A 53,751-nucleotide genomic window follows, 5' to 3' on the forward strand; every position below is an offset into this window, starting at 1 on the left:
AACTGTTCGTCTGTCGGGAAGTTCAAATAACGGCCCTTTAACAAACAACAGCCAAACCATTCATGCACTCTGAAACTTAAATACAGGCACCTTGGCAAATACCCACCAAACCGTTCGTCTGTCAGGAAACTCAAATAAAGGCCCTTTAACAAACACCAACCAAACCATTCATGTGACCTGAAACTTAAATACTGGCACCTTGGCAAACACCAGCCAAACCGTTCGTCTGTCGGAAAACTCAAATAAAGGCCCTTTAACAAACACCCACCAAACCATTCATGTGCCCGAAGTTCAGATACAGGCGCCTATTTCGCACAAAAAACCCGGGCAAAGAATTACCCGGGTATTCGTAACTGTATATCGTCGTATTTGAATAATGCTTTTTACATCTCTTCTATCACATAAGCACTCGTCACATTGTCAGTTTAAGCAGTTACCGGTGTCTGGTTCCTGATCACTACAACCCCATCAAACACATCCACCAATACCGGCCTGCTCTTGTCTATATCCCCTGCCAGTATCTTCTTACTCAGCAGGTTGATAATCTCTTTCTGGATCAGGCGTTTCAACGGCCTTGCACCAAATGTCGGATCATAACCCTGCACGGCCAGATACTCAAGTGCATAGTCAGAGAATTCCAATATCATGCCATTCTGTGCTACCATGTCCTTCAACTGCTGCAACTGAATGTTAATTATTCCTTTAATTTCACTGCGCAATAAAGGCTGGAACATAATCACTTCATCCACACGGTTTAAGAACTCCGGCCGGATGGTCTGCTTCAGCAAATTCATCACCTCTGCCTTTGTACTTTCTACCACATCTTCCCTGTTCCGCTCATCTATCTTCTCAAAGTTCTCCTGGATAATATTACTACCCATATTGCTCGTCATGATGATAATGGTGTTCTTAAAGTTCACCACACGGCCCTTGTTATCTGTCAGGCGGCCATCATCCAGCACCTGCAACAGGATATTAAATACATCCGGATGCGCTTTTTCTATTTCATCTAACAATACTACGGAATATGGCTTACGTCTCACCGCTTCGGTCAACTGACCACCTTCATCATATCCCACATATCCCGGAGGCGCTCCTACCAGTCTGCTTACCGCATGTTTCTCCTGGTATTCACTCATATCTATCCGCGTCATCATAGTATCATCGTCAAACAGGTACTCTGCCAGTGCCTTCGCCAGCTCAGTCTTACCCACACCGGTTGTACCCAGGAAAATAAAGGAACCAATCGGCTTCTTAGGATCCTGTAAACCTGCACGGCTCCTGCGGATCGCATCAGATACCGCGATAATCGCTTCTTCCTGTCCTACCACCCGCTTGTGCAATTCATCTTCCAGTTTCAGTAATTTATCCCTTTCACTCTGCATCATCCTGTGCACCGGAATACCTGTCGCTTTTGCCACGTTTTCCGCGATGTCTTCTGCATCTACTTCTTCCTTCAGCAGGCGCTTATGGTCTGTAGACATTTCGTTTAATTCAGCTGTATATTTTGCAATCAGCTCTTCCTGCTCTTTCACCTTGCCATAGCGAATTTCTGCCACACGTCCATATTCCCCGTTTCTTTCCGCCTGCTCCGCTTCCTGCTTCAGGTTTTCTATCGCACCTTTCGCATTCTGCAGTTTGTCTACAATCTCTTTCTCTTCCTGCCATTTCGCCTTGAAAGTACTTCTTTGTTCTCCCAGTCTGGCGATCTCTCCATTCAGTTCACGCAACTTGTCCTCGTCATTCTCTCTTTTAATTGCTTCTCTTTCAATTTCCAGCTGACGGATCCTTCTCTCCAGTTCGTCCAGCTCTTCCGGCATAGAGTTCATTTCCAGCCTTAATTTTGCCGCACTTTCATCGATCAGGTCAATTGCCTTATCAGGCAGGAAACGGTCCGTAATGTACCTGTGAGACAATTCTACGGCTGCAATGATCGCCTCATCCTTGATTAATACATGGTGATGGCTTTCGTAACGCTCTTTCAAACCACGGAGGATGGAAATTGCATCTTCCACACCCGGCTCATCGACCATTACCTTCTGGAAACGGCGTTCCAGGGCTTTATCTTTCTCAAAATACTTCTGATATTCATTCAGTGTGGTTGCTCCTATTGCACGCAGTTCACCGCGGGCCAGTGCCGGCTTCAGGATGTTTGCCGCGTCCATGGCACCCTCCATCGCTCCGGCACCTACCAGGGTATGGATTTCATCGATAAACAGGATCAGCTGTCCATCACTTTCTGTCACTTCCTTGATCACCGCTTTCAGCCTTTCTTCAAACTCACCCCGGTATTTGGCACCTGCCATCAGGCTACCCATATCCAGCGCATAGATGATCTTGGATTTCAGGTTGTCAGGCACGTCGCCATTTATAATACGGTGTGCCAGCCCTTCTACGATAGCGGTTTTACCTACGCCCGGTTCTCCCACCAGGATGGGGTTGTTCTTAGAGCGGCGGCTCAGGATATGAAGGGTACGCCTGATCTCCTCATCACGGCCGATCACAGGGTCCAGTTTGCCGGCCTGCGCCAGTTCATTCAGGTTCTTGGCATATTTCTGCAAAGAATTGAACTGGTTACCACCAGTCTGGGAGTTCACGGTACTACCTTTTCTCAGTTCTACAATGGCAGCTTTCAATCCCTTTTCTGTCAAACCTGCATCTTTCAGCAGTTTGGCAGTATCATCACTACCACCCAGCAGTCCGAGCAACAGGTGCTCCACGCTCACAAACTCGTCTTTAAATTCTTTGATGCTCGAGCCAGCTCTCAGCATGGCATTGTTTGCATCCCGGCTCAGCACCTGTCCGGCTTCGCCGCTTGCTTTCGCATATTTATTGATCTGGTCGTCCAGTTTAGCCTCCAGGAAATTTGTATTGACGTCGTTCTTCTTCAACAGGTACTCAATCGCACTATCCTCATCATTAAGCAATGCCTTCAGCAAGTGCCCTGTTTCGATGGCCTGCTGCTGGTTATTGAAGGCCAGCTGTTGGGCCTTTTGCAGTATTTCCTGCGATTTAATGGTGAAGTTGTTCAAATTCATATAGTTATAGTTTCTCCTTTTGTTAGTATTTCATGCGCTTCGCATGTACGGAATATGTATCAAACTCTGCTCCAAGTATTATAATGCGATATTATGGCATAAAAAAATGCCCGGAACTGCTTTTTTAACAGCTTCCCGGGCATTTAACTGCAATTATTTCAGGTTCTGGCGTTATTACTGCTTCACCAACACAATCCTCGATCTATCCGCCTTATACACCGCATTATTAAACGCCGCAAAATTCACCCACTCTTTTGCCGGATACATTCCCGCCTTTTGACTATAACTTCTTATATAAACAATCTGATTGTCTTTCACCTTTATAATCGACGTATAATCGCCAAAGTTACTCCTGAGCGTAACAGGTTGTGGTACCGACTCAGAAACATAACCGGCGGGAATCGTGATAATTACTGAATCCACCTCTTTATAAGGGAAATCGATATTTACCGGCGACATACGTGGTGTGACCGTCTCCAGTTTAGCCGTCGCCTTACTTAGCAGGTTCGGTTCCAGGAACATACGCTTCCCACTTACCGTCGCATAACTATGTGCATTGATCTCCATCTCTTCATCTACCGCTGGTATTGCCCCCGTAATCTCCCTGGTCTCGTATTTATTGACGTCATAACTTGGCATCAGGTGATCCTCCCGCAGTTTCTCCATGATCTTATCGTGAGACAATGAATGGATCATATCCTGTACATCATCCTGCATCAACGCAGTAGAATGTGTATTGATATTCACCAGCATATCGCCCGTCTCTGCAACCGTCGCTGTAATACGACATAACTTTACATTCTGATCCAGACCATAGGTGGGTGTACGTACCAGTTTACTGCCCTTGTCTGCTACAACCAATACCGGTCTGCCAGCCGTGAAGCTGCTCAGGTAGCCCGTTGGCAAGGTCTGACTGGTACATTCCAGCCATGTAGTATCATTTTTATCAGGTACACAGGCAATCATGTGGTTAAACTGTGTACTGGGAAAATCCTCGACCAGCTGCGTATCTGCCTCGCCTGCCTGCACCAGCACATGGTTTGCCGTTACGCCCGCCTCCTTCAGCAGCGCCACCATGTAATTCGACAGGGCTTTACAATCGCCATACCCCCTGGTCGCCACGTAATTGGCGTCGTATGTCTGCAAACCGCCAATACCCAGTGTGATCAGGATATAACGGGTATGCTGCTGTAAATAACGGTAAAGAATATCTATCTTCTCTTTATCAGATTTACCATCTGTCAGTTCATGCACCACTTTCTTTATGTGATCAGGCAACGCGTCCCGACCCTGGTTAAGGACATACACAAAATGCCCCATCTCTTCCCAGGTATTCATATTGCCCTTATAATCCTGCATTTCAAAGTAAGAAGGCGCCAGCATGACGGTGGTCGTCCGCTCATAATCTTCCGGAACAAATTCTTCTTCCGGCATAGGCTTCATACCCTTTACTTCCCAGGAATAGCTACGGCTGTCCTTTTCATTTATCACTACAGGCTCACCGTTATAAAGAAATGTTTTATAACGAAGTGTATAATCGTTAGGGACAATTACCGTCAGCTTTGATCGTTCCACTGAATAATTTTCGTCCTCCTGCGGTGTCCATCCGGGTAGGTAAAAAGCGTGATTGAGCCTTACTTCAGTTTCTATCTCTACCGTATACGGATATATCTTACAGTTGAACCGGTATAGCTTATACCGGGTATCAGACATCAGGGCCTCGTCGCCCACTCCACTTACATCCGATACATCACTTTGCTTTAACCTGGCCTCTTCCATACCAAGCGCGTTTATCAAACGTGCCTTGATGGACCGCACGTCTCTCAGCTTATTATAATATTCGCGAATAACGGCGTATTTATCTCCTTTTGCATCCAGCACAGTGATGACATAGTGATGGTTAATGCGTACTTCCCCCGGATTCACCAGCTTCACAGTCAGTTCTTCCATGCGCTTTACAGCATGTGCGTCCCCTTTCAGGCTATCCGGTATAGTAACAGCAGGATAATCCAGGTCTTTCACAGGTGTACCCCTCATGGCAGGTAATGGTAACAAACCACCTGGTGTGAGCCGGTTTCGCGCTTCCCCACAGGCTCCTGCAGGTATCTTTGCTTCCGTGCCTGACCCGCAACCGTGATTTTTTGCAAGGGCAATTTCCTTCAGATTTCCAGGTATAGCGCCAGCCATATACTCCACCCCGGTTGCCTGCGACGGCAACAGGTATCCCTGGAGTATCAATGCCAGTCCAATCTTTTTATAGAACATGGGTTATGCTTTCTTTTTCAGTACAATTTGTTCAGATTGTTTTTTTACAATCATATCAAAAAAATCACGCAGGGTAGTATAATCGTCTGCAGGAAATACCGCCCGGTTCAGCTTAATCCGGGAACGGAACTGAACAGTGTTCTCAGTTTGCTGAATCAGGTACTGGAACAATCCTTCCTCTTCGTTCAGTTTTACCATTGTAGATTTAGGCAGTTCTTCCACTACATATCCTTCCGGTATGGTCAGGTTCAGCGTGTACATTTCGTCTAACAGGTAGGGCATTTCCACCGGATAATGACGCTCCAGCGATTTAAATGGATTAGTCTTATACGCTTCTGACAGCATGGGGTTGATATACAACATCCCTTCATCATCGGGGCTCATTTCGAGATCATACTTCACCTGTAATGGGACCTCGTAATCATCGACATCCGTCATTTCACCATTGGATATCGTTGTCTCCATAGCGAAGGCATTCGGCAATGATTTGAAATAAGCAGCCCTGCCATTCTTCACTATATCTGAACGCATCTTGCAGGATTCGTAATAAGTTGGCTTCTGTGAAAACGAGCCTTTGATCTTACCGCTATCACCGGTTAGCACGACAAAGGTACTCTTGGCTTCCAGCAAACCGTCTGCATCCAGGGAGATGGGAACCACCTCGGGGGAAAGTATCCTTGCATGTCCGTTGTAACAGGTATAATCCAGGCGGCCAAAGCCCAGGTAAGGCTCTGATGCATCCAGGAAGTACCAGGATGAATCTGTATTTAACGCTGCAATTGTGTAATTGAATCTATTCACCAGCGGATACATCTCATAGGTTACGCCGTTATCACGGGTACTCAGGATCACCGGGTGAGCATTCAGTCCCGCTTTACGCAGCATTGCCACCAGCAGCAGGTTGATGTCCGCATCGTTCCCGTTGTGAGAAGTGAAGGTAGTTTTCAATGACTTGGATAAGTACAGGTCATCGTGGCTGTTACAGGTAAAATTGCTTCTTACATAATTGTAAATGCGCCTTGCCTTTGCCGTGTCATCCTTCAATCCTTTTGTCAGCTCATCGACCTTATCACCCAGGAACGGATTGTTCTTGCCCAGCCCTTCACCGAAAGACTCAGATTTGTTCATCTCCTCATACAGTTTCTCCCAGGTACCTAATACCGGCTTTACCGGCTGATCAGGATACCGGTAGGCCGAGAGCTGGAACTGGATCATAGATACGTGGTTCCATATGCTGGTCGTGAATTCTTCCTCCCGGAGCGCAGGCACATTTTCTGCTTCCCACTTATAGATATTGGTACCCGAATTGATGTTGAAAAAAGAGGTGTGACCGGTTTTTCCACCATACGAATTTTCGTCATCCTGGGCGATCGTAAAGGATTGATGCCCCACACTCTTATTCTCCTTAATGGGCACATAACCGGAACGCAGGAAGATATACTCGTAAAATTCCGGTACCGTCACTTCATACCTGCTGTACAAAGTGGGATACTCTGTACTCTGGAAAGCCCATGTGTGCAGGTGCATTTTATAAGGAGAAACGATGGTATAAGTGTATTCGATGATACTTCCTTCCTTCACGGCAGGCAGGGTGAACTTCTGCACCACTTCCCCTTTTTTGTCGATCTTATCCGTGAAAATACTCTTACTGTCCATCTTCGTTTCTACCACCTGAGTCCCTTCCAGGTTATAAGTAGTCGCCTTGATGTCTTTCAGCTTAATTTCGTCTGTCTCCCCCTTGTAATAATGAATTTTTATGGTAGCAGCATCATAGCCGTTCTTGTCAACGATCTTGATACGGGTATGCCGTTTAAACTGCAATACCAGGCCATTTGTCCTGTCTGATTCAAACGATGCTTCGCCCACATCAGAGAGAATCACCGCATGGGCCCCTGTATCCTTCTCAAAACCAGTTTTGCTGAAATCTTTCGGATCAACTTTACCAAATTTAATTCTGTCCTGGGAAAACGTGCTCAATGAAAATAGACAACCCAGGATGAGGGCGATGGGGAACGCTCCGACTTGTTGTGGTCGCATACATTAGGTAACTAAGGTAATAGGTTATAATTTACATAAATGAAGATATGTAAACTTAGCTTTTCCATAAAAAAAATCATTTTTCTTTAACTTGCGGTTAACATGCAATCAGTCGAAACATATACAGCTTTCATAAAGGCGCAGGCAGCGGATCTGGGGTTTGACCATTGCGGCATTGCACGCGCTGTACAGCTGGATGATGACGCCAGGAGACTGGAAACGTGGCTGAATAAGGGTATGCATGGGAACATGAAGTACATGGAGAATCATTTTGACAAGCGCATTGACCCCCGTAAACTGGTAGACAATGCACAGTCAGTGATCACGCTGTTATTGAATTATTACCCCTCAGAACAACAGGTAGCGGATGCACCCCGGATCTCAAAATATGCATATGGCAAGGACTACCATGAGGTGATCAAAGCAAAACTCAATACCCTGCTGGCCCGTATGCAGGAAACCATCGGCGCGGTAAGTGGACGCGGCTTTGTAGACTCGGCACCGGTGCTGGAAAGAGCCTGGGCACAGAAGAGTGGCCTGGGATGGCTGGGGAAAAACGGGAACCTGATTCACAGGCAGGCGGGTTCTTTTTTCTTTATCGCGACCCTCATTACTGATATAGCACTGGTGTACGATAATCCTGTAGGGGATTATTGCGGTTCCTGTACCCGGTGCCTCGATGCCTGCCCCACAGGAGCACTGGTAGCCCCAGGTGTGGTAGACGGCAGCCGCTGCATTTCTTACTACACAATAGAACTGAAAGAGTTACTGATTCCGGAGAAAATGCAGGGACAGTTTGACAACTGGATGTTTGGGTGTGATACCTGCCAGGATGTGTGCCCCTGGAACCGCTTTTCAAAACCGAACAAAACGGTAGAGTTTACACCGATACCCGAAATATTGAACTTTACGACGAAAGACTGGGAAGAACTGACCGAAGAAGAATTCAAACGAATTTTTAAACATTCGCCCATGAAACGATCGAAATACACCGGAATCAGAAGAAATTTACACTTTTTGGAGGGCTAAACCCGCATTTTTAACGTTTAATATTCCCTCCTTTTCCGTACATTGTATGACTTGCCAACAAACTACTCTATCGGGGGTTACTAAAAAGAGTCTTATTGCATTATGGAAGAAGTACAGGTTTTAACTGCTCCGGGATTGAACGGATCAGGCCCGCAGCACTGGCAGACAATATGGGAGAACCTGCCAGGTTTTAAGAGAATAGAACAGAACAATTGGGATGAACCCGAACTAAAAGACTGGATCAATAATATCGAGGATGCCGTGGCAAAAGCCGGTCCCGATGTAGTGATCGCAGCACACTCCCTGGGATGTCTTGCCCTGGCTCACTGGGCACAACACACGAAACTAAAGATCAGGGGAGCACTGCTGGTAGCCCCTCCGGATGCCGACCGAACGGACTTTCCTTCAGCAGCCAGGAGCTTTGCGCCGGCGCCTTTACAGCCTTTACCTTTTAAAAGCATTGTAGTGTCGAGTACAAATGATCAGTATGCGAGCCTGCAAAGGCAGAAGAAGTATGCTGAATCGTGGGGAAGCCGTTTTGTGAACCTGGGAGAAGCAGGCCATATTAATGCAGAGAGTAACCTGGGGGAATGGACGAGTGGGCAAACGCTGGTAGAGGAGCTGGTGCGGAATTGGGAGACACTCTAAGGACGCTGTCAGCTGCAGCTAAATCAACAAAAGATACTATTTAATAAAAATTGAAAGGCTGGAAGATTCCAGCCTTTGGTATTCCACGTCATCTATGGCGTTATGCCAATTTTTATAGTCTATAAACTTGTAATTTTATCGCTAATAAGCCGTCATCAGCAAAAAAGGACTTCTGCTGTTACCTGCTAACAGCAACAACTGATTTCACCTTTCCACTGTTAACAACCCGAATTGACTTTACTTCTGTCCCTTCAGCAAATAAATCGCATCATTCCATCTCAGCTCATTTCTGAACTGATACAGATCAGTATTCTTTCCAATCTTCACATACTCAATACCCGCCATGTCCGCAAAGTCCTGCATATGTGCACTACCCAGGTTCTGGCTGTACACTGTATGGTGCGCACCGCCTGCCTGGATCCATGCCGCACAGCCCGTACGCATATCCGGCAAAGGTTTCCACAGCACTCTTGCCACCGGCAGTTTAGGCAGATCAGCCACCGGCTTCACTGCTTCCACTTCATTTACAAGCAAACGGAAACGGTTACCCAGGTCAATCAATGATGCATTGATAGCCGGACCCGCATCTACATTGAATACCAGTCTTACAGGATCAGCCTTACCACCAATACCCAACGGGTGAATTTCAGCACTAGGCTTGCCATCAGCGATAGAAGAACAGATCTCCAGCATGTGTGCACCCAGCACCAGCCTGTTAGACGGATCGAAATGGTAAGTATAGTCTTCCATGAAGGAGTTACCACCCGGCAGTCCGGCACCCATTACTTTCGCCGCTCTTACCAGGGCTGCTGTTTTCCAGTCACCTTCACCGCCAAAGCCGTAACCATCTGCCATCAGGCGTTGTACAGCGATACCCGGCAGTTGTACCAGGCCATGCAGGTCCTGGAAAGTGTCGGTGAAACCTTTGAAATTACCATCTTCCAGGAACGCGCGCAGACCCAGTTCGATCTTTGCAGCATCCCGCAGGGAAGCATGTTGTGCAGCACCTTTCACCAGTGTGGCACCCAGTTTATATACTTCCGCATATTCCGCTACCAGTTTGTCTACCGCAGCATCAGAGATCTGGTTCACGAATGCGACCAGGTCGCCGACTCCGTATCCGTTTACGGAATAACCGAACTGTAATTCAGCCTCTACTTTGTCCCCTTCCGTTACAGCCACTTCGCGCATGTTATCGCCGATACGGGCAAATTTAGCACCCTGCCAGTCGAACCAACCTGCAGCCGCTCTCAGCCAGGTGTTCAGTTCTCCGATCACCTCAGGATCCTGCCAGTGACCACATACCACTTTGCGCTCGATGCGCATGCGGGACATCATGAAACCGAACTCCCTGTCACCATGAGCTGACTGGTTCAGGTTCATAAAGTCCATATCGATTTCTCCCCAGGGAATGTCTCTGTTGAATTGGGTATGGAGGTGTAATAAAGGGCGCTGTAATATCTTCAGGCCCCTGATCCACATTTTAGCAGGAGAGAACGTATGCATCCAGGCGATTACACCGATACAGTTTTTAGCGGCGTTGGCTTCCTGGCAGATGGCATATATCTCATCCGGCGTTTTTACAGTTGGCTTGAATACGATCTTAACAGGGATACTGGGATCAGCATCCAGGGCGGCAGCAATGGCTTGTGAATGGGCCGCTACCTGCTGCAGGGTCTCTTCTCCGTAAAGGTGCTGGCTACCGGTCACGAACCAGGCTTCAAGTTGCTTCAGCTGTATCATATACTATTGAATTTTTTGTGATTAGTTTTTTTCAGGTCGTTCGTTTTATTGACGACGACATTTGTTGTGAACATGGGTCACGGAACGTCTCAGACAATTCATTTTGGAACGGGATGTACGTTATCTGCTGAACAGTCAGAGATGGACAACTTAACTACCGGCAGTCGTAGCTGTCAACTGCCTGCTGATTGCTTATGTTCCTCACCCACCTTAGCGTACTTCTCTCCAGTTCATTTACTGCTGCCCGTAATAAGAATCCGGACCATGTTTACGTTCAAAATGCTTTTTGATCAGCGAATCCTTCAATCGCGGACAGGAAGGACGGATGGTTTCTGTGAGGTACGCCATTCTCGCGACCTCTTCCAGCACCGCAGCGTTATAAACCGCTTTGTCCGCTGTTTTGCCCCAGGTAAATGGCGCGTGGTTGCCCACCAGGATCATTTCAATCTCCTCGTAAGACATTTTCCGCTCATTCAGGCAATTCATGATCTGGAAGCCGGTCTCATGCTCATAATTCCCTTTGATCATATCATCGTGCATCGGCGGCGCGCAAGGCACATCGGTGGTCAGATGATCTGCATGTGTCGTTCCATAAATTGGAATATCCCGCTGTGCCTGTGCCCATGCAGTGGCATAGGTAGAGTGTGTATGCACGATACCGCCTACATGTGCCCAGTGTTTGTAAAGAACTGCATGGGTTTTGGTGTCGGACGATGGTCTTCCGTTGTTCGTCACATTGTTTGCATCGAAGTCGACAATCACCATTTTCTCCGGAGAGAGCAGGTTATAAGGCACACCGCTCGGTTTGATGGCAAACACCCCGGCTGCGTGGTCAGCTACACTGACATTGCCAAAGGTGAAGAGCACCAGCCCCAAAGCCGGGAGCTGCATGTTTGCAAGGTAGGCCTGCTCCTGGAGGTCCTTGTATGGATGGCTCATTTGTATTGTTTTTCTGTGAACGCGCCTGTTTCTATGAATTTATTTCCTGTACAAGTTTGCCGGATTCCCGAAGGGTAACCGCACTTCCTGTAAAAGTTACTCCTGTACTGCACTTCGGTAACTGAACGGTTTCATTTACCTGCACTTCCCGAACAAAAGTGTCTCCTTTACAGCCTGACTGCTTTTTACCCTCATTAACTGGTGCGACAGCCTACTTGTACAATTGCTCTGTAAACGTTCCTATCTCTTTGAACCGCTCATAACGACTGGCATAGTAGCCTACGTTCTCCTCTCTTGGGAACCAGGTTGTCTCAAATCCTGAAGTCATCGCCGCCTGCGCCGCATCAATTGTTGGATGCACACCTGCTACCACCGCGGCAAACATAGCCGCACCCAATGCACACGCATTCTCACTGTTCACGATACGGATCGGCCTGTTCATCACATCCGCCAGTACCTGCATAGCATAGCCTGACTTCTTTGCCACACCACCCAGCGCAATTACTTCCTGAATCGGAATTCCTTCATTTACAAAACGCTCAGCAATCGCTTTTGCACCGAAGGCAGCCGCCTCTACCAAAGTTTTGAACAGCTGGGCAGCATCTGTTCCCAGGTGGAGACCGGTAATAGTGCTCTTGACTGTATGATTTGCATCAGGTGTACGACGACCATTGAACCAGTCCATGGCAATAGGGTCGTTATCACGTAATGGCAATTGTTCTGCCTGTTTGGAAAGATACCCGAGGAGTTTTCCTTCCACTTCTGCCAGTTTCTCTTTGTCTTCCGGCAACAGGTCATATAACGGCCCCATGATCAGTTTACGTAACCAGGCAAAAATGTCACCGTAAGCAGATTGACCTGCTTCCAGACCAAGCATGTTAGGTACCACAGAACCATCTACCTGTCCGCAGATACCCTTTACCAGTTTATCATTTGTTTCTTCCAGCGGTGCAATCAGGATATCGCAGGTACTGGTACCAATCACCTTACAGAGCGAGTAAGGACGGATACCGCCGCCAACTGCTCCCATATGGGCATCGAAGGCACCGGTGCCGATCACCACATCAGCAGGCAGTCCTAATTTGGCAGCCCATTCTGCACTGATAGTACCTGCGGGAACAGTGGCATCCACTGTGTCCGTGTACATCTGGTCGTATTTATCAAGAACAGGGTTCAGTTTATTGAGGAATTCCTTTGGAGGCAACCCTTTCCAGGTAGCATTCCACATGGCTTTATGGCCGGCAGCACAACGGCTGCGCAGCAAAGTATCCACGCTGTTATTGCCGGTAAGTACGGCAGGGATCCAGTCGCAATGCTCCACCCATGCAGCAGCAGCTGTTTTGACAGCCGGGTCTTCCTGTACCACATGAAGGATCTTGGCCCAGAACCATTCGCTGCTATAAATACCACCACTGTAGGCAGTATAATCCTGGCCATTGCTATGGGCGATGTCGTTAATCAGGGCCGCTTCCGAGTTGGCAGTATGGTCCTTCCACAGCACGAACATGGCGTTGGGATTTTCTTCAAAACCCGGCAGCAATGCGAGCGGAGTACCTTGTTCGTTAACAGGACCGGGCGTGGAACCCGTAGTATCTACGGCAATACCCTTTACCCTGGCGGCAGTGCCGGCAGGACATTGCTGCAGGGCATCCCTGATACTGTTTTCCAGCCCTTCCAGATAATCTTTAGGGTGCTGACGGTATTGCTGGATGCTGGGATCGCAATAAAGCCCTTTTTTCCAGCGGGGGTAAAAGTACACAGCGCTGCCGGCTTCCTGGCCGGTCTGCGTATCTACAACAAGGGAGCGGACTGAGTCGGTGCCGAAGTCAACACCTATGACATATGAATGTTCCATAACGATCTGCCCTTTCCAACAGCCGGGGGCAGCGGAAAGTTGTTTTTAATTGAAAAATAAACAAATACTTTATTGTCAGTTTGACATTTATAAGACGTGGTAAAAAAAGACGATATGAGTGGGGCTCATATCTGTCATTTTCTGTGATTTTTACTGAGTAAACTTTCCGGATCCCTGAAGGTGTTGTTAAACCACCTACTTAAGATTACCCGGATCGGAAACGAAGTTGAGGAAGGCGTGGAATTTGGCGCTGTACTTTCTTTTATCCAGCTTGTAATAGAATGCTCCCCTTTTGGAAGTAGCCCTCTCTTTTTCTTTTTGTTTGATCAGTAAGCCTGTAGACAATACTTTACGGCTGAAGTTCCTTTTGTCAAAGCCGGCATCATAGACCGCTTCAAAAAGAATCTGCAACTGCGGGATTGTAAACTTAGCCGGCAACAGTTCAAATAGCAGCGGATGGATAGCTGCCTTGTAACGTAAACGTGCCAGTGCCTCGGATACCATCTGAGCATGGTCAAAAATCAGCTTTGGAGCCTCCTTCAGCGGGAACCATTCCGCCTTGTACTCATCGCTCAGCTGTTGTTTGTACTGATTGATGTCGATCAGGGCATAATAAGCTACAGACAAGGTTCGCTCCATAGGATCGCGGTTAGGGCCGCCATAGGCATTTAATTGCTCCATATAGACGCCGTCCAGTCCTGTCAGTTTGGTCAGTGTACGGGTCGCCGCCTCTTCAAGGCCCTCATCTGCCTGTACAAAGCCACCCATGAGGCTCCACTTTCCTTTTTCCGGTTCAAATCCACGCTTGATAAGCAAGAGCTTAAGATCCTGTCCGTCAAAACCGAAAATTATACAGTCTACTGCTATCAGCATCCGGGTTTGCCGGGAATAACGTGTCATACTTTCCTGGTGTTTAATTCTGCTAATATAAAACTCCCCGTCGATATTCCCAGCATTTAGTGATATTGATAGCGCTAATATGAATGCAATATAGAAAATTAAATGTCAATTTTACAATTATTTTTATCAACTTTTTTTATTCCTGCAACATTAAGTACTGTAGCGGTTTTAAGGCAGAATTCTCCGGAAGTTGTGCTAAATGTAAGACGCTTTTGCCGTAGGGCAAAAGCGTTTTGACGGTGACTTGAGTATTTTTTGAAGCCAGGGATCACCCTTTTACAGGCCAGACGGATCAAGTTCCGTGTAGTCGCTGATGAACCGGATGATGTTACTGTAGGCGGAAAACTCCTCCTTCGTGTGCATAGTGGTGATCACAATCGCCTTCATACCTGCATGCTGCGCGGCTTCTACCCCCTTGGGTGCATCTTCAAATACAATACAGTCCTCCGGTTGTACGCCCATTCTTTCAGCAGCCTTCAGGAAAGTTTCCGGATGCGGCTTACTATCTGTAACATCATCGGCGGTGATGATTGTCCTGAAGTAAGACCTGATGTGTAAATTATCAAGGGTGAAGTCTACGTTGAAGGGTATAGCCGCCGTTCCTATGCCCATAGGAATACCCAGGTCCCGGGATTGATCCAGGAAATGCTGTAATCCGGGGATCAGGCTGAGGTGAGGGAGGTAGGCTTCCTGGTAACGACGCTCCTTTTCCAGTGCCAGCTGGTCCATTTGTTCGTCAGTAAATTTTTCTTTGCCGAAGATACGGATCAGAACCTCCTGGTTTTTGCCGTACATCTCCCGTTTTACAGCCTCACGCGACAGGTTGGCGCCAAGGTCGTCATTGAGGATGTTAAACCAGCCATGTACATGATATTCCATATCATCTATCATTGTGCCGTTCATGTCGAAAATAAATGCCCGTTTCATATGCGTTCTTTGGATAAAAGACGAAGGTAGAAAATAAAAACAGGGATTTTCTCATTCCCCCTATCCTACCACCACCTCGGATCTCCTGCCGTAGATCTGCCCGCAAATCCATTGTCCTTTATCGTAAAGTTCCCATTTGCCGGATCCTTCCACAAATCGCCTGCCGTACCACTATACACCGTCAACCCTGCTATTGCATTACCAGCCACCACATAATCCGAAGTATTATAACTGCTGCTCACACTGATCAGCGTTGCCGCATTTGCCCGGATTCCCCTGACTGTTGTATTCCCGCTATTACTCCTGCCCACCCCGATTATACAACTCTTCAGACTGATACCGGCCGTGATATTGTTCGTAGCTGACTGACTATAATCCACCAGGTAGGCCGATCCTCCACCCTGCGGTGCCTCATTGATGGTGCAATTGCTCAATACCACCGAATTGGAATTCTGCTTACTCGTCACCACCTTCTCCAGCTTGTACAACGTACTATTCTGAATTGTAATATCCTGCACCGCACATGCCACATTGTCTACATTCACCACCCCGTAATTCGAAATACTGTCCACCACACAGTTATTCAACATAAAACTACGTACCTGTGTACCGCCTGCTGCCGCTGTCTGCAACCTGACCACTCCCCTGAATATCTCCACATGGCAGTCTTCAAACAGGATCTTCCCGATCGTCGCCACATTGCTGGCATTGATCACATACCTCGCAGCATAATCATTACTTCTTAACGTCAGTCCCCTGAATACGACCGAATCGATCACACTCCCCGCCGTCACATTGAAATTATTCGTAAAATAGATCAAAGGCAACCGCGTATTAAAACTGTTCTCACTCACGAAAGATACGGCCTTACCAATCTCTGTTGCCAGGTCGATATTATACCTCTCGCCCCGCTTCAGGATAATGATACTCCCCGCCCCTACCTTAGATAAGGTATCCTGCAATATGGAAGGTACACCTGTTATCCCTGTCAGGTCTATCACATGCGGACCGGTAGCTACAGCTGCCCTGGTCGTAAAGGTCAGGATTCCCTTACTCACCTGGTCTTTGAAGATCTCTACCGTATACGTCGTGAACGGTTGTAATGAGTCTACCTGTAGCTTCCCACCCATGCTCTGTTCAGCGGATAAACTCACGGTACGTGTAACGCTTTCACTTGTGAAGACCAGTTTTGTAAGACCTTCTGTCCCTTTCCACAACAGGATCACTGATTTATCGATCAGGTTACTATCCGCTATCGGCAGCAACAACTGCTCCCCGGTAATCGTAAAGCCTTTACTATACACCCAATTGGAAGAACTGGCCGTATCCCTCCCATCCGTCCTGACACGGGCATAATACTTTTTGCGTACGGCCAGGTATCTCTCTGAGATACGAATCCCCGTGGTATCTGTTGTAAATGTATATGCTGTGGTGGCAAAGGTGGAATCCTGTGAAACGGCTACCGTATATGTTGCCGCCGCTCCAGTCGTAAATAATGCCGCCTTCCAGGTCAATGTAGCCAGTGTATCTGCTGTACTCACCACGATATCGCCCGATGGCATAAACTGCCGGCTCAGGCGAAGTGCCTCCTCCTTTTTATTACAGGCCAACAGGCCGGTGAGCAGAAAAAATATTACATAACGCATAAGAATCATTTTAGTAGCCCTCATTTTGTACCAGTTTGTAATTCGCATTCAGGGCATCTAATGGAATAGGAAGCAACTCTTTTTTATTCGCCTCAAAGTAAATGGCGTACCCCTTTCTGGCACCGGTAAGGTTATCCTCCGTCCAGGCAGTTCGCCAGTTCTTTACGCTATAGCCGGCGGGTGCAGCAGAAGCACCTAAACCCGGCTGAAACATGACCTGTGATACAGGCCCCCCGTACAGGTCCAGTGTCTGGGTCTCATCCACAGAATTTGTAATACTATAAGGCGCCGCCTTCGCATACAGGTACAATGGCACATTGGCATACCTGCCTTCTCCATTTACAAACTGTCTCAGCTTATTCCTCGTCTCCGTAATCTTTGTCGCCAGCAGGTTCCACCGGATCAGGTCATATTTTCTGATCCCTTCTCCGCCGAATTCCAGCAGGCGTTCATGTACCAGTGCCTCAAAAAATCCCTGTTTATCCTGCGGTATAGCCGGCAGGCGGTCCAGGTGGCCTGCATAGGCCCGTTTTTGCACCTGCAACAGTGCGTCCTGCGCCCTGGCAGAGGGAGCTTCATTCAGTTCATTGTCCGCCTCCGCATACATGAGCAGGATATCAGCAAAACGCAGGATCGGCCAGTTGATCGCCAGATTCTGCGATGTACCGGTAATGCTTGTCCATGAACGACGGTACTTACCATCCGTCAGTGCACTCGCTGTCGCCGCTATCTTCTGACTGTTCGCATCTATTTCAAACAGGTTGATCGTTACATCCCGGCGGCAATCACCAATAGAGTCAAATTCGTAAAAATAAACCGGCAATGCATTGATACCACCTCCACCTCCACCGAAGCGGGAGGAAGTATGATGCTTCAACCCATTGTAATACCCCAGCTTACTATCTGTACTGGCATTGCCACCATAGGCCCCGATCTCAAAGATCAGTTCATGCGCATTGTCTGTGCGTGTGCCTGTATGCAGGGATTTGAAAATATTCTCGTACACCGGGTTCAGGCTATGCTGCTCCGGATGCGCCATGATATCTGCACATTCGTCATAAGCGATCTGGTAGAATTTCTTATAGTCCTCCCTTCTCGCCATTACATGTGGCGTAGTACGCAGGGAATAGCCGCCCACTGCCAGTGCGATCCTTGCCCTGAGTCCTTTTACAGCGCCTTTGGTCAGTCTTAAATTCTGATCGGGCGATTCCGTTCTCCAGGGTACTAACTCTTCCGCTACAGCCAGGTCGTCCAGCAACTGCCGGTAGATCGTATCCTTGTCTGTCCGTGCCTGGTACATATCTGTCAGATCAGCGGCAGGTACCAGTTGTGCAGGCAGATCTCCCCAGTTACGCAATGCCTCGAAGTAGAACTGCGCGCGCAATGTCAGGGCCTCCCCATACATTTTTCTCATCTGGGCCTGCTCCGTAGCAGTACCACTGGTATACAGCCTGGATAGCGGGATATATCTGATACAGATGTTTGCCCGCTCTATTCCTTTAAACAACTGGTTGAAAGGGTTGGGCAAGTCACTGTTCCCGGCACTGGCACCATAGGTGCTGATGCCTCGCCTGTCGTCAGGACTGTAATCACCAGAGGTTTTGAAATCATCGGCAGACTGCGGGAACAAACAGGATAGACGGTTACCATATCCATTATCCCCGATCAACATGGCATAAATACCAATGACAGCGGAATTTGTGTTTGACACACTGTTAAACACCGCTTCCTGCGATATGGTAGACGGGTTCTCGACCGTCAGGAATTTTTTGCAGGCGCTGAACACTGTTGCAAAAAAGAATAGTATGATAATTGAACGTATGTATGGGTACATCATGAAAGAGATTAATCCATTAAAAAGAAACGTTGACACCACCCAGTATGAAACGGCTTCTCGGGTAGGCGGCATAATCCACACCCGGTGTGAGGGGGTTAGAACGGCGGGTATTCGCCTCTGGGTCATAGCCGGAATACTTTGTAAATGTGTGCAGGTTGTTGACCGTGGCAAAGACCCTGAAACGGGAGAAGACGTGTGTTTTCTTCAGCCAGGAGGCAGGCAGGGAATACCCGATAGTCACATTACTGATCCTGATAAAGGAGCCATCCTCAATCGCATAGGAATGCAGGAAGTAATTACCTGCCGGCGCAGACCAGTACTTTGTATCCCTGTTCAGGGTTTTCAGGGCATCGGGATCGGTCACCAATGCACCATTGCCGTCATACCATTTCCAGGCATCTTTCATTTCTTTCAGCAGGTTATTATCCTTGTATTGATAGGTGGTGGTAAACTCGATCTTATTCGCATTGTACACTTTGTTGCCATAAGAGAAATTCACGAAGACACTCACATCAAATCCCCTGTAGGTGAACTGTTGGTTAAGACCACCAAAGAAACTGGGTTGAGCATTCCCCAATACCTGCCGGTCGTTCAGTCCCACATTCATCGTATTATCTTTAGAAAGCTTTTTCAGCTTCAGGTCTCCAGGTTGCGCCTCGCGGCTTCCCAATGCAACGGCGCTGGTATTCGGCACATCTGATTTCAGGGTATAGCGTTGGGCAGTGGCATCGTAATTGAAATCATCTACCTGGTAATAACCATCTGTCACATAGCCGTAGAACTGTCCCACCGGCTTGCCTACTTCTACCAGGAAGTCGTTCAGACTATTCACCCATCCGGATTGTGCATAATAAGATTTCAGGGGTGCCCCTGCAGGATCTGTACCCAGGCTCACAATCTTATTCCTGTTTGCCGCAATGTTGAAAGACACATTGTAACTCATTTTCTTCCGGTTGATCACAACAGCTGCTATCTGCAATTCCACCCCCTTATTCTGGGTTTTCCCTACGTTCTGGATCTGGGCATTATACCCGGTGGTGGGTGGTATCTGTACGCCGAGTAACAAGCCCCTGGTATTGTTATGGTAATAATCGAAGGAGGCACTGATCCTGCTATCGAGTATGGCGATGTCCAGACCAAGGTTGCGGGATACGGTCGTTTCCCATTTCAGTTTCGGGTTGGCGAGTGATAAAGGTGCTGTTCCGGGAGTAACCGATTCATCAAATGCATACGAGCTGGTACTGGTACCATACATGGTTTTAAACAGGTCTTCGGAGATGCGGTTGTTGCCTGCGGTACCCAGGGTACCACGTAATTTCAGGTCGGACAACCAGCGAACATTCCGCATAAAATTCTCCTGCGACACGCGCCATGCCAGGGCCACTGATGGGAATGCCGCAAATCCGTTCTCATAATTGAACCGGGAAGATCCATCGTAGCGCAGGGTCATTGTGGCCAGGTACCTGTTGTTATATCCATAGTTGGCCCTGCCAAAGAAAGAGATCAGCCGGTTTTGCGTCAGGGCGGTAGCAGGTGGATCCTGTATCTGCCCGGTAGGTGGTGTCGCCTTTTGAATACCGGCAAAAGCCTGGTCAGGCGTCAGGTCGACAGGTATCCATTTTACGGTAGTGCTCAGGGTATTCCCTTTCAGCATGTAGATTTCCTGTCCTGCCAGCAGGTCTACCTGGTGTAGGTTTTTAAAGGTCCTGCTATAGGTGAGTGTATTAGCATTCGTGAAAGTGGTTGTTTCACCGGTAGCAATGGTTACAACGGGCATATCGGCATTGGAACGTGCTATGGAAGTAACATATCCATTGTAGGTGTTGGTGCGCGTACCCGTACTGGTAAAGCCGACCACACTGCGGAAAGTGAGTCCGTCCAGGATAGTAAAATTCAGATATCCGTTCAGGTTAGCATCGTTGCGGTAATCGTATTTCAGTTCATTGTGCGCGAGCAGTACGGGGTTAGTAAGGTTAGTGAGGTTGGCATATTCCGGATCGAATACGTCTACCACATCTTCGTCACCGGGGGCAATGAAAGGTTTATAGCGTACGGCATTGCGAAGGCGGTTGGTGCCCTGAGAGCCGGTGGCACTGGTGCCTACCCCATCGACCCGCTGACGGCTGTAGCGGGTAGTGATCCCCAGTTTCAGTCTTTTGCCGGCAGTATGATCAAATCGGAAGGCGGCCATGGTACGGCGATAACCGGATTCCAGCATAATGCCATCTTCTGAAGTATTGTTCAGCGTAAGGTTGAAGGAGGTCGTTTTGTTTCCACCTGTTACCGCAACAGAATGGGTATTGTTGATCGCGTCGCGGCCGAACACTTCCTGTTGCCAGTCGGTAGCAGGCACCTGTTTGTACAGTTCCAGGTCATCCCATCTGCCATATTTGTCCCTGAAGGCTTTCCGGGTATCATCGTCGGTCTGGTAGTTGTAGAGTTTGTACTGGTACTTTACATAGTCATAAGGAGAAAGCACCGGCAACTGATTGACGATGCTGCGAACGCCCATATAGCCATCGTAGCTCACACGGGTGGGCATATCCTTTCCGCCTTTAGTCGTGATGATCACCACACCATTTGCGCCGCGGGCGCCGTAAATGGCAGTAGATGCGGCATCTTTGAGCACATCGATACTTTGTATTTCCTGTGGGGAGAGTAAGGACAATGCATTTTCCACCTGGATCCCATCCACAATGTAGAGTGGTGAATTGTCCTGTGTGATTGAGCCACCGCCCCGTACGCGAATCAGGATATCTGCGCCTGGTCTGCCTTCAGTGGTGGTCACCTGCACACCGGCCAGCCGCCCGGCGAGTGCTTCCGCCACGGTATTGGCAGGCACATCTTTCAATTCTTTCTGGGCATTGATGCTGGAAGCGGAACCGGTAAAGTTGCCTTTAGATACCGTACCATACCCCACTACCACAACTTCGTTCATGTTGGCGTTCGAGAGTTGTAACTGAGCTTTCACGGCCGTTGCCGGCGAAGCGTTCACTGTAAGTGCCTGGTACCCTACATAGGTAAACACCAGGGAGACCGTTTGTCCATCAGGAACTTTGAGATGAAATTGTCCGTCGGCATCAGTCTGGGTACCCGTACTGGTATTCTTAATACGGACGGTTACCCCCGGCAGTTTATCGCCTGATTCTTTGCTGGTAACTGTTCCGGAGATCTGATTCGACTGGGCAAACACCTCCATACACCCGAGGAGGATGGTCATGAAGAATAATAATCCTTTCATAAGTGGAATTCAATGTTTAGTATCTGTTATCTATTTCATAGACGTGTGCTTGTGGTTGATAGAACGATCGGAGAATATCGGGTAACTGCTACAAAAATGTCCCACCTTGTTGTTCATGCTCCTTCAACAATTTTAACGGCTAATTTTCTAATGAACAACTAATTGCACGTGTTTATTTACGCAATCGTTCCCGGAGAAAGTAAGGAACGGCATGAAATGGCGCCCTTATAACCGCTTTACTTCAACTATATATCAGCGATGTTACCAACCTTACATTAACAGTGCACCATAAGTACACCAGAAGTGCACCTGTATATCCAATCGATATTGAGGTGCACTTCTGGTGATCAGTTAGTGATGTATTAGTACTCAAATGGTAACGAAGCTGACAGGATATTGTTCCATGGTTGGTGGCTATTCGGTATATTGAATCAAATTGTTTGTTATGGCATTGGTAAAAGACAACCTGTTATTTCAATTCGTACGGGGCACCATCGGTGATCAGATCACTATCTATGAAAGGAACGGCCAGATCATAATGGCGAAGAAACGAGAAAAATCAGGAAAGAAACCCACACCAGGGCAGCGGGCTGCCCGGGAAAAGCTGGAAGTAGCAGCAGGATATGCAAGGGCTGTACTACGCGATGCGGAGCTGAAGGATTATTATAAGAGCAAGGCAGGACCGGGACAGAGTGCTTACAATATGGCGATTAAGGATGCATATACCTCACCTGAAGTACAGGATGTGCAGGTAAAAAATCTTACTATCATCGTGAACGCAAAGAATGAATTCCGGTTAGCAGAAGTGGCAGTACAGGTATTGAACCGGGCTGGGAAAATACTGGAGAAGGGGAACGCTACACGAGACAGGAACTTCGTGGATTGGTATTATACAGCAGAGAGTTTGCCTGCTGGTGGAAAAGTGAAAATTATTGCGACCGATCTGCCGGGAAATAACACGATAAAAGAATTGAAACTCGGATAAATAGCTACGCTGGCAAAAGAATGACTCCTTATACCCGGTAGTCCGGATAAGCACACTGCCGGGCAACTCATTGTTATCTGTAACTAATGGACTATCTGTACAAACATAAAAAAAAGGTCGAATGAATTCGACCTTCGATATCATAGTTCACGTTATTGAATAGCTGTAATCTGCAAAAATTACTGAGAGTTCATACAGCTTGTAGAGACTAAATAAAAACTTACCAGAAGCGGATGTACAACGCACTCAGGATGAGCAGGGTCAATACAATCAACACAATTGTAGACGGTGCTAACCTGAACATAGCTTTATCCAGCTGGAAGGCTTTCGGATTGATCTTTGGCCCCAACAGGCTGAGGATCACCATCACCAGCAGCGTAAAGAAGAATGCCCAACCCATACAGATCTGGAATGGAATTTCATATACGCCATTGTTGTTCAGGAACGCGGTATATAACCATGTTTCATGACCAAACCATTGCGCTGCATAGTTATTGAACACAACAGACAGGAGAAAACCGGTCACGATACCTGCTACTGCCGCCGCACCAGTCGTACGCTTCCAGAACATACCCAGCAGGAACATTGCAAATACACCTGGACTGATAAAGCCGGTATATTTCTGGATGAAGGTAAAACCACCTGCCCCACCGATACCTAACAGGTCATTCCATGTAAAGGCAATTGCCACCAGCATAGCCACCACGATTGTAACGCGGCCGGTCCATACCAGCTTTTTCTCGTCGGCTTCTTTATTGATATATTTCTTGTAAATATCCAGTGTGAAAATAGTTGAAATACTGTTCGCCTTACCCGCCAGAGACGCCACGATCGCCGCTGTCAATGCCGCGAGAGACAAGCCTTTCAAACCATTTGGCAGGAAGGTCAGTACCGCAGAATAAGCATTGTCTGCATTGAAATGCCCACCTGGCGCCATTTCGCCCTGCAGCCCGCCATTCTTATATAATACGTAGGCAGCAATACCGGGTAGCATCACGATCACAGGCATCATCAGTTTCATAAGGCCGGCGAACAGGATACCATTGCGGGCTGTCTTCAGATCCGCCCCCAGTGCTCTTTGCGTAATATATTGATTACAGCCCCAGTAGTTCAGGTTGATGATCCACTGACCTGCAAAGTAAATCGTGATACCCGGCAATAAAAGATAACGGTTAATATAATCCTGGGAGGCGCCGGGACCAGGTTTCTTGAGGATCATCTCAAAGTGATCCGGCGAATCTTTCATGAGTGCATTGAAACCAGCCAGGGCATCCCTGCCCAGACCGAAGTGTTCACTTACCATAGTGAGTGCCAGCCAGGTGGTAGCCAGCCCACCGATGATGAGCACTATTACCTGGATCACATCTGTGTAACCAATTACCTTCATACCTCCCAGTGTAATAACCAAGGCAAATACTGCCAGCGCTACCATAATAATGTGGAAATGCTCAGCCCCTACCAGGTTATTGATGGCCAGTGCTCCCAGGAAAAGAATGGATGTCAGGTTGACAAACACATACAGGAACAACCAGAATACCGCCATGATCAGTGCCACCGTTTCATTATAACGGGTTTTAAGGAACTGGGGCATGGTGTAGATCTTGTTTTTCAGGTACACAGGAATAAACCAGACCGCTACAATAATAAGCGCTACGGCCGCAATCCATTCATAAGCCGATACAGCGATGCCGACAGAGAAGCCGTTGCCGCTCATACCAATGAACTGTTCTGCAGAAATGTTGGAAGCAATGAGGGATGCGCCTATGGCCCACCACGTGAGAGATCCTTCTGCCAGGAAGAAATCTTTGGTACTCATAGTGGCCTTCTTTTTCCGGAGGTAAATCCAGTATCCATAAGAAGCGACTACCAGAAAGTAGACTACAAAAATGATGTAGTCAATATTGGCTAGTTTGTTCATAATATGTGGAATGTTACGGTATATAGTTTCACAACGGGTGCACTTTCATGAAGAGCAAGATAGTAATAATTGTCAATTTTACATTTAAAAATAGAAATATTTTTTCTTTGGTACGATTTTATCCCCCGGATGATCTGATTTTGTCCCTGCTGTTTTTTTTATAAATTACAGCCATATGCGCCAATTATTAAAGAATTATAGCAGCATCCTGCTTTTGCTGGGAGGGATCATAGCCGGTAGTATCCTTGGCCTTACCCTGGGTAAACAGGTCCTGATCCTGAAGCCCGTCGGGGATATTTTTTTGAACCTGATCTTTATTGCGGTGGTGCCGCTGGTATTTTTTGCCATTAGTGCGGCGATTGCGAATATTGATGCGGGGCAACAGCTCGGCAAGATCATGTCTGCCATGTCGCTGGTATTTCTCGTTACGATATTGATCGCTGCGTTCTTTACGATAGTGGTTATCTGGCTATTCCCGCTGGAGGCCGTTGTATCTGTACCCGGGTCTTTGCCGGAGATGAAGGATGCGGGTAACTGGGGGGATCAGATTGTACGGTTGCTTACTACGGAAGAGTTCTTTTCTCTTCTGTCCAGGAAGAACATGTTGCCATTGCTCATATTTGCAGCTTTAACAGGTTTTGCGGCGCTGAAAGCGGGCGACGCAGGAATACCGTTCAGGAAATTCCTGGTGTCCGCAAATGCGGTGATGAAGAGCTTTCTGGACATAATTATGATAATGGCACCACTGGGTCTCGGGGTATATTTTGCCTGCCAGGTGGCTGAGCTGGGTCCGCAGCTGTTTAAAACGTATGCAAGTTCCATGAAGATCTATTACGGGTTCGGGATTATTTACTTCGTTGCGGGCTTTACCTTTTATGCTTTCCTGGCCGGCGGCTGGAAGGGTATCCTTTTATACTGGCGGTATAATATTGTGCCTTCTCTGACGGCGTTGGGGTCCTGTAGCAGTATTGCTACCATCCCGGCTAACCTGGAAGCGGGTAAGAAAATGAGGATACCGGAGAGCATTAACAATGTCGTGGTGCCGTTAGGGGCCACTTTGCATAAAGACGGGTCCAGTATTTCATCGATTGTAAAAATCGGGGTGGTGTTTGCGCTGTATGGAAGGGATTTTTCAGGGGTAGACACCATATTGCTGGCGCTGGGAATTACAGTGATTGTAAGTATTGTGGAAGGAGGCGTCCCCAATGGAGGGTACATCGGGGAGCTCCTTGTAATGTCTGTTTATGGATTTCCGGTGGCGGCTTTGCCAGCGGTCATGATCGTCGGTACTTTAGTAGACCCGCTGGCCACAGTGCTGAATGCGACGGGTGATACCGTGGCTGCGATGATGGTGACCAGGGTGTTGAAAGGCAAAAACTGGATCAGGGATCAAGAGGAGCAGCAAACGATGCCCGGTTGATCAGCCTATACAACAGCAGGGAGTTCAATCAGGAAGCAGGACGCGTCGCGAACAATACCCGGTTGATCAGCCTATACGCCAACGAGGAATTGGATCACGGATCCAGCGGATCATTAGGATCTTCCTGCCACGCTTTTTCATCTGGCAGAAACCTGTTGGTCGTTTCGTCTACCCTTTCCATGCTTTTATACGGTACATAGCCGATTTCCTTCACGAAACGTGGCCCCATCCGTTCAATCATCATTGATTGCATCGGGTCGGTAATGATCAGGCCCGGTTTCGCGGCCGGCATGTTAAATAAATACATCAGCCTTTCCGTATTCCTGATATTAGTTGTTGTATGCCTCGCATGTGGTTCTATGATGATTGCGCTATCCGGAATACCTAACTTCGTTACCAGGTACTTTTTCATTTCTACAGCTTCACTGAAAGGTGTTTTGTACGGGTGTACGTGCCCGCCGGAAACGACGATGTAGGGGGCCAGCTTATTATTATAAGCAGCTACCGCCAGTTTACAACGATATACACCGACTGAATCAATGCTCTGTCCTTTCTTGCCAGGACCTGCGCCGGGTACCAGTATCACACTGTATTTATAAGCATTCCAGTAAATTAAACGGGAGCTTTTGAATGCTGCGGCATTACTCCCGGCATACAGTGGCTCGTAGCGGGTTGCTTCATCTCTGCCGTTTACTTCAAGTGCTGTGAGGGCACCCTGCAATGACTGGCGATAGAAGGCCCCACCCATTTTACGCAATAAACCTGCTTTCACTTTGGGCAGATCGGATGGCTGTAAGGACGCGCTATCTATCGCTGCATAACGGGGCTGCTGTCCCTGTAAATACACCTCGTAAATGTGATTCATGCCCGTCACTATATCTAACCATACTTTACGGATATACGCGGTATCATTCTCCTCGTCATATACCGGGTAACGGTTCACCACTTTCAGGCTTTTTACCATTTCGGTCATATCACTATTGGTGTTCACCAGGTTTACAAGCTGGTCTCCCACCCTCCTGATCTCATCAGGCGTCCATTCCAGCGCTTCGCCCAGGCAGGCTGCACTGGTACAATTATTAACCGCCGTCTGCAGACGGGTCTCTCTCTCTGCGGCAATGCCATTTAACACAGCATCTTTCTGTACTACATCATGTGATGCGCCCTTTCTTTCCAGCATGTAGAGAAAGTAAAAAGACTTCCTGATCTGTACCTGTTGTGTAGCAGTAAATGCCAGTCCTGCCGGTGCAGTGGTCTTTGGCCGGGAGACCGGCTTGTGATAGCGTTTGCTCTTGTGTTGCGCGAAGGTCATTGTGGTGGCCAGCAACCCCGCGACGAGGCCAGTGGCTAAGATCTTTCTGTTTAATTTCATTTTATTTCCTTTCCATTTTTCCAAATTGCGCTGATACTGCGGGTGGCCTTGATATCCGCTGCCGGATTGCCATCGAGCACCATAAAATCTGCTTTATTTCCTGGTATCAGTTTTCCTGCCTGATGTGCACCTTCTAAGAGCTGCGCTCCGTTGGCGGTGGCACAGGTAATTACTTTCAAAGGAGACAACCCCGCTTCTGCCATCAGCTGTAACTCCAGGTGCTCAGAGAACCCCTGTGCTCTTGTGGGTTGTGCGCCCGAGTCGGTTCCCATACAAACAGGGATACCCGCGCTATCTAATTTACGTAGATTGGTGCACGCAATGTTGAATGCTTTGATCTTTTTCTCTCTTTCTTTATCGTTTTTCTGCGGCATCTTTTTCAGGTCATCGTATACACCTGGTTCCAGCGATTGAATAAAGAAGGGATCGTTGATCCAGTCCGGCGGCGTTATGCTGTATGCGAAGTTATACCTGTCTAAGGAGAGTGTAGGAATGTAATAAGTTCCTTTTTCTTTCATCAGTTGTATGAATGCATCGTCTACGACCTGGTCCCGGATACTGTGGGCAAGCAGATCGATGCCGGTAGCGACGAGGTCACGGGCATCTTCTAAATAATACACGTGTGCCGCTACTTTGATATGGTGTGCGTGTGCGGTTTCAATAATGGCTTTGTAGATGTCCGGGGTAACTTTGGGATTGCCATCGACCCAGATCTTGACGAAATCAGGATGTAACGCTGCCAGTTGTTCCATAGCCGCTGTTGCCGCTTCTGGTGTAAGTGGCCGTTGGATATATTTTCCAAATGCACCGGGAGGCACGCCACCGTTAGCCCCAAACCCGTATCCGGCGGTATAAATGGTTGCACCGGGAACAGTGCCTTTCTGTGAAGAGTCGCGCAAAGGCCAGATCAATGGCTGGTCTGTACCCATGCTCAGGACAGCACCTATGCCGTAGTGAAGATATTGTTCCAGCTGCCGTTTCACATTTTCCTCTTAATAATTATTGGCACTGGCTGTATTTCCTTTTATAAGTCCCAGGTGTCCATGCGCATTGATCAGCAGCGGCATGACCGTTTTACCGTTCATGTTAATACGTCTGGCGTTTTTAGGCAGGTACCGGGTATCTGGAAAGGACACGACTTTATCTGCCTGGATCACCATATTTACATGCTGGCGCACGGGTGCGCCGCTGCCGTCTATGAGTGTGACATCTTTCAGTACCGTCAGGGGTGCCTGCTGTGCAAAAAGTAAGCAGCTTTGACATATTGCCCCGATGGTCAACAACAGATAATTCTTCATTCAGTATGGTTTGCAGTATTGCAAACTACGAACTATCAGTTAAAAATGGCGATCGCTTCGGGCTTAATTTGATAAAAGGCATGTGCAAGGTCTGCCAGCAGGTCTTCCGGTTCTTCAAGCCCAACGCTCAAACGGATGAGGCTATCCGCTACACCTGCGGCTCTTCTCTTTTCGTCCGGGATGGATTTATGGGTCATAGCCGCCGGATGACACAGCAAACTCTTAACACCACCGAGGCTTTCAGCCAGTCTGAAATACTTCGTACCGGTTACAAATTGCCGGGCGGCGGCCTCAGTATCTGTTTTCAGGGTAAACGAAACGATGCCGCCAAAACCTTTGGCCTGTTTTCTGGCAATCTCGTGGTGAGGATGTGATGAAAGGCCTGGATAAAATACTTTGCCGACCTGAGGATGCTGCTCCAGGAACAACGCAATCTCTTTTGCATTGGCACAATGCTGCCGCACGCGGAGGTGAACGGTTTCGATACCCCGAATCAGCAGGAAGCTGTCAAATGGAGACAGGATGGCGCCACAGGCATTCTGATAGAACCTGATCTCCGCACCGAGGGCAGCTTCTCTGGTGATGACAAGACCGGCAATCAGGTCACTGTGACCACCCAGATATTTGGTGGCACTGTGGATCACAATATCAGCACCGAGGGCCAATGGCTGTTGTAATACGGGTGTAGCAAAGGTATTGTCAACCGCAAAGAGGACTTTGTGAGCCCGGGCAATTTTCGCGATTGCCCCGATATCTGAAATTTTTAACGTCGGATTGGTGGGTGTTTCCAGCCAGATCAGCTTTGTGGCAGGCGTGAGGGCATCCAGTATGTTTTGCACATCGCTGGTATCTACGTAGGTAACTTTAATACCGAACTTGCTGTACACTTTGTCGAAGAGTCGGAAAGCGCCCCCATAAATATCATCTACAGCAATGATTTCGTCTCCCGAACGAAGGAGTTTCAGTACCGCATCGATGGCCGCGAGGCCACTACTGAACGCGATACCTGTGCTGCCGCCTTCAAGGCCAGCTACTATCTTCTCCAACGTTTCGCGGGTAGGGTTGTTCGTGCGGGCATAATCGTAGCCTTTGTTTACGCCGGGTGCTTCCTGTACAAATGTAGAGGTCTGGTAGATAGGTACTGCGATCGCACCGGTTAATGGATCTACCGGAATGGAATGAAGGAGGTTAGTGATGTTACTCATCGGTTTGCTTTTTAGTTGATGAAGAAATTGATTAAACAGGGTTCTTGTGGGAGCTTATCAGAAAGGAGCGGGCATAAAAAAAACTCACCTGGATAGTCAGGTGAGTTTGGAAGTATATTGAGTAATATCGATCAAATCTACCGACTTATCTTTCCCGGATATACTCCGGGATGGATGTAGCACCTTTCTTGTCTGGTGGAACAAGGTGGTTGCTAAGGCTTCGCAGGGCCATTTCCCTCTGCCTTTCTTGATAAGGTATCTTAAAGAACTGTTGCAAAGATACAGTGGTTTAATCTGGAATTCCAAATAATTCCAGAAAAATCTTCTTCAATTATTTCCAATCAAGGGGAAAATTGCGGGGAATGGGCCTGCCGGTGGAAGAGGATGTAGATTTTACACAAGTGGACAAGACCGTGAGCCTGGCCGCACGGGAGGCATAAAAAGTAACAAAAACGCGCAACGACGTGCCAGATAAGGCTGCTGGAATAGATGGAAAAGCCCTCCCAAAAACATCAGGCAAAAGAAAAAATACCGTTTTATTTGGTTTACTAAACACCGTTCAGTAAGTTTGCATCGTAAAGAAATTAATTATGGGGATTTCTGACAGGAAAGAACGGGAAAAGCAGGAAATGCGGAAGCTGATCATCGGTGCCGCCATGGATATGTTCATCAAAGATGGATATGAGAAAACGTCGATCCGGAATATTGCGGAAAAAATAGAATATTCCCCTGCCACTATTTACCTGTATTACAAGGACAAAGACGAATTGTTTTATGAAATACAGGGTGAAGCCTTTGACCAGATACATGCCTATTTCCAGGCAATGGTCGTTTCAAATGATCCCGTGGAAAGACTACGGGAGCTGTTGCGGGCATATATCGAGTATGGCATCGCCAACCCGGACCTGTATGACCTGATGTTTATACTGCGTTCTCCCATGAAGGCGGTTCAGGAAGAAGATTCATGGGACAATTGTCATGTTGCATTCCAGTTCCTGCTCGATACAGTCGATGCTGCCAAAGACCAGCTCCGTTTCTCAAATCCTGTACAGGCAGGGATGATTCTCTGGGGCCTGGGGCATGGCATTATTGCGTTGACGATACGCGACAGGATGAAAGTGACGCGTATGACTGAAGAGGACCAGGCAGTCCTTATCCAGTCTGCCTTACAGGAGTTCATGCAGATCATTCTAAAATAATTTGTCTGTGTCAATCTTATAATTGACACAGGCATACAATCCGCTCTTTTACACTGACACTCAACGTGTCTTTTTTTATACCTTTTCACTAAACAGTGTTCATTATGTCAACACACATTAAAAAAAGACTTTTGTTCATTCTAGCTATACTGGGTGCTTCATTCCGCCTTTCTGCCCAGGATACGCTGCTTGAGCACTACATTCAGGAAGCGTTTTCACGCAACCAGGGCCTGCAGCAGCGCAACTTCCAACTGGATAAGTCGCTGTACGCGCTGCAGGAAGCCAAATCACTTTTTTACCCGAGTGTAAGCCTGATTGGCGATTACACAAGGGCAGACGGTGGCCGTACTATCGACATCCCGATCGGGGATTTGCTGAATAATGTGTATTCGAGTCTGAACCAGCTGACCGGGACGAACAACTTTCCCCAGCTGAAGAATCAGTCTGTGCTCCTGAATCCAGACAACTTCTACGACGCCAGACTTCATACTACGCTTCCACTCATCAACACGGAAATATGGTATGCAAATAAGATCCGCAGGGAAAATATCTCGCTGCAACAGGCTGCTGTAAATGTGTACAAACGTAAACTTGTAAAAGATCTGAAGACTGCTTACTACCAGTATTATCAGAGTTGCCGCGCCGTAGAAATCTACAATGCCGCTATGTTGCTGGTGGATGAAAATATCAGGGTAAACAGGAGTTTCATTGCTAACGGGGTGACGAATACGACGGCCCTGACCCGCTCCCAGGCAGAACAGCAGAAGATCATTACCAACATTACCAGCGCAGAAAACCAGCGCACTTTAGCGAAAGCATATTTCAATTTCCTTCTTAACAAACCACTGAATGATACCGTCTTGCTGGATAGTAACGCCTTTGTAGCCGCTGCCCTCCTACCCATAGCAGATACCGGTACCATTGCAAAGAGAGAGGAACTGACACAACTGGAACAGCAAAGGAAAATCGCTACACTGCAGTATAAGCAATCCAATGCTTACCTGGTGCCGAAGCTCAGCACATTCCTGGATCTGGGATCACAGGGTTTTAACTGGGCCATCGACAATAAGAGTCGTTATTACCTGTGGGGAGTACACCTGCAATGGGACATCTTTACAGCCGGTCAGCAAAAGCATAAAGCACAGCAGGCTGCGATGGAAATAAAAACAGCGGATGCTGCCTATGCTGAAACTTATAGTGCCTTACAGTTTGCACTGACTACTGCTTATAATAACTATCATACTTCGGTAGCCAATTACCAGAATGCACAAACCCAATTAGGGCTTGCTGAAAAATATTACCGTGATCAGTTCAAGGTTTATAAGGCAGGCCAGCTTCTTTACCTGGAATTGCTGGATGCACAGAATCAATTGACAAATGCACGCTTGCAGGTGGCTGTGGCCTTCGCGGGTGTACAAACTTCTATGGCCGACATTGAATTACAGGCTGCTGCTTACCGGCTACAATAGGAGTTACGCTTTTGCAGATGCGGACACTGCAAGGATTGATACTTAAGTCCAGGTATTCGCTTACCGGTTGCAATAGCTGGTTACGCCTCCGTAGATGTTGACACTGCCGGGGCAGATATTCAATCACAGGTATTCGCTTACCGCTTACAATGGGGAGTTACGCCTCCGTAGATGTTGACACTGCCGCGGCAGACTTTCAATCACAGGCATTCGCCTATTGGTTGCAATAGCTGGTTACTCCTCCGTAGATGTTGAAACTGCCGGGGCAGATATTCAATCACAGGTATTCGCTTACCGCTTACAATGGGGAGTTACGCCTCCGTAGATGTTGACACTGCCGCGGCAAACATTCAATCACAAGCATTCGCTTACGAGTTACAATAACAATATTAAACGTCGAAATATGAAAACTATTCACGCCATCTTACTACTGCCCGTTCTCGCTGTCTTCGTCGCCTCTTGTGGCGACAACAAAGCGGCTGAAAACAAAACCGCTACTGAAGTTATTCCGGTTAAACTGCTCCCCCTGAATGGACAGCGCGCAGGCTCCGCAGCTATCGCCGTTTCGGGACAATTTACTACTGACGACGAGACCATGCTTTCTTTTAAAGTTGGCGGCATCATTCAAAGCCTGTTGGTGAAAGAAGGAGATGCTATCAGAACCGGGCAGCTTCTGGCTACGCTTAATCCTACCGAGATCAATGCACAGGTCATGCAGGCGCAACTGGGTTTTGAAAAAGCACAGCGTGATTATAACCGGGTGCTGCACCTGTACCAGGATAGCGTGGCCACACTGGAACAATTACAAAATGCAAAGACCGGGATGAGTATTGCAGAGGAACAATATAAATCTGCTGAGTTCAATCGCAGTCATGCACAGATCCGCGCTACTTCTAATGGTTATGTGTTGCGGAAGCTGGCAAGCGAAGGACAACTGGTACAACCCGGAACTGCAGTTTTTGAAACAAATGGTGCACAGTCAGGGAACTGGTTGCTGCGCGTAGACCTGAGTAACAAGCAGTGGGCAGCGATCAGGCAACAGGACAAAGCGAAGGTGGAAATCGAATCCCTGACAGGAAAGACTTTTGAGGGCACGGTAGTCAGGAAGACAGAAGGATTGAATCAGAATAGCGGAACGTTTAAGGCAGACATTCGGGTGAATGGCGTAGAGCCGGGCGTAATTGCTTATGGTATGTTTGGAACGGCGGTAATTGAAACAGGCAGCAGTAAAATGACGGATCGTGCAAATGAAGGTGCCGGCAATTCAGCTGACATTTCCGGCAGGGCCGCCGGGACTGGTTCGAATGGAATGATGAAAGATGCAAACAGCAGCAGTGGAAAAGGTCCCTGGTCTATCCCTTACGATGCATTGATGGAAGGAGATGGCAGCACGGGGTATGTATTCATCACCACCGATAACAAAACCGCTAAAAAGGTAACCGTCACCATCGGTGGTATGGAAAAGGACGTCGTGATCATCACCAAAGGGCTCGAAAATGCTCCTGCTCTGATTATTTCCGGCAGTGCTTATCTCACTGATGGCAGTCCGATCAGTGTAAAATAAGATTAATCGTTACAACAATCAGCACATGAAAATTTCAACATATGCGGTAAAGAATTATCAGTTTACCCTGATAATCTTTATCATGATCATTACACTGGGCATCATGACGATCTTCAATATGCCCCGTTCCGAAGACCCGGAAATGCATGCCCCAACTTATTCTGTGATCGTGGTATACCCAGGCACCAGTCCGAAAGATATGGAAGACCTGGTGGTAGATCCTTTAGAAAAAGAACTATATGCACAGGAAAATGTAAAAAGGGTGCGTACCTCTATTGGAGACGGGTTGGCTGTGATCAGGATAGAATATAAATATAGCAGCGATGTAAACGAGAAATACCAGGAAGTATTGCGTGTCGTGAATGGAAAACGCGGAGAGCTGCCGGAAAATATACGGATTGACGTGATGCGGTTCCAGCCTAGTGACGTGAATATTCTGCAATTGGGACTGGTATCGGAAAACGCGCCTATGGATAAATTGCAGTATTACGCGGAGAAGTTGCAGGATGAACTGGAAAGGTTGAAAGAGCTTAAGAATGTTGAGATACATGGGGTGCCGGACAGGCAGGTGCGCATTGAACTACAAATGGAGAAAATTGCACAGATGGGTATTTCTGTGAACAGTGTGATCAGTAGTCTGCAGGGAGAAATGGCGAACTTACCCGGTGGTAGCATTGATGCGGGCAACCGTTCATACAATATTAAGAGCAGTGGCAGTTACAAATCGCTGGATGAGATCCGGAATACCGTGATCAACGTCAACAGTAATAAGAATATTTTCCTGAAAGATATTGCTAATGTATACTATGGTTTTAATGATGAAACCTATGCTACACGCCTGAATGCGCATCGTTGTGTGTTCCTGGTGGCCGCGCAGAAAGAAGGTGAAAACATCAGTAAAACAGAGAAGGTATACGGTCCGGTGATAGCACAGTTCAGGAAGACGCTGCCTGCAAATATTGACCTGGTGCAGAACTTTGACCAGGCAGAAAATGTAAACAGGAGGCTGAGTGGATTGGGCGAAGACTTTATCATCGCTATCCTGCTGGTGGCGATCACCCTGCTGCCATTGGGTTTCAGACCAGCATTAATCGTGATGATCTCCATTCCTTTGTCTTTGTCAATTGGTATTATCCTGTTGAATGTATTTGGATATAACCTGAACCAGCTGAGTATTTTAGGTCTGGTGGTGGCATTAGGATTACTCGTGGATGATAGCATTGTGGTGGTAGAGAATATAGAACGCTGGATGCTGGAAGGGCATAACAGGATGGATGCAACACTGAAAGCAACAAAGCAGATTGGACTGGCAGTAATTGGTTGTACGGCTGCGTTGATTATAGCTTTTATGCCGCTGGTGTTTATGCCGGAAGGATCTGGTGATTTCATCAGGGGGTTACCGCTGGCGGTGATCTTTAGTGTACTGGCTTCCATGCTTGTATCGTTGACGATTATTCCATTTTTAAGCAGCAAATTGCTGAAAACGCACACAGGGCATCCGGATGGAAACATCTTTATGCGTGCGCTGAAACGCCTGATCCATGGCAGTTACAGCCGGTTGCTGGATGGCGCATTGAAACGCCCTGTACTAACAGTGGTAGCAACGGTGATCATTTTTGGCGGAGCGATTTATTTGTTCAAAGTGATTGGGTTTAGTTTGTTCCCGGCCTCAGAAAAGCCGCAATTCCTCATTAACATCACAACACCTGCACAGTCTAACCTGCCATATACACAGACGATCGCACTGGAAATTGAAAAGGTATTGAAGACAGAAAAAGATATACAATACTTCTCTACGAATATCGGCCGGGGGAATCCAAGAGTATATTATAATATCATACAGGAAAATGAAAGAAGTGATTATGCGCAGATTTTTGTGCAGCTGAAACCTGAGACATCTCCGGAAGATAAGTTGGTTTTGATAGACAAGTTACGTAAACAGTGGACGCCTTATCCGGGAGCAAAGGTAGAAGTGAAGAATTTCGAGCAGGGGCCGGCATTACCGGCACCAGTGGAGATCAGGTTGTTTGGCGACAACCTGGATACCCTGCGGGAACTGGCGGGACAAGCGGAGGAAGTGTTGCGGAAAACGCCGGGAACTATTTATGTAGATAACCCCGTCAAATTATTGAAGAGTGATATCCGGGTGGTAATCAATAAGGAGAAGGCTCAGCAGCTGGGTATACCTAGTCTGAATATAGATCGTACCGTAAGACTGGCAGTGGCCGGCCTGAATCTCGGACATTATGCAGATAACAACGATAATGATTATGATATTCTGCTGACGCGGAATAAAACCGGGCGGCCGACGATGGATGTATTCAATAGTCTTTATGTGAATACGAATGACGGGAAATCGGTTCCTTTGAGCCAGGTAGCGGATTTGAAAATGGAAAATTCGCCGATCAGTATCAGTCACCAGGAAAAGAGAAGAGTGGTATCGGTAACCGCTTTTGTAGACAAGGGCGTACTGGTGGATAAGGTGCTGAATGAGGTGATTGCAAAGATGGATGCAATGCCCAAACCGGCGGGCTATTCTTATGAGATGGGTGGCGAGATAGAGTCGAGGAAGGATTCTTTTGGGGATTTTACCAGTATTATCATCCTGACGGTATTCATGTTTATAGCGGTGTTGATCCTTGAATTCAGGACGTTTAAGAGTACGTTTATCGTGTTGTCTGTGATACCGCTGGGCGTGGTTGGAGCAGCGGTGGCACTGTGGATGACGGGGAATTCTTTGTCTTTTGTGGCGATTATTGGTATGATCGCGCTGGCGGGGATTGAAGTGAAGAATACGATCCTGCTGGTGGATTTCACGAATCAATTACGGGAGCAGGGCAAGTCATTGGAGGATGCGATCAGGGAGGCTGGTGAGATCAGGTTCCTGCCAATTGTGCTGACGTCACTGACGGCAATTGGTGGCCTTATCCCGATTGCGATCAGTACGAATCCATTAATCGCACCATTGGCGATTGTATTGATTGGAGGGTTGATTAGTTCGACATTGTTGTCGAGGATAGTGACCCCTGTAGTGTATAAACTGATGTATTAAACCCAAAGGCCTGTATCATTTTATGATACAGGCCTTTTTATCCGGATACCTGGTAGAAACTGGTATCGTTTTAAAATTCTCAGGATGTCGTTCTATTTGTGATACATTCTTTTTTCCCGCTGAAAATGGTTTTCGTTAGTGAACCCCGCTGTCATAAATTCGTTATTTAACAGCTTCCAGCCAACTGCTTGCCATGAGTTCAGCACCAGCCAGGCTCGGGTGCACCCCATCTCCTGTCCAGTAGCTCCCCGGAGCAGATTTCTGCGCTTTATCCATAATTTCCTGGTAAGGTATAAATACCGCGTCATACTTACCCGCTATTTCCTTAGCCGCTGCACGATAATCATTAAATGCCGGGAACCATTTATCATCCACTGCTCTCACATGGTTTACCGCGAAAGGTTCCCCGATGATCAGCTGCACATTCGGCAATTTCTGCTTAGTCCGGTCTAACAGGGCTGTCAGGTCATTCTTATATGTTTTGATAGTACCGGTATAACCACCTGTGAGGGTATGCCAGTAGTCGTTTACACCGATCAGGATACTGAGCACATCAGGCTGTAAATTCAGACAGTCAGTGTCCCAACGCTCTGCCAACTGGTGTACTTTATTCCCGCTGATTCCCCTGTTGTAGATCTTCAGGTTCTTGTCAGGGAATTGTTTCAATAAGGCGGCAGCAGCCAGAAATGCGTACCCATTGCCCAGTGCATTGGTATTATTTGCCTCATCATTGTCTCTTTTACGGCCGGCATCGGTAATTGAATCACCCTGAAACAGGATCACCGCGTCCTTTTTCAAGGTGATCTTTTTGGCGCTTCCGCCATGTGCAGCGGCGAGGGACAGGTCTGGTAAAGCAGCAGCAGCCAGGGTTCCCAGCGATAAGTTACGGAGGAATTTTCTCCGGGGAGAGTAAGTGGATTGTTCCATGGAATTTTTAAGTTAATAGTATATACATTGCAGTTAGAAGGGTCTGAGGACCTGAGCAATAAAACTAAGGAATTATTTAAATAAAAGAAAGGGGCGGGCTGAAAGACAGCCGCTAAAAACCGTTAAAAAGACAGAAAGGTAAAAAAAAAGGCCGCCCAGGAATGGGCGGCTACTTATTTATCTATCCTATGAAAACCTGTGTATTAATGAGATACAACAGTTTAAATGTAGAGATTGGTATAGAGGGAAACAGGGCATTTCGCCTTAAGTTCCCAAATCCACCAAAATTGCCCTGGTACTAAAACCGCATACCAAGGCTTAACGAGAGTTTGGCTTATTATGGATATGGCTCTCCGGTAATAAATACTGTCATATCCTTTCATTTGCACTTTTATATCATTTTAAAAATTAATTCAACGGTATTATACATAAATTTTATACCCTATTGATGTTAATTTTACCACTGAATATAACTAGTTTTAAATGCATTATGCATTTTGCTGTTGTAAAGATGGCTAATTGTTGGCGTCACGACGACATTTATTGGCACACTTTTTATAAAATGAGTAAGGTCACACATTTTTCTAGGTGCTAACACTTATTTTAAGCATCGACCACAGTTGAACAAACAAAAAGGGCTGTTATTGACGCATATTTACGTGCAGGTCAACCTTTGAAACCCTTACCCTATCTTCTTGAAAAACTTCACAAGGAAAAAGACATTATTATCAGACTAAAAAAAAATGAGTATGGTCATTAGTACATTACCTGCAACTTTGGAGAAAGGAACCAACTTTTATTCATCGGTTTCGTTAATCAGAGACGGGATTTTTATTCAATCACAGAGGGACTTGTTCAATTTTTTCAATTTCTAAGTGGTATCAGACAATCCTATTAAACCACGTCAGCAGGATATATGCGTTCTGATGAGAACCAATGACTATAAAGGCCATAAAGCAGACTACATGGACCTAACGAGAACGTATAAACTAGCTCAAAACAAATTGAATGAAAGAACAGATTTATCGAATTTTACTTTTAGAGGAGGACACTGCTTTAATCCGCAAAATCCAGCAGCTGCTAACATTACACAACTACGATCTCATTTCCACTACCACCCTTGAAGAGGGAATGTATATGAGTCGTCAGTTTAAACCGGACCTTATTGTATGCGGAGTCAAACTGAGAGGCGGCAGTGGTTATCATTTTCTCATGGAACTGCGGAATGACCCCACTTTGCAGCATCTACCTTTTATCCTGATCAGTGGCAAAGAAATTAAGGAAGACATGCGCATGGGTATGAACCTGGGTGCAGACGATTTTTTGACCAAACCTTTCAAGAGCAAAGAGCTTTTAATGAGTATCAAATCGAGGATTACAAGGTTTTCGGTTTTCAATCTGCAGCAGCGTGAGAAGAAGCATACCACGATTGTGTCGATGCCGGTAGCAGCTCCCGAAATTTACAGCAAGCTGAGTAAAACAGAGCTACGCATCATGCAGATGATTGCCGAAGGATTGAGCACAAAAGAAATTGCAGAGGCACTCAACATCAGTATCAAAACTGTTGAGAATCATCGCCACAATATTTCTAAAAAGCTGAACCTGACAGGGCACAATTCTCTGATTAAGTATGCTATGCGGAATCTGCAGCAGCAGTACCGGATCCTGAGTTAGTGGAGAGGTATTATTTCATTTTGCATTTATTCCTGAAAATCCGCCGGTTCCTAACGCCAAAAGCAGCAGGAACCGGCGATGAAACGAGATGATCAGCTAATAAGCTGATAATGAAAAATTCCTTTTTATTGTAACTGCCACTATAATTGTCTGGTAAACAATCATCTCTTCAGCTTCAGGTGTAATACGTCTTTGTCGTAGTAATGATCTACGTCTCCAATGATCTGAAGAGTTTCCAGGAAGTAATCGAGCGTCTGCAGCTTTTCCAGTCCACCGGTAAATTTCTTGCCAGCGAGGGAAGGGTCGTCGAATACCACTTTTACCCCATACCACCGCTCTATTACAGCAGCGATGTGCTCCAAAGAGGTGTTGTGAAAGACGTAAAGCCCGCGCATCCATGCCAGTACTTCATCTGTATCAAAGTTGTCGACGCTGAATTTATTGTTGGCGTTGAATGCTACTTCCTGCCCGGGTTTCAGGGTCACTTCCCTGTCCCCCGATCTGGTGAGCACCTTACCGGTTACCAGGGAGGTGGTAGTTACGTCTTTGTTGTACGCATTGACATTGAATGTAGTGCCAAGTACGGTAATATCGGTGTGGGCGGTGTGTACGATAAATGGCTGACCATCTTTCCTGGCTACATTGAAGTATCCTTCACCTTCGAGGTATACTTCTCTTTTATCGCCATCGAAGGCAAAGGGAAAGCGAAGTTTGGAGGTAGCATTCAGCCAGACCTCGGTACCGTCTGAGAGAGCAAGTTTATAGTCCATTTTAGGGGGAACGGTCAATGTATTGAATCCCTCTCCCATTTTTGTATTGGATGCATATTGCAGTTGTTTGGCGCCGGCGCTAAGCTGTACATCGCCTGCTGTGATCTGTTGGCGGGGCTGGTTGTATGGCAGGGCTACTGTAGTACCATTTGCGAGTTGTAACTGTAAACCCGGCATGGTATTCCCGGTATTGTTAACCGCTACAGGTAACGGTGTTTCCTTCTGCCAGATCCCTGAGCGCCAGATAACACTGATAGCGAGGGCCGCCAGCACGGTAATGGCAGCGGCCATTAACAGCGCCCGGTTCATCCTGACCCTGCGGGAACGTATAGTGAGCTGACTTTTGACATTGTTCCAGGCAGCGTTTTCATCTATTTGCTGCCAGAAGCGTTCTTCACCAGGTGTAATGTAACTATGTTTTAAAGCGCGCCACATCAGGGCAATCTCTTCGTGCGTATCGATGAGACCAGCTACCCGGGCATCGTCGGCTTCGCTGATTGTACCGTTTCGTTTTTCCAACAGGAGCTGGTAAATGTGCTCGTGGTTCTCAATCATCATATAATTCCTTGTTAAATAAGACGGTTGGCTTCCGCACGTGAATTTATACTGCAATCTATTGCACCGAAGCTACGGCGATCATTTTAATATTTAAGTTAACTACCAGTTAATGATTTGAGATAACAAGTTGTTTTTCTTACGCTTATTCGCCTTTATATTATATTATTTTCTCCTGAATGAGTATTATTTTACCATATATCAATTTTAAAAACTGTACGGTTGGATTGACCGCTGGTCGTCAGAGAACAGGCTCCAATAAAAAAGCCGCTTTCGCCGGGCTGGCAAAAGCGACTTTTATTAGAAGTATAAAAATTAAAACTTAGAATCGGGGCGGTTCTCAAGTGCCTTACCGAAATTGTAATTCGGCTGGGGGCCCATGGTCACTTTCAGCACACCGCCTTTCACCATATCTGCATGACGAATATAGCTATTGTTGTAAGGTTTTCCATTGAGGGTAACGCTCTGGATATAAATATTTTCGCCACTGTTATTGGCAGTTTGAACGGTGAAAGTCTTACCTCCTGCCAATTTGAGGACAGCTTTGTCAAACAGTGGGCTACCCAGCACATAAATACCTTTTGCAGGGTTTACCGGATAGAAACCTAAAGAAGACATGACGTACCAGCTGGACATTGCACCGCAATCCTCATTACCAGCCAGCCCTTCAGGTGTGGTAGTATAGAATTCTTTCACTACCTGTCTTACCTTTTCAGCAGTCTTCCATTGTTTACCTGCGTAGGCATACAGGTAGGTGACATGGTGGCTTGGCTCATTCCCGTGTGCATACATACCGATCAGGCCGGAAATGTCGCTGCTCGCTTTGTCGCCCATATCACCGGAAGCAGTGAAAAGACTATCCAGCTTGGCAGTAAATGGCTCATCGCCCCCCAGCAGACCTATCAGGCCTTCAGGATCCTGTGGTACCAGCCAGGTATACTGCCATGCGTTTCCTTCGGTAAAGTCTCCAAACTCGTGGATAGAGTTGAACGGATCGAAAGGTGTTTTCCAGCTACCGTCATCCATTCTTGGACGCACGAACCGCACGGATGGATCAAAATAGTTTTTATAGTATGCGGCTCTTTTGGAGAAGTATTCGAAATCTTCGGTACGCCCCAGTTTCTTAGCCATTGCGGCTATACACCAGTCATCGATGGCGTATTCCATCGCTTTGGATACGGATTCCTTCTCATGTTCGGAAGAAATATATCCCTTTGCCTTGATGTCTTTCATACCATAGTCATCTCTTGTAGCAGAGGATTTCATGGCTTCGAATGCTTCGTTCGGATCAAAACCGGTATAGCCTTTCAGGTATGCATCGGCAATAAAAGGAACCGCATGGTAACCTACCATACAATCTGTTTCATTACCCATGAGTGGCCAGATAGGGAGTTTACCCTGCTGTTTGTAAATAGCCAGCATAGAATTGACAAAGCCGGCTACGCGATCTGGTTGCAGGAGGGTATACATTGGTATATCCGAGCGATAGATATCCCAGAGGGAAAAGATGGAGTAATTATTGAAGCCGGGATCTGTATACTCCTTCTTATCCGTACCGCGGTAGTCGCCATTGTGGTCATTAAATAATGACGGTGCGATCATAGTATGATACAACGAAGTATAGAAAATAGTTTTGGCAGAATCGTTCCTGGTGGTCAGACTTACCTTGGATAACTCGGTGTTCCATTTCTCTGTTGCGGCTTTGCTGACGGCAGCAAAATTCCATCCCGGAATTTCTGCATTGATGTTTGCCAGGGCATTTTCGCTGCTGACCGGTGAGATCCCTACCTTCAGCAGGACAGTGGCGGGTGCTTTACTGAAAGAGATCAGCCCTTTTACGTTCTGCCCCCTGTAAACGGTACCTTCCTGTAGTTCATCTCCATCATATACTTTGAAGTCTTTCAAAGGCACGTTACTTTTAATAGCGAACCACAGGCGTTGGTCTACTGCCCAGCCTTTGGAATAGCGGTACCCTTCCAGGGTGTAATCATCCTTTTTCGTGATGTACGTTTCAACCGGGGCATCCCAGCCGATCCCTTCTTTCAGGTCTACTATAATATGACCTTCCTGGTTGGCAGGAAAGGTATACTTATGGAAACCTACTCTTTCGGCGGCGGTGAGTTCCACCTTGATTTTGTAGTCTTCCAGGTTTACGGCATAGTAACCTGGCTTCACAGTTTCGTGTGCATGTGTGTAGTGGGAGGCATAGCCACTGGTGGGATCATCCTGGGTACCACGGTTCGTGCGTACCTTACCGGTATAGGGCATAATTAAAACATCGCCCAGGTCACCAATACCTGTACCACTCAGGTGGGTCTGGGAAAAACCGATCACAACGCTGTCCGAATAATGGTAGCCGGAGCACCAGTCCCAGCCTTTTACAATATTGGTAGGGCCTACCTGTACCGCTCCAAAAGGTACGTTGGCCCCTACAAACACGTGGCCATGGCCGCCCGATCCGATGTATGGATCAACATAATCTACTGGTTTGTAAGCCTTTTTGCCTGTAACAACTGTCTTTTTTGATTGACCGTTTAATTGAATGCCGGTAGCGAGCAACGCTGCTGCCAGCATTGGGTAATGCATGAGTCCCAATTTCATATCTCGAAATCCTTTAGAACACCCAATATACGTACCTCCCTTCAGAAAGTAAAGCCTGGTTAAAATGACATCAGTCAGGGATAATATGTTACAATTTGATGATATTCAGCGGGTCCATTAGGTCTACTTACTATTTCTTATAATTTAATATTTGGCTGGAATCCTTGACCATCAAGATAAACGGTCCCTGAATTCGGCCATTTTTACATGTTTTGATACCCAAAGCATGCAAAAAAGACACTTTCCGGGGGTTTTCTAAAATATTAATACTATCTTTACTATATTTAAGTTATTATATGATAATATCTTTTAAACTGATATTCTTATATTTATAGCGCAGGCCAAATATCCTATGAGATGAAAGCAATTTTACTCATTTTACTTCTTCCTCTTTTGTTGTGTGTAAACAGTGTACGCGCTCAGATCCCTAATACTGGCGTTACAGGTTTGCAAGGTATGAACTATCAGGCGGTATTGAGAAAAACCAGTACCCAGGGCGTGGCAGCGAACCTGACATGTCTTATAAAATTCTCCATTTCTGCTGAATCTGGTGGTACTCCGGTATATGAGGAAGTGCAGGGGTTGGTGAGTTCTGCCCAGGGTATCATATCTGCGGTGATAGGCAAAGGTACGGTGATCACCGGTTCATGGAGTGCAATTCCATGGAGCAGTGGTTATGTGTGGTTGCAGGCGTATGTGGATATGACGCAAACGGGTAGTTATGATCCGATAGGTACGCCTGTGCAGATGTTTGCAGTACCTTATGCGATGTATGCAGCGAACGGGGGATCTGGTGGTGGAGGAACGGGTACCGGTACCGGCATTAACTGGAAGGGTACGTTAACGGTGGCGCCGCTTACTGCGACGATTGGCGATGCTTATTATAACAGTACTGATAAAAAATCTTACATCTACGATAGTAATAGCACCTGGCAGGTGATGACACAGGATGGTAGTTCAGTAGTATGGCTGGGGTCATTTACTACGGTACCCAGTGGTCCGGTATCGAACCAGGCATATTATGATATAACAGCCAAAAAGTCTTACATCTATGATGGTACAACCTGGCAGATCATCGCCCAGGATGGTGTGGATGGTACAACGCTCATTTGGCTGGGCACCCTTACCGCAGCGCCGGCGACTCCTTCTCTTAATCAGGCTTATTACAACTCTACTGACAGAAAATCTTATATCTATGATGGTGCAGCCTGGCAGATACTTACCGAAGATGGTTTACAGGGTGTAGGCGTTTCCTGGCTGGGGACTTTTGCAACAGCACCTGCTACTCCTACTTTAAACCAGGCTTATTATAATTCTACCGACAAAAAATCTTACCTCTATGACGGGACTGCATGGCAGGTCTTTGCCGAAGATGGTGTAGGTATTTCCTGGTTGGGCTCTTTTGCAACGGCCCCTGCTTCTCCTACTTTAAACCAGGCGTACTATAATACTGCCGACCGTACTTCTTATATCTATGATGGTACGGCATGGAAGGTACTGGCAGAGGGTGGCACCGGCTGGACCACGAAGACACTGGAGTTCGAAACAACCGGGCAACTGGGTCTTGCAACGACTGCCAGCCCCGATACCCTGAAAGCTACAAAAAAAACATGGCTTACTACCGGCAACACCGGTACTGCCAGCAACTCTGAATTCATTGGTACACTGGATACGGCAGCATTTGTGATCAAAACAAATGGTAATGGTACCCAGCAGGAAAGAATGCACTTTACGAACACGTCCAGGATCTTTGTGAATGGTAGTGCGGATACGGCTTCCTCACAGGGCCAGGCGGTATTTACCGTATTTGGTGGTGGTGCGCCGTTAGCTTTGAATACAAATGATCCCAGCACGGAACATGCGATCAATGCATATAATTCTAATAGTACTGCCGCTATCTATGGCCGTAACTATAGCAACGGCTATGGTATACAGGGCGTATCCTCCGCGGGTGCGGGCATATATGGCTGGTCAAACAGTAAAGGCTCACTGCCAATTAAAGGTGAGAACTATTCTAATACGGGTGGCTACGGGATTTTTGGATCTACCCGATCTCCATTCATTTATTCATCCAGCGGTGCGTATGGTGCGGGTGTGATTGGTTGGGCGCAGAGCACGACCGGTATAGGTTTACTGGGAATTGGTAATAACCTGGATTATACAAATACTTCTTTGTTACAGGGGCCAACTGCGGCTGCCGGTGTACTTGGTAATGGTATTACGTATGGTGTGGTAGGTGTTGGTGGTATTTCTAATGCCACTAAGGGCGTGGGAGTAGCTGGTGGTGGTAATAACATGGCAGTGGTGGCTCCGACCAGCGGGGCGGGTATATCCGGGGTAGGTTATATTGGTGTGGCAGGGTATGGTAAGAGTTCCATTAATTCCGGTGGTGATGCAGGGCGCTGGGGCGCTTACTTCGAAAGCCGCTATGGTAGTACCCCTATCGGTTATATATATATAGCGGGGCAGTCTACTGATAACACATTTGTAGGTTTTGCAACGACGGGGACCAAATCCACCATTGTAAAAGATGAAACGGGAACCGGCCGCATGCTGTATTGTCCGGAGGCACCGGAAGTGCTATTCCAGGATTATGGTACAGGTGAACTGACAGATGGCAAAGCGCATATTGATCTTGACAAATTGCTTACCCAGCACATTCGTGTAGACGCTAAGCATCCCCTGAAGGTTTTTATACAGCTGGAAGGTGATTGTAATGGCGTATTTGTGACTAATAAATCAGCAAATGGTTTTGATGTAAAAGAGCTGCAGAATGGTAAATCAAACGTTGCCTTTACCTGGCAGATCGTGGCCAGCAGAGCGGATGAGGTAAGCCCTACCGGTAGTCAGCTGAACTATTCAGATCAGCGTTTTGCGATAGCTCCGGGCGCATTGCCATCAGTAGAAGATGGAAGACCGCTGATCGATTCAGCCGTCAACGCCTCCGAAAAGCCGGTTACTAAAGTTGAATTGAAAAAAGAAGAAGAAAAGATTGTTAATAAAGCATTTTCTAACCTCCAGTTTGCGAGTGCGAAAGCGGATATTGCCAAGCGTTCATTCTCATCTATGGACCACCTGGCCAACCTGCTGAAAACTCATCCTGAATGGCATGTAACACTCAGCGGCCATACAGATAATGAAGGTACCCCGGCATTTAATCAAACTCTTTCAGAAAAACGAAGCGAAGCGGTAAAGACCTACCTGACCTCAAGAGGAGTGAATGCAGATCATATCACGACCATCGGTTACGGACAGACTAAACCCCTTAGCACAGAAAACACCCAGGAAGCCAAAGAAAAGAACCGACGCGTAGAAATCGCAATTTATTCAGAAAGACCTTAAAATGATAAATCTGAGAAAAACCATATTTACAGGACTGCTGTTAGCCACCATGATGATGGTTGCGGGGCTGTCGTATGGGCAGACTGATACAATAAAAGAACATTATACCGCCAAACAATTTACGATCAGTACTGCCGGTGAGGCGCTGTTAGTTCAAGGCACTTTTTATATCGCGTACAATATAGGGGAACCGCTCATTTTTGCAGATAGTAGTCTGAACTATGCGCTCTGGTTTGGATTTGAGCAACCGCTGGGTGATACCATTGCGTATAAGAAGGATGATATGACCATTTATCCCAACCCGGCATATACCAGTACGGCCACCGTGAAGTATGTCATGAGTGATGGCAGTGGCAGTTCCGGGATCACAAAAATTGATATCAGAATTGTAAATATATCGGGGCAGCTGATGTTTACCGACTCGAAGCAGATTGATGAGAAGGAAAGTATATTTGTTTACCAGTTTGAAACAGAAAAATACAACCCCGGTATATATCTCGTCACCCTGTTTATGGATACGGGGATTAAAGCCAGCCGAAAATTTGTACGAGTGAGATTATAGGATATGCCTTATCTTAAAGGTATGAAAAAGATAATTCCACTCTGCCTGCTGGCTATTGTTATGATGACCCATACACGCGCCATTGCCCAAAGAAAAAGCCCGGTACTGAACCATATCGCCGTATATGTATACGATCTTGAAAAAACCACTGCATTCTATAGGGATATTCTCCAGATAGATACGATTCCAGAACCTTTTCATGATGGCAGACATTCCTGGTTTAAGATTGGCGAACACAGCCAGTTACACCTGATAAGAGGTGCAGCGGGAGTAAGTACGCATGACAAGAACGGACACTTATGTTTTAGTGTACCGTCTATGTCAGCGTTTATAGATCGGCTGCATGCGAATAAGGTACCATTTGAGAGCTGGCAGGGAGTCGCGGATACTCCCACCAAAAGAGTGGATGGCGTGCAGCAGGTTTACTTTAAGGACCCGGAAGGCAACTGGATTGAGATCAATGACGACAAGTACTGATTCGTCCGGTATAATAGAATCGATCAGGCCTGTTTGCCGGAATAGCTAATCCCATTCATTAAGCCTGTGATGGCAGATTAAATGGGTTGCTATCATTCTTATCAGCCACATTTCCATGAAGGGTTTTATACGCTCCTTCCTCTAAAACAGCGCGCGTTTTAGGCAGGCAATACGGATGATTGTCTCTCAAAAAAACAAGCATCTTTTCCCTGATATCACAGCGAAGATCAAAGGCCTTCCCTGAGCTATTGGAACTTACCAGAAAACGGACTTCAATTACCCGTTCTCTGACATCTGTCACCTGTACCGCTTTTACTCTTCTATCCCAGAGCGGATGGGTTTTGAGAATGCGCTCAAACTCTTCGCGCATAGCATCGAAGGGAGCGGTATGATCAAGGTATAGGAAAGCGGTACCCAGGATGGCGGAACCGGTACGCGTCCAGTTCTGGAAAGGCTTTTCGATAAAGTAGTTGATTGGCAGGATCAGTTTACGCTGATCCCATATACCCAGTACGACATACGTGAGGGTGATCTCTTCTACCCTGCCCCACTCACCTTCTACCACGAGCACATCGTCGATACGGATAGGTTGGGTAAAAGCGATCTGCATACCGGCGAGAAAATTGGACAATGAGCGTTGGGCAGCAAAACCGATGATGATACCACTGACCCCCACACCGGTGAGTAAGCCGGTACCAATCTTACGGAGACTGTCAAAACTGAGTAGTACTGCACAAAGTGTGAGAACTAAAATTGTGCTTACGGCAAACTTGCGTACGAATTGTAATTGGGTGCGCATCTTACGCTCCCGGAGGTTGTCTTCTTTACTAAGGTCGTAGGTATGGTATATATAGTCTTCGAAGACCTTTACCAGGCCGGCGAGTGCAAAGCCGAAGGAAAGAATAAGCCCGATTTCAGCGACTTTGCTGAGGATGTTCATTGGTTTCCTGGACAATTCCATAAACGGCAGTACCATATTGAAAACCAGTAACGGCAGCAAATAATTTACGGCTAGTCCCAGGCGTTTGAGAATAGACCGGATCAAAGAATAACTGGTGTTATTCTTGGTCGTGTAGCGGAGGATAAAGGCCATTAAGTATTTGAGGATCAATCCAGTAATCAAAGCCGAGGCACCGAGCAAAATATTCCATAAAAATGGCGGCAGGTTAAGATTTCTCTGTAAAACGTCAAGCATGGTCACGTATTTTGTCATGAAAAGCCTAATTTCCCGCAAAGAACATACCGGGAAGAGCAGTATTTCACCTTTGCCCGGGTTAACTTGTTTTTCGTTATCTTTAAGAAATATTTAATTATTTAAACAGTACATCGCTTTGTATTTTGATGAATTTGACCTGGATGACAGGGTACTAGACGGAATTGACGCAATGGGATATACCACAGCAACGCCTGTACAGGAAAAAGTTATACCCCCCATTATTGCTGGTAAGGATATTCTGGCCTGTGCACAGACTGGCACTGGTAAGACTGCTGCTTTCCTGCTTCCCATTATTCACCGGCTCCTTACCGAGCATCACGATAACCATAAGATCAATTCCCTGATCATCGTACCTACAAGGGAACTGGCGGTGCAGATTGCACAGACGCTGGAAGGCATGTCTTATTTTACCAATATCAGCTCTATTGCTGTGTATGGTGGAAGTAACGGGGCCTTGTTCTCAGCCGAGAAGAAAGCACTGACTTCCGGGGTGGATATGGTAATCTGTACGCCTGGGCGTATGATCGCGCACCTGAACATGGGATATGTGAAACTGGATGCCGTAAAATATCTTGTATTGGACGAAGCAGACCGCATGCTGGACATGGGTTTTAATGATGATATCATAAAGATCACATCTTTCCTGCCGAAAGTGAGGCAGAATCTTTTGTTTTCTGCGACCATGCCGGATAAGATCCGGAAACTGGCATTAAAAATATTGCATCAGCCGGAAGAGATCAATATTGCTATTTCCAAGCCTCCTGAAAAGATTGTACAGGAAGCATTTGTAGTGTACGAAGAGCAAAAGCCAGCCCTGATTAAGGCATTGCTGAAGCAGAAGCAGTTCGACAATATCATCATCTTCTGCTCCAGAAAGCAGAACGTGAAGCAACTGACGTATGAGCTGCAAAAGGCAAAATTCACTGTAGAGCAGATCCACTCGGACCTGGAGCAGGATAAGCGGGAGCAGGTGCTGATGGATTTTAAGAGTAAGAAACTTAAGATTCTCGTAGCGACGGATATATTGAGCCGGGGTATTGATATCGAAGATATCAACCTGGTGATCAATTATGACGTACCAAATGACGCAGAAGACTATATACATCGGATAGGCCGTACGGCTCGTGCTGCTACTGAAGGTACTGCGTATACCATTATATCAGAGAAAGAGCAGCGGAAGTTTGCCAGGATTGAAGAGGTACTGGGAAAGTCTGTAACGAAGGCGCCTGTACCCGAGGAATTAGGCCCTGTACCTGAATATACGGCGAGGCCCGGTAGCGGAGGTGGCGGTAAAAAGCGACCTGGGGTGTATAAACACCGCAATAATAAAAACCGGTATAGTAATAAGAAATAAGCTTTGGGCTTTATAAGATATAGGAGCGCCCTGGTCGGTTGACCAGGGCGCTCTTTTTTTTCCATTTTTTGGAAAAACTTCTAAAAAATAGACCTTCCACTTGCCATGCCAAACCAATAACCCGCTACCATGGCCACTTTGGCACGATTTCCAATTTTGGTCTCAAAATGGTTTCTTCTATATCAAACGGCAACGAAATGGCTACAAAAACAGACAGCAAGTTATACGTCGTAGATGATGATCCATTTTATCTGGCTACATACGATAAACATCTTAGAGCGCAGGGCTTCACCAACATTACCTGTTTTCTTTCAGGTAAGGATTTTCTGGAGCACTTAACAGATGAGCCGGATATTGTAATACTGGATCATGATCTGGGTGATATGACTGGCCTGGATGTGCTGAAAGAGATTAAACGCTTTAATTCAAACATCTTTGTCATTTTCGCCAGTGCAAGACAACAGCCGGATATTGCGACTGCTTCTCTCAAAAACGGTGCTTTTGACTACATTATGAAGGACGACAATGTGCTGGAACATATTACTTCGACACTCAGTAAGCTGTTTGTGGTACAGGATTACCTGAAGAAGAAAAAACGTAATAACAGGTTCTTCTTTTTCTTCAGTCTGATTGTGGCGACGCTCATGGTAGTCAGCTTTGTGCATGATATGCTAAGACATTAGATCAATGCTCTATTTAACTACCTAACCTACGATTGCATACACCTGTGTCCATTTATCCCTGTACCTGTATAACTCATTATTAAATCACGCAACTCATGAAGAAGATTATAGCAGTTCATTTATCAAACGACAGGAGTGGCAACACACTGATCTTCCGCGAATCGCTGGAAGCACTGGCAGAAAAGGGAATGGATATTCATTTAATTACGAACGGCAATACGTATACACAGGGATATCTGACTGATTTATCGAATATACAGTATCACTACATAAATTATATTGAACGGGGGAACAAAACGCGCTTATTCTTCAGCTTCCTGCTGGCGCAGTTAAGTATCTTTTTAAAGGTACTCTGGCTGAGTAAGAAAGGGGATAAAGTATACATTAATACTTTGCAACCTTTTGGGGCAGCATGGGCCAGCAGGCTGAAGGGAGCGCAGCTTACCTATCACATTCATGAAACGGCGATACAACCGGCCGTTTATAGAAAAGTGATGTTGAAGACTGCGCAGTTGTTAGCACAGCAGGTCGTATATGCTTCGCGGTTTGTGCAGTCTCAGTTTGAATTCAGGAAAGCGGAGAGCAGAGTGATTCATAGTTGTCTGCCGAGTTCCTTTGTGCAGGAAGCGGTGTTGCATGCGAATCTCGGTACCCGCAAAACAATTTTGATGGTGACTGACCTGGAAGAGGAAAGTGGTGTGGATGAATTGATGGAACTGGCGACTGCCATGCCTAAGACGAAGTTTGAGTTGGTGATCAGGGCGACCTATAAAGAGATTGCAGATCATTTCAAGGGTTTAAAGGTACCTAATAATGTAATGATCTATGATACACAGCTGAATATGCATCCGTTCTATCAACGCGCTGCGGTGGTGTTAAACCTGTCTCATGCGGCACATTACCAGGAAACGTTTGATATCAGCATACTGCAGGCGATGAGTTATGGCCGCCCGGTGATAGTACCGCTGGCAGGCGGAGCGAATGAACTGGTGGCTCATGGCTGGAACGGATACAGGATCAGTGGACATTACGTGGAGCAGGTAAGGAAGCATGTAGAACAGTTGTTGAACAACAAGCCATTGTATGCGGATATGAGTTGTGCGGCACAGCTGGTGGCTAGTCAGTTTAAACCTACACATTTTAAGCAGCAGGTAGAAGATGTATTTATGGAAGGGACCTGCTATACACCTACAAAGAAACAGGAAGTAGCCGAGGTATTGCTTTATCCGGCAGCGTTGCAGGAATATTTGAATACTGCTTTGAATTGATTAAATAATCAGACCTTTTTGTTGCGTGTATCAGTATCGGGGCCCTGGTGAAATAAGAGGGGGACTAAGTTTGGAACGGGGCCCGCGGATACTGGATCGTAAAAAGATATTTTGTTTGAGTATGTGGAACTTCGCATCCCGGCCCCGTAGGATTAGGGGGAGCATTTGAAGGGAGGGGCCAGGGGTTGGAAGTTATGTTGATTTTTTAGTCGTAGAAGTACTTTGGGGAGATTTTTACTAAGAGAGAATTTGATTCTATAAGATATTTTGCTTTGGGGGGATTCATAATCAGATGTTTTTTTTGGGGTCAACAAGCGTTCTGTCGAGAGCATTTATTGAGGGTTTTTCATAAGGGTTAATTAGAGGGTTTTGTTTTATTTGAGTATGTGAGTATGTGACTTCGCATCCCGGCTCCGGTGGTAGTTGGTAGATAGAAGTGGTTGGAAGGAGCCTGGAGATGGAAGTTGGATTAAAAAAATGATGTTTTTGGGGCAGTGCAAAGGATAGTAGATTTTGGAAGAGATTGGAATGGTAATGGGACCTGGAGGGTGGAGAGATTGATTCGAGAGGGAGATAGTGAGGGGTGGATTGGGGATTTAGAGAGATTGAGAGTGTGAATGGATCGTGAAGAGAGACTGGAGGTGTGGATGGATTGTGAAGAGAGATTGGAAGGTGCGGATGGATCGTGATGAGAAATTGAGAGGGGTGGATGAATCGGGAGGGGAGATTCGGAGG

35 protein-coding genes and 1 riboswitch are annotated in these 53,751 nt (G+C 46.8%); of the genes, 15 read left to right on the forward strand and 20 right to left on the reverse strand.

From position 1 onward, the window contains the following. Positions 1 to 425: 425 nt before the first annotated feature. The 3 genes from clpB to ABDW33_RS29120 all read right to left on the reverse strand — a co-directional run bounded on the left by clpB (position 426) and on the right by ABDW33_RS29120 (position 7,340). A complete protein-coding gene (gene clpB / locus ABDW33_RS29110; RefSeq protein WP_343693614.1) occupies positions 426 to 3,038 on the reverse strand; it encodes an ATP-dependent chaperone ClpB in 2,613 nt (870 codons plus the stop codon). Between the two features lie 174 nt (positions 3,039 to 3,212). Next, complete coding sequence (locus ABDW33_RS29115; protein ID WP_343693615.1) at positions 3,213 to 5,303, reverse strand: DUF3857 domain-containing transglutaminase family protein; 2,091 nt, start codon at positions 5,301 to 5,303, stop codon at positions 3,213 to 3,215. A 3-nt stretch (positions 5,304 to 5,306) separates the two neighbouring features. Beyond that, a complete protein-coding gene (locus ABDW33_RS29120; protein ID WP_343693616.1) occupies positions 5,307 to 7,340 on the reverse strand; it encodes a DUF3857 domain-containing protein in 2,034 nt (677 codons plus the stop codon). A gap of 102 nt (positions 7,341 to 7,442) precedes the next feature. Between ABDW33_RS29120 and queG the strand changes: the two genes are divergently transcribed. Both queG and ABDW33_RS29130 read left to right on the forward strand, forming a co-directional pair. Further along, entirely contained in the window at positions 7,443 to 8,369 is a 927-nt protein-coding gene (queG, locus tag ABDW33_RS29125) for a tRNA epoxyqueuosine(34) reductase QueG (RefSeq protein WP_343693617.1), read from the forward strand. 102 nt (positions 8,370 to 8,471) lie between these two features. After that, on the forward strand, positions 8,472 to 9,017 hold the full coding sequence (locus ABDW33_RS29130; RefSeq protein ID WP_343693618.1) for an alpha/beta fold hydrolase: 546 nt from the start codon (positions 8,472 to 8,474) through the stop codon (positions 9,015 to 9,017). Positions 9,018 to 9,254: 237 nt separating this feature from the next. Here the strand turns inward: ABDW33_RS29130 and araA are convergent, their stop codons facing one another. The 8 genes from araA to ABDW33_RS29170 form a co-directional block, all read right to left on the reverse strand. Then, complete coding sequence (gene araA / locus ABDW33_RS29135) at positions 9,255 to 10,760, reverse strand: L-arabinose isomerase (protein WP_343693619.1); 1,506 nt, start codon at positions 10,758 to 10,760, stop codon at positions 9,255 to 9,257. A 234-nt stretch (positions 10,761 to 10,994) separates the two neighbouring features. Continuing rightward, a complete protein-coding gene (gene araD / locus ABDW33_RS29140; protein WP_343693620.1) occupies positions 10,995 to 11,699 on the reverse strand; it encodes an L-ribulose-5-phosphate 4-epimerase AraD in 705 nt (234 codons plus the stop codon). 211 nt (positions 11,700 to 11,910) lie between these two features. Further along, on the reverse strand, positions 11,911 to 13,554 hold the full coding sequence (locus ABDW33_RS29145; RefSeq protein ID WP_343693621.1) for a ribulokinase: 1,644 nt from the start codon (positions 13,552 to 13,554) through the stop codon (positions 11,911 to 11,913). A 195-nt stretch (positions 13,555 to 13,749) separates the two neighbouring features. Beyond that, a complete protein-coding gene (locus ABDW33_RS29150; RefSeq protein ID WP_343693622.1) occupies positions 13,750 to 14,454 on the reverse strand; it encodes an NUDIX domain-containing protein in 705 nt (234 codons plus the stop codon). A gap of 276 nt (positions 14,455 to 14,730) precedes the next feature. Continuing rightward, on the reverse strand, positions 14,731 to 15,381 hold the full coding sequence (locus ABDW33_RS29155) for an HAD family phosphatase (RefSeq protein WP_343693623.1): 651 nt from the start codon (positions 15,379 to 15,381) through the stop codon (positions 14,731 to 14,733). Positions 15,382 to 15,446: 65 nt separating this feature from the next. Beyond that, a complete protein-coding gene (locus ABDW33_RS29160) occupies positions 15,447 to 17,027 on the reverse strand; it encodes a DUF5123 domain-containing protein (RefSeq protein ID WP_343693624.1) in 1,581 nt (526 codons plus the stop codon). A gap of 10 nt (positions 17,028 to 17,037) precedes the next feature. Then, positions 17,038 to 18,864, reverse strand: coding sequence for a RagB/SusD family nutrient uptake outer membrane protein (locus ABDW33_RS29165; protein WP_343693625.1), 1,827 nt, complete (start codon positions 18,862 to 18,864; stop codon positions 17,038 to 17,040). Between the two features lie 16 nt (positions 18,865 to 18,880). Continuing rightward, positions 18,881 to 22,105, reverse strand: coding sequence for a TonB-dependent receptor (locus tag ABDW33_RS29170; RefSeq protein WP_343693626.1), 3,225 nt, complete (start codon positions 22,103 to 22,105; stop codon positions 18,881 to 18,883). A 445-nt stretch (positions 22,106 to 22,550) separates the two neighbouring features. Here ABDW33_RS29170 and ABDW33_RS29175 point away from each other — a divergent pair, with 445 nt between their 5' ends. Continuing rightward, complete coding sequence (locus tag ABDW33_RS29175) at positions 22,551 to 23,090, forward strand: hypothetical protein (protein WP_343693627.1); 540 nt, start codon at positions 22,551 to 22,553, stop codon at positions 23,088 to 23,090. A 220-nt stretch (positions 23,091 to 23,310) separates the two neighbouring features. On the opposite strand, the gene ABDW33_RS29180 is transcribed toward ABDW33_RS29175, so the two are convergent. Next, positions 23,311 to 25,008 carry a sodium/solute symporter gene (locus tag ABDW33_RS29180; protein WP_343693628.1) on the reverse strand — a complete coding sequence of 566 codons (1,698 nt, stop codon included), beginning with the start codon at positions 25,006 to 25,008 and terminating at the stop codon, positions 23,311 to 23,313. A 175-nt stretch (positions 25,009 to 25,183) separates the two neighbouring features. Between ABDW33_RS29180 and ABDW33_RS29185 the strand changes: the two genes are divergently transcribed. Continuing rightward, complete coding sequence (locus tag ABDW33_RS29185) at positions 25,184 to 26,428, forward strand: dicarboxylate/amino acid:cation symporter (protein WP_343693629.1); 1,245 nt, start codon at positions 25,184 to 25,186, stop codon at positions 26,426 to 26,428. Positions 26,429 to 26,522: 94 nt separating this feature from the next. On the opposite strand, the gene ABDW33_RS29190 is transcribed toward ABDW33_RS29185, so the two are convergent. Genes ABDW33_RS29190 through ABDW33_RS29205 form a run of 4 tightly spaced genes read right to left on the reverse strand, consistent with a single transcriptional unit; the run spans position 26,523 to position 30,303 of the window. After that, positions 26,523 to 27,800 carry a YdcF family protein gene (locus ABDW33_RS29190; protein WP_343693630.1) on the reverse strand — a complete coding sequence of 426 codons (1,278 nt, stop codon included), beginning with the start codon at positions 27,798 to 27,800 and terminating at the stop codon, positions 26,523 to 26,525. Continuing rightward, positions 27,797 to 28,783 carry an amidohydrolase family protein gene (locus tag ABDW33_RS29195; RefSeq protein ID WP_343693631.1) on the reverse strand — a complete coding sequence of 329 codons (987 nt, stop codon included), beginning with the start codon at positions 28,781 to 28,783 and terminating at the stop codon, positions 27,797 to 27,799. The genes ABDW33_RS29190 and ABDW33_RS29195 overlap by 4 nt, the downstream gene beginning before the upstream one ends. A 9-nt stretch (positions 28,784 to 28,792) precedes the next feature. Continuing rightward, positions 28,793 to 29,098 (reverse strand): hypothetical protein, encoded by a 306-nt coding sequence (locus tag ABDW33_RS29200; protein ID WP_343693632.1) that lies wholly within the window; start codon positions 29,096 to 29,098, stop codon positions 28,793 to 28,795. Positions 29,099 to 29,133: 35 nt separating this feature from the next. Further along, the gene (locus ABDW33_RS29205) at positions 29,134 to 30,303 is read right to left on the reverse strand and encodes a PLP-dependent aspartate aminotransferase family protein (protein WP_343693633.1); all 1,170 of its coding nucleotides are present in this window, start codon (positions 30,301 to 30,303) and stop codon (positions 29,134 to 29,136) included. A gap of 142 nt (positions 30,304 to 30,445) precedes the next feature. Then, a riboswitch (SAM riboswitch) is annotated at positions 30,446 to 30,560 on the reverse strand. Between the two features lie 333 nt (positions 30,561 to 30,893). On the opposite strand from ABDW33_RS29205, the gene ABDW33_RS29210 reads away from it, so the two are divergent. The 4 genes from ABDW33_RS29210 (at position 30,894) to ABDW33_RS29225 (ending at position 37,587) form a co-directional block, all read left to right on the forward strand. After that, positions 30,894 to 31,502: a TetR/AcrR family transcriptional regulator gene (locus ABDW33_RS29210; protein ID WP_343693634.1), complete on the forward strand. Its 609-nt coding sequence runs from the start codon at positions 30,894 to 30,896 to the stop codon at positions 31,500 to 31,502. A gap of 104 nt (positions 31,503 to 31,606) precedes the next feature. Further along, a complete protein-coding gene (locus ABDW33_RS29215) occupies positions 31,607 to 32,971 on the forward strand; it encodes a TolC family protein (RefSeq protein WP_343693635.1) in 1,365 nt (454 codons plus the stop codon). A gap of 403 nt (positions 32,972 to 33,374) precedes the next feature. Next, entirely contained in the window at positions 33,375 to 34,535 is a 1,161-nt protein-coding gene (locus tag ABDW33_RS29220; RefSeq protein WP_343693636.1) for an efflux RND transporter periplasmic adaptor subunit, read from the forward strand. A gap of 25 nt (positions 34,536 to 34,560) precedes the next feature. After that, positions 34,561 to 37,587: an efflux RND transporter permease subunit gene (locus tag ABDW33_RS29225; protein WP_343693637.1), complete on the forward strand. Its 3,027-nt coding sequence runs from the start codon at positions 34,561 to 34,563 to the stop codon at positions 37,585 to 37,587. A 162-nt stretch (positions 37,588 to 37,749) separates the two neighbouring features. Here ABDW33_RS29225 and ABDW33_RS29230 read toward each other — a convergent pair whose 3' ends face one another. Next, positions 37,750 to 38,514 carry an SGNH/GDSL hydrolase family protein gene (locus ABDW33_RS29230; RefSeq protein ID WP_343693638.1) on the reverse strand — a complete coding sequence of 255 codons (765 nt, stop codon included), beginning with the start codon at positions 38,512 to 38,514 and terminating at the stop codon, positions 37,750 to 37,752. Positions 38,515 to 39,522: 1,008 nt separating this feature from the next. Between ABDW33_RS29230 and ABDW33_RS29235 the strand changes: the two genes are divergently transcribed. After that, complete coding sequence (locus ABDW33_RS29235) at positions 39,523 to 40,188, forward strand: response regulator transcription factor (protein ID WP_343693639.1); 666 nt, start codon at positions 39,523 to 39,525, stop codon at positions 40,186 to 40,188. A 161-nt stretch (positions 40,189 to 40,349) separates the two neighbouring features. On the opposite strand, the gene ABDW33_RS29240 is transcribed toward ABDW33_RS29235, so the two are convergent. Both ABDW33_RS29240 and ABDW33_RS29245 read right to left on the reverse strand, forming a co-directional pair. Beyond that, the gene (locus ABDW33_RS29240) at positions 40,350 to 41,516 is read right to left on the reverse strand and encodes a FecR domain-containing protein (RefSeq protein ID WP_343693640.1); all 1,167 of its coding nucleotides are present in this window, start codon (positions 41,514 to 41,516) and stop codon (positions 40,350 to 40,352) included. A 312-nt stretch (positions 41,517 to 41,828) separates the two neighbouring features. After that, positions 41,829 to 44,099, reverse strand: a complete 2,271-nt coding sequence (locus tag ABDW33_RS29245) for a GH92 family glycosyl hydrolase (protein ID WP_343693641.1) — start codon at positions 44,097 to 44,099, stop codon at positions 41,829 to 41,831. A gap of 372 nt (positions 44,100 to 44,471) precedes the next feature. Between ABDW33_RS29245 and ABDW33_RS29250 the strand changes: the two genes are divergently transcribed. Genes ABDW33_RS29250 through ABDW33_RS29260 form a run of 3 tightly spaced genes read left to right on the forward strand, consistent with a single transcriptional unit; the run spans position 44,472 to position 48,495 of the window. Next, positions 44,472 to 47,456, forward strand: coding sequence for an OmpA family protein (locus tag ABDW33_RS29250; protein ID WP_343693642.1), 2,985 nt, complete (start codon positions 44,472 to 44,474; stop codon positions 47,454 to 47,456). Position 47,457: 1 nt separating this feature from the next. Next, positions 47,458 to 48,018, forward strand: coding sequence for a T9SS type A sorting domain-containing protein (locus tag ABDW33_RS29255; RefSeq protein WP_343693643.1), 561 nt, complete (start codon positions 47,458 to 47,460; stop codon positions 48,016 to 48,018). 21 nt (positions 48,019 to 48,039) lie between these two features. After that, entirely contained in the window at positions 48,040 to 48,495 is a 456-nt protein-coding gene (locus ABDW33_RS29260) for a VOC family protein (RefSeq protein ID WP_343693644.1), read from the forward strand. A 58-nt stretch (positions 48,496 to 48,553) separates the two neighbouring features. Here ABDW33_RS29260 and ABDW33_RS29265 read toward each other — a convergent pair whose 3' ends face one another. Further along, the gene (locus ABDW33_RS29265; RefSeq protein ID WP_343693645.1) at positions 48,554 to 49,690 is read right to left on the reverse strand and encodes a mechanosensitive ion channel domain-containing protein; all 1,137 of its coding nucleotides are present in this window, start codon (positions 49,688 to 49,690) and stop codon (positions 48,554 to 48,556) included. 136 nt (positions 49,691 to 49,826) lie between these two features. Here ABDW33_RS29265 and ABDW33_RS29270 point away from each other — a divergent pair, with 136 nt between their 5' ends. From ABDW33_RS29270 to ABDW33_RS29280, 3 genes are all read left to right on the forward strand, one after another. After that, the gene (locus tag ABDW33_RS29270; protein WP_343693646.1) at positions 49,827 to 51,065 is read left to right on the forward strand and encodes a DEAD/DEAH box helicase; all 1,239 of its coding nucleotides are present in this window, start codon (positions 49,827 to 49,829) and stop codon (positions 51,063 to 51,065) included. Positions 51,066 to 51,262: 197 nt separating this feature from the next. After that, on the forward strand, positions 51,263 to 51,748 hold the full coding sequence (locus ABDW33_RS29275) for a response regulator (RefSeq protein ID WP_343693647.1): 486 nt from the start codon (positions 51,263 to 51,265) through the stop codon (positions 51,746 to 51,748). A 95-nt stretch (positions 51,749 to 51,843) separates the two neighbouring features. After that, positions 51,844 to 53,016, forward strand: a complete 1,173-nt coding sequence (locus ABDW33_RS29280) for a glycosyltransferase family 4 protein (RefSeq protein WP_343693648.1) — start codon at positions 51,844 to 51,846, stop codon at positions 53,014 to 53,016. The last annotated feature ends 735 nt before the right edge of the window (positions 53,017 to 53,751 follow it).

This window comes from Chitinophaga sp., assembly GCF_039596155.1.
Lineage (GTDB): Bacteria > Bacteroidota > Bacteroidia > Chitinophagales > Chitinophagaceae > Chitinophaga.

Excerpts from the sequence above, each read along its gene's own strand:
- clpB (WP_343693614.1), bottom strand. The coding sequence starts at position 3,038 with ATGAATTTGAACAACTTCACCATTAAATCGCAGGAAATACTGCAAAAG.
- ABDW33_RS29115 (WP_343693615.1), bottom strand. The coding sequence starts at position 5,303 with ATGTTCTATAAAAAGATTGGACTGGCATTGATACTCCAGGGATACCTG.
- ABDW33_RS29120 (WP_343693616.1), bottom strand. The coding sequence starts at position 7,340 with ATGCGACCACAACAAGTCGGAGCGTTCCCCATCGCCCTCATCCTGGGT.
- queG (WP_343693617.1), top strand. The coding sequence starts at position 7,443 with ATGCAATCAGTCGAAACATATACAGCTTTCATAAAGGCGCAGGCAGCG.
- ABDW33_RS29130 (WP_343693618.1), top strand. The coding sequence starts at position 8,472 with ATGGAAGAAGTACAGGTTTTAACTGCTCCGGGATTGAACGGATCAGGC.
- araA (WP_343693619.1), bottom strand. The coding sequence starts at position 10,760 with ATGATACAGCTGAAGCAACTTGAAGCCTGGTTCGTGACCGGTAGCCAG.
- araD (WP_343693620.1), bottom strand. The coding sequence starts at position 11,699 with ATGAGCCATCCATACAAGGACCTCCAGGAGCAGGCCTACCTTGCAAAC.
- ABDW33_RS29145 (WP_343693621.1), bottom strand. The coding sequence starts at position 13,554 with ATGGAACATTCATATGTCATAGGTGTTGACTTCGGCACCGACTCAGTC.
- ABDW33_RS29150 (WP_343693622.1), bottom strand. The coding sequence starts at position 14,454 with ATGACACGTTATTCCCGGCAAACCCGGATGCTGATAGCAGTAGACTGT.
- ABDW33_RS29155 (WP_343693623.1), bottom strand. The coding sequence starts at position 15,381 with ATGAAACGGGCATTTATTTTCGACATGAACGGCACAATGATAGATGAT.
- ABDW33_RS29160 (WP_343693624.1), bottom strand. The coding sequence starts at position 17,027 with ATGCGTTATGTAATATTTTTTCTGCTCACCGGCCTGTTGGCCTGTAAT.
- ABDW33_RS29165 (WP_343693625.1), bottom strand. The coding sequence starts at position 18,864 with ATGATGTACCCATACATACGTTCAATTATCATACTATTCTTTTTTGCA.
- ABDW33_RS29170 (WP_343693626.1), bottom strand. The coding sequence starts at position 22,105 with ATGAAAGGATTATTATTCTTCATGACCATCCTCCTCGGGTGTATGGAG.
- ABDW33_RS29175 (WP_343693627.1), top strand. The coding sequence starts at position 22,551 with ATGGCATTGGTAAAAGACAACCTGTTATTTCAATTCGTACGGGGCACC.
- ABDW33_RS29180 (WP_343693628.1), bottom strand. The coding sequence starts at position 25,008 with ATGAACAAACTAGCCAATATTGACTACATCATTTTTGTAGTCTACTTT.
- ABDW33_RS29185 (WP_343693629.1), top strand. The coding sequence starts at position 25,184 with ATGCGCCAATTATTAAAGAATTATAGCAGCATCCTGCTTTTGCTGGGA.
- ABDW33_RS29190 (WP_343693630.1), bottom strand. The coding sequence starts at position 27,800 with ATGAAATTAAACAGAAAGATCTTAGCCACTGGCCTCGTCGCGGGGTTG.
- ABDW33_RS29200 (WP_343693632.1), bottom strand. The coding sequence starts at position 29,098 with ATGAAGAATTATCTGTTGTTGACCATCGGGGCAATATGTCAAAGCTGC.
- ABDW33_RS29205 (WP_343693633.1), bottom strand. The coding sequence starts at position 30,303 with ATGAGTAACATCACTAACCTCCTTCATTCCATTCCGGTAGATCCATTA.
- ABDW33_RS29210 (WP_343693634.1), top strand. The coding sequence starts at position 30,894 with ATGGGGATTTCTGACAGGAAAGAACGGGAAAAGCAGGAAATGCGGAAG.
- ABDW33_RS29215 (WP_343693635.1), top strand. The coding sequence starts at position 31,607 with ATGTCAACACACATTAAAAAAAGACTTTTGTTCATTCTAGCTATACTG.
- ABDW33_RS29220 (WP_343693636.1), top strand. The coding sequence starts at position 33,375 with ATGAAAACTATTCACGCCATCTTACTACTGCCCGTTCTCGCTGTCTTC.
- ABDW33_RS29225 (WP_343693637.1), top strand. The coding sequence starts at position 34,561 with ATGAAAATTTCAACATATGCGGTAAAGAATTATCAGTTTACCCTGATA.
- ABDW33_RS29230 (WP_343693638.1), bottom strand. The coding sequence starts at position 38,514 with ATGGAACAATCCACTTACTCTCCCCGGAGAAAATTCCTCCGTAACTTA.
- ABDW33_RS29235 (WP_343693639.1), top strand. The coding sequence starts at position 39,523 with ATGAAAGAACAGATTTATCGAATTTTACTTTTAGAGGAGGACACTGCT.
- ABDW33_RS29240 (WP_343693640.1), bottom strand. The coding sequence starts at position 41,516 with ATGATGATTGAGAACCACGAGCACATTTACCAGCTCCTGTTGGAAAAA.
- ABDW33_RS29245 (WP_343693641.1), bottom strand. The coding sequence starts at position 44,099 with ATGCATTACCCAATGCTGGCAGCAGCGTTGCTCGCTACCGGCATTCAA.
- ABDW33_RS29250 (WP_343693642.1), top strand. The coding sequence starts at position 44,472 with ATGAAAGCAATTTTACTCATTTTACTTCTTCCTCTTTTGTTGTGTGTA.
- ABDW33_RS29255 (WP_343693643.1), top strand. The coding sequence starts at position 47,458 with ATGATAAATCTGAGAAAAACCATATTTACAGGACTGCTGTTAGCCACC.
- ABDW33_RS29260 (WP_343693644.1), top strand. The coding sequence starts at position 48,040 with ATGAAAAAGATAATTCCACTCTGCCTGCTGGCTATTGTTATGATGACC.
- ABDW33_RS29265 (WP_343693645.1), bottom strand. The coding sequence starts at position 49,690 with ATGCTTGACGTTTTACAGAGAAATCTTAACCTGCCGCCATTTTTATGG.
- ABDW33_RS29275 (WP_343693647.1), top strand. The coding sequence starts at position 51,263 with ATGGCTACAAAAACAGACAGCAAGTTATACGTCGTAGATGATGATCCA.
- ABDW33_RS29280 (WP_343693648.1), top strand. The coding sequence starts at position 51,844 with ATGAAGAAGATTATAGCAGTTCATTTATCAAACGACAGGAGTGGCAAC.